The sequence below is a fragment of the Inquilinus limosus genome (assembly GCF_002195995.1).
Taxonomy (GTDB): Bacteria; Pseudomonadota; Alphaproteobacteria; order DSM-16000; family Inquilinaceae; genus Inquilinus; species Inquilinus limosus_C.
On record NZ_NHON01000031.1, the window covers coordinates 1 to 54,627 of the forward strand.

Below are 54,627 nucleotides of genomic sequence, written 5' to 3' on the forward strand. Positions count from 1 at the left end.
AAGCACCTCCTGCGAAGCACCTCCTGCGCAAGGCCGCTCGACGCAACCCCGACGCTATCTGCGACGCCATCGCCTCCATCCTCGACACTGTCACCCCGCCACAGTGCCGCAACTTCTTCGCCCAGGCCGGTTATGACCTCAGATAAATTCATCCCGCTCTAGAGCCGGGTCAACACCCGCCGAAGCCGGACAGACGGTTCCTTTCCCTCACCGTCATTGCGAGGAGGCGAAGCCGACGAAGCAATCCAGGGGCCGGTGCGCACCGGCCCCTGGATTGCTTCGCTGCGCTCGCAATGACGATTCTGGGAATTCTGAAAAAGGTCTCGCTTGCGGGAGAGGCAACGCGAAAACGCTCCCTATCGGCTTCCGGCCCGGGCAGTCAGCGCGCCAGCGCCGCGTCAACCGCTTCCGTGACCTCCGGGCCGGTCGGCTCCGCCGCGCTGGGGAAGCTGGCCAGCAGGGTGCCGTCGCGGCCGATCAGCAGCTTGTGGAAGTTCCATTTCGGCACGGCCGCCGCATCCTGCTGCGCCGCCCAGCGGTACAGCGGATGGGCGTCGGCGCCGACCACCGCCTGCTTGGCCAGCATCGGGAAGTCGATGCCGAAGGTGGTCTCGCAGAATTCCTTGATCTCGCCGGACGAGCCCGGCTCCTGCGCCCCAAAATCGTTCGACGGCACGCCGAGCAGCACGAAGCCGCCGTCGCGGTGCCGGGCCCACAGCGCCTCCAGGCCCGAATACTGCTTGGTGAAGCCGCAGAAGGAGGCGGTGTTCACCACCAGCACCACCTTGCCGGCGAAGGCGTCGGGAGCGAAGGCGCCGCCCTCCAACTTCGGCAGCGGCAAAGCGGACCAGTCGAGCGGGCGGGCTGCGGCGGGAGTCGCGATCATGATCAGCACCAGGAAGAGCAGTCGGGCCAGCATCGTGGAACCTCCGACGGGATGCCCCACGCTGCCCCGCCGCGCCCCGGAACGCAACCCTTGGCTCCTCGCCCGCCGCCGAATCCCGTGCTAGGACGGAACCCGCCGGATCCCCGGCGCCCGATTCCGGCGATGGAACCCCGCCCGTGCCCGAAACCGTCCTGCACCTGCACCCCGGCATGCCGGAGGCCTCGCTGCGCCCGATGCGCGAGCGCTATGAGCTGATCGAGCATTCGCGCGCGAGCGCCGAGGCCGGCCCGCTGCCCGAGGCCGACCGCATCCGTGGCGTGGTCACCATCGGCGTGATCGGCATCGACCGCGCGCTGATCGACCGGCTGCCCAACCTGGGCATCATCAGCTGCTACGGCTCGGGCTATGAGCGGATCGACGTGGCGGCGGCGAAGGCGCGCGGCATCGCCGTCACCAGCAACACCGGCGCCAACGCCGCCTGTGTTGCCGACATGGCGCTGACCCTGCTGCTGGCCAGCGTGCGCCGGCTGGGCGAGGGTGACCGCTTCGTCCGCGCCGGGCAGTGGACGCGGCCCGCTGCGCCGCCGTCGCTGATCTCGACCGGCCTGGCCGGGCGCCGGGTCGGTATCCTCGGCCTCGGCTCGATCGGCGAGAAGATCGCGCGGCGGGCCGCCGCCTTCGACATGGAGGTCGGCTACCACAACCGCCGGCCGAAGCCGGGCGTGCCCTGGGCCTATCACGACAGCCTGGCGGCGCTGGCGGAATGGGCGGACATCCTGGTCGTCTCCTGCCGCTCCGACGCCAGCACCCGCGGCATCGTCGACCGCGCGGTGCTGGAAGCGCTGGGGCCGCAGGGCCACGTGATCAACATCGCCCGCGGCGAGGTGCTGGACGAGCCGGCGCTGATCGCGGCGCTGGAGGCCGGCACCATCGCCGGCGCCGGCCTCGACGTGTTCGAGCACGAGCCGCAGGTGCCGGAGGCGCTGAAGCGGCTGGAGAACGTGGTGCTGGCGCCGCACATCGCCAGCATGACCGAGGCCGCGCATCGCGAGATGTGCCGGATGACGATCGACGCGCTGGACAATTTCTTCGCCGGAAGGCCCCTGACCAACGCGGTGTGAGGCGGCGGGGCGGCAGGAGCCGGCCGCAGGCGTGTCGTTGGCATTTTGCGAGCCCTCTTCAGAACTCCCAGAACCGTCATTGCGAGCGTAGCGAAGCAATCCAGGGGCCGATGCGCACCGGCCCCTGGATTGCTTCGTCGGCTTCGCCTCCTCGCAATGACGGCGGGGAATAGCCAGTTCTGAAAAGGTCCGGCGGGAGAGGCAATGCGAAGAACCCGGCCTCCAGCTCCTGCCCGCTACGCCACCGGCATCGTGCCGCCGTCGATCACATGCTCGCTGCCATGGATCGCGGCAGCGCGGTCGGAGGCCAGGAAGGCCACCAGCTCCGCCACCTCCTCCGGCCAGGCCGGGCGGCCGATCGGGATGCCGCCGAGCGATGCCATCAGGGCCTGCCGGGCGGCCTCGACGTCGGTGCCGTCGCGGGCCGCCAGCCTCTCGACCAGCGCGGTGGCGGCCTCGGTCTGCACCCAGCCCGGCGCCACGCGGACGACGCGCACGCCCTTTGGCCCGACCTCCTTCGCCAGCGCCTTGCTGTAGGTCGACAGCGCCGCCTTGGCCGCGGCATAGGCGGTCGTCGCCTCCGGCAGCGGCAGCCGGCTCTGGATCGAACCGACATGGATGACCACCCCGGCGCCGCGCTCCAGCATGCCCGGCAGCAGCGCCCGGTCCAGCCGCACCGCCGGCATCAGGTTCAGGTCCAGCGCGCGCCGCCATTCGCCGTCATCCAGCGCCGCGAAGCCGCCGGCCGGGGCCTTCGAGCCGCCGAGGACATGGACCAGGATATCGGCGCCGCCGAGCCGGTCCCGCACGGCCTCCGCCACGGCGGCGCAGCCCTCCGGCCCGGTCAGATCGGCCGCCACGAAGGGCTCGGCCTCGTCGAGACCGGCCGGCCGGCTGCGGGCCACGGCCAGGACGCTGGCCCCGGCCCGGCGCAGCCGCGCCGCCACCGCCGCGCCGATGCCGCGGCTGCCGCTGGTCACCAGGGCGCGCCGGCCCGCGAGCTCGCGCGGATCGGCCGGGAATTCAGGACGGGCGATCGGGTCGGGCGGCGTGAGCGTCATGGCGGTTCCTCGGGATCGGTTGCGGGACGCCGAGGATGGGAATAGGGTTTCGCAATGGCAAGTACGCACGAAAAAGTAAGGTACTCACCGGAAGGTAAGAGACCGGCCTACACCCCGGGCTCCGCCGCCGCGGGGGTGGAGCAGGCGCTGAAGGTGCTGGAGGGCCGGTGGAAGCTGGTGATCCTGTTCCACCTGTTCGGCGGCAAGCTGCTGCGCTTCTCGGAGCTGGAGCGGGCGATCCCGGCGATCTCGCAGAAGATGCTGATCCAGCAGCTGCGGCAGATGGAGGCCGACGGCATCGTCCGCCGCATCGTCCACCACCAGGTGCCGCCCAAGGTGGAATACGCGCTGACCGATTGGGGCCAGGCGCTGTGCCCGGCCCTGGACGCGATCCTGACCTGGGCGGAGCAGCGGCCGGCCGCGCCCGCCGAGGGCGGCGAGCAGGGAGACTGACCATGGGTACCGGGCCGCTGACCGGGGTGAAGGCCTGCGTCTTCGACGCCTATGGCACGCTGTTCGACACCGCCTCGGCCGCCCGGCGCTGCGCCGATGAGGTCGGCGACCAGGCTGGCCCGCTGGCGGCGCTGTGGCGCGAGAAGCAGCTGGCCTACACCTGGCTGCGGGCGGTGCAGGGCCGCCACGCCGATTTCTGGCAGGTGACCGGCGACGCGCTGGACTTCGCGCTGGAGACGCTCGGGATCGACCGGCCCGGCCTGCGCGAACGGCTGATGGAGCTGTACCTGACGCTGGAATCCTATCCCGAGGTGCCGGAGGTGCTGCGCCGGCTGCGCGCCGCCGGGCTGAGGACGGCGATCCTGTCCAACGGCACGCCGCGGATGCTCGAGGCGCTGGTGGCCGGCGCCGGGCTGCAGGGGCAGTTCGACGCGCTGCTGTCGGTGGAGCAGGCCGGGGTCTACAAGCCGGATGCGCGCGTCTACCAGCTGGCGCTCGACACGCTGGGGCTGCCGGCGCGGGCGATTTCCTTCCAGTCCTCGAACGGCTGGGACGCCTATGGCGCCTCGGCCTTCGGCATGCAGGTGGTCTGGTGCAACCGCGCCGGACAGCGACCGGAGCGGCTGCCGGGCGCGCCCGACCGCGTGGTCGCGACGCTGGCGGCGCTGCCGGCCCTGGTCGGGGCTTAGGGGCTGACGCCTGCCTCTCTCGCAAACGGGCTTTCGGATTTCAAACACCGTCACTGCGAGCGCAGCGAAGCAATGACGGCGAGGGGAAGGCCGTTCGAAAGATCCAGCCAAACACGAAAGAGGCGACGCAAAGCACCGTTCCCGTGGAGGGCTTCGGCTCGGCCAGCGACCGTTTGGAAATGCACTGGCGCGAGTCGGCTGGCGGCGGCGTCGAGAACCGGAGCGCAGCGCACGTTTGGTGCGTGAGCACCGGAAGCTTCGAGTCCGCCGTCAGACGGCCGCGCCAGTAGCGTTTACAGACGGTCTCTAAACGCCGCAGTCCTGGGCGTAGCTCTGCTGCTCGTCGGTGACGATCTGCTGGTGGTCCTGCAGGTCGGACTCTTGCAGCCGCAGCTCAGCTTGGCAGGTCTTGTAGATGTCGCCCAGCTTGACATAGGCGTCGACCAACTTCTTGTGCGCGGCGCATTTCTCCGCCTGCGGCGCCGCCAGGCTGGACAGCCGGGCGGATTGCAGCGGCGGGATGGCCTTGGTCTGCGCCATGAAATCCTCGTTGCAGCCGGCGAAGGCGGGCACGGCCAGCAGCGGCACAGCGGCCGCGGCGAGAAGAAATTGCTTCACGACACGCATCTCCACGCTCCGGGATCCCGCGTCCGGCGACGGAGCGCGGGCGGCGAGAGAAACCCGCCCCGGCGGGATTCGTTCCGGTCGCGGCCTGGACGGTCCGGTCAGCCCGGCGCCGGGCCGGTCGAGCCGCGCAGCACCAGCTCGGTGCCGAAATGGATCTCGTCGCGGCCGCGCGGGTCGATCAGCAGCTCCGCCGCCGCCCGCCCCTTCTCGACCAGCGGCTGGCGGATCGTGGTCAGCGGCGGCTGCACGGCCGCGGCCATGGCGATGTCGTCGAAGCCGATCACCGAGATGTCGTCCGGCACCGACAGGCCCTGGCGCGCCAGCCAGTCCATGGCCCACAGCGCCAGGCGGTCGCAGGTGGCGAGGATCGCGGTCATGCCCGGCTGGCGCCGCATCAGCCGGGGCATGCTGCGGTCGATCGACGCCGCCTCGAACAGGCATTCTTCGATCGCCACCCGCCCGGCCGGGATACCGGCCTCTTCCAGCACCTCGAGATAGCCGTAGAGCCGCTGCTGGCAGGCGTCGTAGATCGAGTCGCGGATGCGCCGGGCCGACACCGCGCCCTCCCGCTCATCCGGCATCAGCTCCATCGACAGCACGCCGATCCGGCGGTGGCCGAGGCCGAGCAGATGCCGCGCCGCCGCCGCCGCGCCGCTGCGGTCGGCCACGGTGACGGTGCGGCAGCCCGCGACCAGCGGCTGGTCGACCGTCACCACCGGCAGGCCACGGCTGCGGATGATGTCGAGAACGCCCGGCTCCTCCTCCATGCAGTACATGATGAAGCCGTCGACCGCGGCCGAGCCGAGGGCCTTGCGCGCCGCCTCGACATCCGCGGCGGCATAGACCGAGATGCCGCGGCCGGTCTCGTCGCACACCGCGGCGACGCCCTGGATCAGCGCCAGCGCCGCCGGGTCGCCGAAGGCGTAGCCCAGCCCCTCCGGGATCATCACCGCGACCGTGCCGATCTGGCCGGTGCGCAGCATCCGGGCCAGCGGGTCGGGGCCCTGATAGCCCAGCGCCCCGGCCGCCTCCATGACCTTGGCGCGGATCGCCTCGCTGACCCGCTCTGGGTGGTTGAAGACGTTGGAGACGGTGCCCTGCGCCACCCCCGCCGCGGTGGCGATGTCGCGCAGCCGGGCCTTGGGCTTCGGGGCGTCGGGCTTGTCGGGCGAGGCGTCCTCGGGCATGGGGCGAGAGCGTAGCGCCGATCTTGAACCGATTCAAAAACTCCTTGACGGCCGGCATGGTCGCAGCGATTATGAATCGATTCAAAAAATCGATTCAATGGAGGCCGTCATGTCCCTCATGACCGGATTCCCGCTGGTCGCCCATCTGATGCAGATCAAGCTGGGCGGGCGCTTCAGCCACCTGCCGCCCTCGGTGGCGGCGGAGCTGGAGGCCTTCGCCGCCGCCGAGGAGGAGGCCGGGCGCCCGATCCTCGAGCCGACGAAGCCGGCCGCCCCGCGCCGCTCCTCGGTGCCCGCCCCCGCGCCGTCCTTCGCCCTGCGCAAGGCGTGCTGAAGCCACTCTCCGCTCCCGGATGCGGATCGAAATAAAATGTCCCCAGATCCGCACCCGGCGCAACTCTGGCATGATATAGGTCAGTCTCATTGACATAAATCGGCCTGCCATGGTTCGGTCGGGGAACGGCGCCGGACAGACGCCGCGCCCAGGAAGACCAAGGACCAGACCGATGACCATCGGCGAGACCCATTACGCCGCCCGCGCCGGCCGCATGCGCGCCTCCGAGATCCGCGAGCTCCTGAAGCTCCTGGACCGGCCCGGCGTCATTTCCTTCGCCGGCGGCATCCCCGACCCGGCGCTGTTCCCGGCCGAGACCATCCGCGCCGGCTACGAGGCCGCGCTGGCCGCCGGCGACACCGCGCTGCAGTATTCGGTCAGCGAGGGCTATGCCCCGCTGCGGCAGTGGATCGCCCGGCACATGGGGTCGATCGGCGTGCCCTGCGGGCCCGACAACATCGTCATCACCTCCGGCTCGCAGCAGGGGCTGGACTATCTCGGCAAGCTGTTCCTGTCGCCGGGCGACACGGCGCTGGTGGGCTGGCCGACCTATCTCGGCGCGCTGCAGGCCTTCAACCCCTATGAGCCGCGCTACGACCGGCTGGAGCCGGAGCACGGCAACGCCACGCCCGAGATGTATCGTACGGCGGCCGAGGCCGCCGGCAGCCGGGTGCGGCTGGCCTATCTGACGCCCGATTTCGCCAACCCCTCGGGCGAGACGCTGAGCCTGGCGGCGCGCGAGCGGGCCCTGGCGCTGGCGGACGAGCTGGACATCCCGCTGGTCGAGGATTCGGCCTATCAGGCGCTGCGCTATGACGGCGAGGACGTGCCGCCGCTGCTGGCGCTGGACGTGGCGGCCAAGGGCGATATCGACCGCAGCCGGGTGATCCATTGCGGCAGCTTCTCGAAAACCCTGGCGCCGGGGCTGCGCATCGGCTGGATCTGCGCCGCGCGGGGCGTGGTGCAGAAGCTGGTGCTGACCAAGCAGGCGGCCGACCTGCACACCCCGACGATCAACCAGATGGTGATGCACCACGCCGCCGAGCACGCCTATCCGGCCCAGGTGGCGAAGATCCGCGCCGCCTATCGCGACCGGCGCGACCGCATGCTGGCGGCGCTCGAGCGCCACATGCCGGCGGGGGTCAGCTGGACCCGGCCGCAGGGCGGCATGTTCATCTGGGTCACCCTGCCCGAAGGGCTGGACGGCGCCGCGCTGCTGGCCCGGGCGGTCGACCAGGGCGTCGCCTTCGTCCCCGGCCGCGCCTTCCATGCCGACGGCACCCTCGGCAACACGCTGCGCCTGTCCTTCTCCCTGGCCGGCGCCGAGGCGATCGAGGAGGGCATCGGCCGGCTGGGCCGCCTGATCGCAGGGGCGGCGAAGGCCGCGGCCTGAGGCGGGCGCCTCTTCTCTGCAAGGCCGAAGCGGTCCACTCTTCGGACATGGCATCGGAGGGGCTCTGCCATGTTCACGAGCAAGGAGCAGATCGAGGCGTCTTTGCGCGCCGCCCGTGTCTCGGCGGCTCGCGCGGCGGCGCTGGCGGCCAGGGCCAAGCCCTGTGTACGCCTGGAGGCAATCGTGCTCGCAGAGGACGAGACCATCCCGCTCGGTGCCACCAGGATCGGCGGTCGCCCGGATCTGCCCGCCGGGACGGCGTGGCCGGTCCGGCCGCCCTACCCGGACGCCGCGGATCGGATCGCCGAGACCCGCGCGACCCTCGAGAATATCCGGGCCACCAACGAGGCCGCGCTGGCCAGGAATTCGCCCTACGCGTGGTCCAGCGACAAGGTCGAGGCACAGGCGAGATATCTCCTGGACGCGATCGCGCCCGTCGCTGAGGCCCGGCCGCTGACTTTCGTCGCTCAGCTCGACTTGGCCGGAATACAGACCGTTCAGCCGCTCGACCCCGACATCCCCGTCGCCGGGCGACTGGTGTTCTTCTACGATGTCGAGCAGCAGCCCGAGGGCGTCAATCCGGAGGACTCAGCCGGATGGGTGGTGTTGCACGACACGGCCGACGCCTCGACGCTTTCGCGCATCGTGCCGCCCTCGGATGCGGTGAGCAGCTTCCGCCCTCTCCGCGGCCACGGCCGGGCCGCGGTCTCGCCGGTGCCGGAGGAAGAAGCGTTCCCGTCGGACCGTTCGGACCCCGATCGCGCTTCTTTGGTTGAGTGGTACTCGGATCGTTACGACGCTCTTCTCGGCCGGATCGACTGGCGTGCCCATCAGGCCGGCGGCCATCCCGACCAGATCCAGCTCGGGCCGCAGCCAGGCAGGAAGGCCGAGGACTGGATCCTGCTGATGCAGATCGATAGCGACCACCGGAGCGGCATGACATGGGGCGATTCCGGGATGCTCTATGTCTGGATCCGACGCGAGGACCTGCAGGCACGGCGGTTCGACCGCGCCCGGGTGATCCTGCAGTCCTTGTGAGGCTCAGTACACCCCCGGCACCAGCCGCCACGTCCGGGCGCGATAGGCCTCGTACTCCGCGCCGAACTGGTCGGCCAGCAGCCGTTCCTCGGACCGGATGCGGGCGACCAGCGGCACCAGGTTGAGCAGCGCCAGCACCACGCCGGGGACGGAGCGGAAGGCCAGCGCCCAGCCCAGCGCGCCGATCATCAGCCCGAGATAGCTGGGGTGGCGGATCACGCCGTAGATGCCGCCGGTGACCAGCCGGTGCCCGGGCTGGATCGCCACCAGCCCGCTGAACCGCCGGCCGAGCACGAAGACCGGCCAGAGCCGCGCCGCCCCGCCCACGACGAACAGGGCGACGCCGAGCCAGCGGACGGTGTCGCCGTCCAGCGTCCAGACCTCCATCCGGTCGGTCCAGGCCGGGACATAGGCGGCGAGCAGCCCGAGCCCGGTGAAGGCCGCCAGCACCCAGCGGTTGCCGCGGTCCTCGCGCTCGCCGCCGCTGAGATTGCCGCCGGTGAACAGGCTCGCGACGGTCAGCACCACGGTGACCACGACCAGGGCGATGCGGGCCGGATGGGCGAAGAAGGCGGCGACCCCGCCCCAGCCGAGCACGGCCAGGCCGAGATAGACCACCGTGCCCAGCACGGCGGCCAGCGCCAGCTTCGGCGATGTCGGCGATCGGTCCATCCGCCACCTCCCGGGATCACGCAGGAGTCAATGCCCGGCGGGCGGCCGGTGTTCCGGCCGTGCGGCGTCAGGCTTCGGGAGCGTCGTCCCGGAAATACGGCTCGACCGTGCCGGTCTTCTTCACCGTCAGCGGGTTGCCGCGGCGGTCCAGCGCCTTGCCCATCGACAGCAGGACCCAGCCCTCGCTGACGCAGTACTCCTCGACATTGGTGCGCTCGGCGCCGTTGAAGCGGATGCCGACGCCGCGGCGCAGCGCGGCCTCGTCGAAATGCGGGCTGTTCGGGTTGACCGACAGGCGGTCGGGCGGGGTGTCGGCCATCGGAGACCTCCGGGTTCAGGCGGCGGATGGCGGGTGATAGCCGCGCGCGGCGGCGCTGACAATGCACGACACGGATGCTATCGGGTGGACCAACCGACAAAAAGGGAGGCGAGGCGATGCTGTTCCATGTCTGCAGCTACACCGGCGCATCCGGCAACGGCGAGGGCATCACCCTGTGCCGGCTGGAGCCGGAATCGGGCCGGCTGGAGGCGCTGTCGAGCGTCGCCGGGCCCAGCCCGTCCTGGCTGGCCTTCGCCCCGGACGGGCGGCACGCCTATGCCGTCAACGAGATCGACGACTTCGGGGGCGCGGCCCAGGGCGCCTGCACCGCCTATCGGGCCGACCGGGGCAGCGGCGCGCTGACGGCGCTGAACACCGTCGGCTCCGGCGGCACGATTCCGTGCCATGCCAGCGTCCATCCCGGCGGCCGGCACCTGCTGGTGGCGAATTACGGCGACGGCCGCCTGGCGGTGCTGCCGATCGCGGCGGACGGGTCGCTGGGCGCCGCCACCGACATCCGGGCGCCGGCCGGGCCGGTCGGCGCCGACCGGGCCGAGGCCGGGCCGCCCGGCAGCTTCGCCATCAGCGGCCACGACGGGCCGCATGCCCATATCATCGAGACCGCCGGCCGCTTCGTGCTGAGCACCGATCTGGGCCAGGACCGGATCCATGTCTGGACCCTGGACGAGGCCGCCGGCGTGCTGCGCCCGGCCGACCCGCCCTTCTTCCCCACCGCCTCGGCCGGCGCCGGGCCGCGGCACCTGGCGCTGCACCCGAACGGCCGCGTGCTCTACACCACCTATGAGGAGGCATCGCAGCTGGCGGTGCATGACTGGGACCCGGCAACCGGCCGCGCCGCCTTCCGCCAGCAGGTGGGGTCGCTGCCGCCGGGCTTCGCCGGCTCCAGCTTCGCCTCGGCGCTGGCGGTCAGCCGCGACGGCCGTTTCCTCTATTCCGGCAACCGACTGCACAACAGCATCGCCATCTTCGCCATCGAGCCGGGCGGCACGCTGCGCTGGCTGGACGCGGAATGGACCCGCGGCGACTACCCGAACCATGTGGCGCTGGACCCGACCGGCCGCTTCCTGTTCGCCTGCAACCGGCGCAGCGACAACGTCACCCTGTTCCGGGTCGACGCCGAATCCGGCCGCCTGGCCTTCACCGGCCGCTACCTGCCGATCGGCAGCCCGAACATGGTGGCGTTCCTGCCCTAGGCGGTCTCGCGCCGCAGAGGCCGCACCTAGGGTTGCCTCTCCAGCAGGCGGGACCCTTTCAGAATTCCCAACACCGTCATTGCGAGCGAAGCGAAGCAATCCAGGAGCCAGTGCGAACCGGCCCCTGGATGGATTCGTCGGCTTCGCCTCCTCGCAATGACGGTGAGGAGGCAGGTGTTATGGAAAGGTCTCGCCTGCGGAAGAGGCCACGCGAACACATTTGACCCCTGCTGCGCTGGTCGCCGGAGCCTTATCCTCTGTAAATCGGCGCCCCCGACGGCGACCCGGTGGCGCCGCCGTCGACGAAGAGGTCGACGCCCTGGACGTAGCTGGAGTCGTCCGAGGCCAGAAACAGCACCGTTTTCGCGATCTCCTCGGCCTGGCCGAAGCGGCCGGCCGGGATGCCGCGGCTGATGCGCTGCACCAGCGCTGCGCGGCCCTCCGGCGTCGGCGCCACGGCGGACCAGATGTCGGTGTCGGTCGCGCCCGGCGAGACCACGTTCACCCGGATGCCGCGCGGCGCCAGCTCCGACGCCAGCACCTTGCCCATCGACCGGATGCCGCCCTTGCTGGCGGCATAGGCCGACCAGCCGGCCGCGCCGAGCGCGCTGTGCACCGAGCTGGTGAGGATGATCGAGGCGCCGTCGTTCAGATGCGGCAGCGCCGCCTGCACCGTGAAGAACACGCCGGTCAGGTTGACACGGAGGATCTGCTCGAACTGCTCCAGCGCGGTCTGGCCCAGCGGCGTGACGCCGCCGATGCCGGCATTGGCGAAGACGATGTCGAGCTTGCCGAAGCGCTCCACCGCCTGCGCCGCCGCCCGCTCCATCGCCGCGGCGTCGGCGGCGTCGGCCTGCAGCGCCAGCACGGCGTCGCCCAGCTCACGGGCCGCGGCGTCCAGCGTCTCGCGGTTGCGGCCGGTGATCGCCACCTTCGCGCCCTCGGCCACGAACAGCCGGGCCGTCGCCAGGCCGATGCCGGCATTGCCGCCGGTGATCAGCGCAACCTTGTCCTGCACCCTCATCTCGCTCTCCTGCGCCCGCCCGGGCGACGATTGACACCTGACGACGATCCGGGCTGGCGACGATGGCCGGCCGAGCCCATGTTTGAGATGATGCTCGTCATCTCAATCGGGAAGATGATAAGCGTCATCCTGATTGTCAATGCACGGCCGGGGAGGAATTCGCCATGGGCCATTCACGGCGGGACAAGGCGGCCAGCCACGACCGCATCGTGCGCATCGCCGCCGGCCGCTTCCGCGAGGCCGGGGTCGACGGCCTGAGCGTCGCCGGGCTGATGCAGGAGGCGGGGCTGACCCATGGCGGCTTCTACCGCCATTTCGGGTCGCGCGACGATCTGGTGGCCGAGGCGCTGGACGAGGCCCTGGCCCAGAGCCGGGCGACCGTCGCCGCGGCGCGGGAGACGGGGGCCGGCTACGGCGCCATCGTCGCCGACTATCTGAGCCCGCAGCATCGCGACGCGCCGGGGACGGGCTGCGCCGTGGCGGCCCTGGCCAGCGAAACGGGGCGGCTGCAGGGCAAGCCGCGCGAGGCCTTCACCCGGCACATCGAGGCCAGCCTGGACGGGTTCCTGGCCCTGCTGCGGGAGACGAACCCGGCGGCCACCCGCGCCGACGCGCTTCTGACCGTCACCGCCCTGGCCGGCGCCGTGGCCATCGCCCGCGGCGTCAGCGACCCGGCGCTGTCGGACGAGATCCTGCAGGGGGTGCGGGAGAAGCTGGCGGCGCTGGCCGGGCCGTCACCATCGCCGGGCGTGTGAGCGGGCACGGCGGGGCGGCCGGTCCGCGAAGGGTGAGGAGCGCCCCCTCTGACGGAGCGGCGGGACGTCCGGATCGCGCCAAATGCGGTCATCGCGTTCGCGCCGCAACAGCGGACATCGACCGAACGTGAGAGATCCCGGCGCTTTCCGGCCGACACGGCCCGATCAGCACGCCCGAAACCGGCCATTTCAACCGGCACCTTGAAGCGGACATGACCGGACGCGACCCAAACCGGCCAGCCTCGGTGTGCCAAATCCGGACCTCAGCACCCGCCCTGAAACTAGGCATCGGTAACTCCGACCTGGAGCCGTCGCCTTCTGGCATCGAGCAGTCCGCCATGCCTAAATAATGCGATGTCCATATGCTCGAGGGGATCGGCGCTGGATGCCTTGTGGGGCTGCTCGAAGGGGAATGGCCATGAAGAGTTGGGCGATCGGGGTGGCTGCGGTGGCAAGCGTCGCTGTCGCTGGATGCGCGGGCCAACAACATGCGAAATCGAACGGGGCCGAAGTCGGAATCATTGATACCGTTGAAGGTCTCTTCGGCGGGATGCCGCACCAATATCTCGTCACGTTCGCCCCCGATAGCGCACGCATCAATCCCGACGACGCCGCCGAGCTCAGGAAGCTGGCAAAAGATGCGGCCGAGACGGATGCCCCAAGCGTTCTCCTTGAAGGTCACTCGGACAAAACCGATCGTCGGGGAGCAGCCAAGCCCCTGTCAGTCCGGCGCGCGGAGGCGGTTCGAACCCTATTCGAGGCCGAGGGCGTCACAAAAGACAGGATTATAGTGGAGGGGGTCGGTGCGGATGAGCCGGTCAACCAACCCGGCTTTGTGTTTGCCAATGCCCCTCACAACCGGGTGGTGATGATTGCGATCTACCCGAACCGAAGCCAAAAGATAGCTCCTAAAGTTCCTGCCACTTAGAGGGGCACCCAGCCTGGTGTGACGGTCACCTGCTGTACTTCCGGTACGTCCGCTCTCCGCCCAATGCCGTCGGCGCGGTCAGGGGGAGTGTCTCAAAAGCCGCCATTGGGTTGGCCTGGCTCGATGCTCGAACATGCGCTTGCCCGCAGGGATCGCCGACAGTTCCCTCCGTGGGCCACGTCCGCTTTCGGGCGCGGTTGGATCGTTTGTCGACCCCGCAAAATCATCCGCACCGAGCCGCATGCGGGCAGCATACCGGCGTCATCCCCGCGACAGCGGGGATCTCCGTTCCTGGCGGTGCCAGATTCCCGCTTTCGCGGGAATGACAAGGGCCGGAGCGCAGTAAACGCAATGTTCATTGCGCGGACGTGCGATTCTCGTTCATGATATGTTCCATGAACAAGGCGCAGCCCGTCTCCACCCCACAGCCCGCGATGCCGGGCCTCGACCCCGAGCGGGCCGAGCGGGCGGCGCGCATGCTCGACCGCTTCGCCGAGATGGCGATGGAGCAGGCCGAGGCGATGCACCAGGCCGTCCTGGCCGCCACCCAGGCCGGTGACGCCGTCGCGGCCAAGGAGTTCGGCCTCGCCTTCGACCGCGTCGGCCGCGGCCTGCGCCGCGCCCTGGCGCTGCAGCTCCATCTCGCCCGGAAGGCCCGCGAGGCCGCCGACAGGACCGCGGCCGAGGCCAAGGCCCAGCTTGAGCTGAAGGAGCGCCGCCGGCGGCAGGTGGCGCGTGTCGTCACCAGCTCGATCGCCACCGACCCAAGTTTCGACGAGGGCGAGAAGCTGCTGGCCGCGACCGAGACCTGGGGCCGGCTGCTGGAGATGGACGACATCGACGCGGCCCTCGCTTTGGCCGACCACCCGATCGAGGAGATCATCCTCCGCCTCTGCCGCGACATGGATGTCCAGCCCGAATTCATCCTGATGGCCGACCCGGACGCCAAGGCCCAGGCCCCGGCCAAGGATGACAGCGCCACCGACGAGAACGGGCTGATTTTCTGGCCGCGCACCGGGCGGGACTAAGCCCGCTACTCACGCCAGCAGTCGATCATGGGCGGCCCGTTCACCTGGTTCGACAACGACACCAGGACTCGCCACGACCGGCTGCCCTGGGAGCCGGAGCCCAAGCCGGATGACGACGCCGCCGATGCCGATGACGGCTGAGCGGGACGCCTTCCTGTCCGAAAGCGCCGTCGCGTCGCCTCTCCCACTGGCGGGAGAGGTCGGAGGCGCTTGCGCCTCCGGGTGAGGGGGTTTTGTCGAGGCCCGGGCCCACCCTCACCCGGTCCCGCTGTGCGGGCCCGACCTCTCCCGCCAGGCGGGAGAGGCAATATGAAAAGACGCTCGGGATTGTTGCGGATGGCGACGCCGGCACACCCGCCGATACCGCCGCACCCCGTCCGCGCCGATGTCCCGTGCCAGCTCGCCGGTGGTCAGCCGCCCGCCTTCTCCGTCTCCCCCGGCGTCCGGGTGGTCAGCGACAAGGCGTGCACCCGGTCCTTCAGCTCGGCGGCCAGCAGGTCGTAGACTAGGCGCTGCCGCTCGACCCGTGACTTGCCGGCGAAGGCTTCGGACACGATCAGCACCCGGAAATGGCTTTCACCGCGGCCGTCATGCCCGGCATGCCCGGCATGGCGGTGGCTGTCGTCGATGATCTCCAGCTGGGCCGGGGCCAGCGCCTCCTCGATCTTGCGGCGCATGCGGTCGGCGATCTGCATCGGTCCTCTCCTCGATCCGGCCCCGTGATAGCAGAGGCGGCGCGGCGGCGGGAGAGCACGGCCCTAATATTCCCATATGACGCAAGCCCCGATGCTGCGACACGAGGGCAGGGCAGATTTCCGCCGCCTCGACTTGTCAGGCGAAAACGCCCTCCCCATACTCGCAGCATGGCCACCGCGAACCGCAGATTCGACCGGGCATTCGAGGAGCCGGCGCCAGCAGCGCGCCGTTGCGACCACCCGGGCTGCGCCTGCGCCGGGGAGTTCCGGGCGCCGAAATCGCGGCAGCACCTGAACGACTACTGGTGGTTCTGCCTGGAGCATGTGCGGGAGTACAACCGCAGCTGGAACTACTATCAGGGCATGAGCGCCGACCAGATCGAGCGCGAGGCCCGGCGCGACACCGTGTGGGACCGGCCGACCTGGCCGATGGGCTCCTGGCGGGCCGAGCAGCGGATGCGCGCCCGGATCTATGAGAGCTTCGCCGAGGGCGCGGGCGACAACCCGTTCCATGCCGGCCGCGAGGCGCAGGAGGAGGCCAAGCAGGGCCGCCCGCTGACCGAGCAGGAGAGCGCGATGAAGACGCTCGAGCTCGCTCCTCCCTTCGACCTGAAAACCCTCAAGGCCCGCTACAAGACCCTTGTCAAACTGCATCACCCGGACGCCAATGGCGGTAGCCGCGACGCCGAGGAGAAGTTCAAGACCATCAACCACGCCTACAGCGTGCTGAAGGCCGGCTTCGCCTCGTGAACCATACTCTGGAATTTGGACTTCGACTGGATCATGAGCGCTGACACCTCCACGACGCTGCCCGACATCAAGGTGTCCGTGCGGCAGACCTTCGGCATCGACAGCGACCTGCAGGTGCCCGCCTTCTCGTCCGCGACGCAGCACGTGCCGGAGGTCGACACCGCCTACCGCTTCGACCGCGACACCACCATGGCCATCCTGGCCGGTTTCGCGCACAACCGCCGCGTCATGATCCAGGGCTATCACGGCACCGGCAAGTCGACCCATATCGAGCAGGTGGCGGCGCGGCTGAACTGGCCCTGCATCCGGGTGAACCTGGACAGCCACATCAGCCGCATCGACCTGGTCGGCAAGGACGCCATCGTGCTGCGCGACGGCAAGCAGGTGACCGAGTTCCGCGAGGGCATCCTGCCCTGGGCGCTGCAGAACCCCTGCGCCATCGTGTTCGACGAGTACGACGCCGGCCGGCCGGACGTGATGTTCGTGATCCAGCGCGTGCTGGAGGTCGAGGGCAAGCTGACCCTGCTGGACCAGAACCGGGTGATCCGCCCGCACCCGGCCTTCCGCATCTTCTCGACCGCCAACACCGTCGGCCTGGGCGACACCACCGGCCTGTATCACGGCACCCAGCAGATCAACCAGGGCCAGATGGACCGCTGGTCGATCGTCGCCACGCTGAACTACCTGCCGCATGACGCCGAGGTCGAGATCGTCCTGGCCAAGGTGCCGGATTTCGACAATGAGGAGGGCCGCGCCAAGGTCAACGCCATGGTCCGCCTGGCCGACCTGACCCGCGCCGGCTTCATCGGCGGCGACATCTCCACCGTCATGTCGCCGCGCACGGTGATCACCTGGGCCGAGAATTCGCGCATCTTCGGCGATGTCGGCTTCGCCTTCCGCCTGACCTTCCTGAACAAGTGCGACGAGGTCGAGCGCTCGACCGTGGCCGAGTACTACCAGCGCTGCTTCGGCACCGAGCTGCCGGAAAGCGGCGTCCGCGCCCATCTGGCGTGACGGTTGCATTTTGCTGTCATGCCCGGGCCTGACCCGGGCATCCAGAGACTGTCGAGACCCACTGGATTGCCGGGTCAAGCCCGGCAATGACAGACTGAGGAAAGAACGGCGAAAGCCGTAGAGACGAAGCAGGCGATGCCCCAGGACGACAGCCCGATCGAGGTGTTCAAGCGCGCCACCACGGCGACGGTGCGGGCCATTTCCGAGCGCCCGGACATCACTGTGGCCTATTCCAGCGAGCCGGCCGGTGTCGCCGGCACCCGGGCCCGGCTGCCGCAGCCCTCGCGCCTGCTGACCTCGGCCGAGGTCGCCAAGGTGCGCGGCGCCGCCGATGCCGTGGCGCTGCGCCTGCGCCACCACAACGCCAAGCTGCACGCCGCCCGGATGCCGCCGGGCGAGGTCGCCCGCGCCGCCTTCGAGGCGCTGGAGCAGGCGCGCTGCGAGGCGATCGGCGCCACCCAGATGGCCGGCGTCGCCGGCAACCTGGCGGCGGCGCTGGACGACCGCTTCAAGCGCCAGGGGCTGGACCGCGTCACCGAGCGCGAGCAGGTGCCGCTGGCCGAGGCGGTGCGCCTGGCCGCGCGCGAGGCGATGACCGGCGAGAAGCCGCCGCCGAACGCCCGCCACGCCGCCGAGCTGTGGAAGTCATGGCTGGAGAGCCGGATCGGCCGCTCGCTGCACGAGCTGGCCGATTCCATGGACGACCAGGAGGCCTATGCCCGCTGCGCCAAGCACCTGCTGTCCGAGCTCGACATCGATGTCGGCCAGGAGGACGAGACGCAGGAGGACGAGGACGGCGAGGACGACGACAAGGCCGAGGGCGAGCAGCCGGAGGAGCAGGGCCGCGAGGGCGAGCAGGTCAGCGCCGAGGCCGACGACAGCGACAGCGACCCCGAGAGCGGCGACGAGACCGACGCCGAGGGCGCCGAGCAGGAGGAGGCGTCGGAGGATTCCGACGAGTTCTCGACCGAGGACACCGAGGCGCCGGGCCAGCCCTGGCGCGACGACCAGACCGGGTCGCTGGACCCCAACGGCCTGAACTACAAGGCCTTCACCACCCAGTTCGACGAGATGGTGTCGGCCGAGGATCTGTGCGACGCCGACGAGCTGTCGCGGCTGCGCCTGATGCTGGACCAGCAGCTGCAGCACCTGCAGGGCGTGATCGCCAAGCTGGCCAACCGGCTGCAGCGCAAGCTGATGGCCAAGCAGACCCGGTCCTGGGATTTCGACCTGGAGGAGGGCATCCTCGACGCCGCCCGCCTGGCCCGCGTCGTCATCAACCCGCTGACGCCGCTGTCCTTCAAGATGGAGCAGGACACCGATTTCCGCGACACGGTGGTGACCCTGCTGATCGACAATTCCGGGTCGATGCGCGGCCGGCCGATCACCATCGCCGCGATCGCCGCCGACATCCTGGCGCGGACGCTGGAGCGCTGCGGCGTCAAGGTCGAGATCCTCGGCTTCACCACCCGCGCCTGGAAGGGCGGCATGGCGCGCGAGCGCTGGATCCAGCAGAGCAAGCCGCAGAATCCCGGCCGGCTGAACGACCTGCGCCACATCATCTACAAGGCCGCCGACGCGCCCTGGCGCCGCGCCCGCAAGAATCTCGGCCTGATGCTGCGCGAGGGCGTGCTGAAGGAGAACATCGACGGCGAGGCGCTGCTCTGGGCGCACAACCGCATCGTCGGCCGGCCGGAGCAGCGGCGGATCCTGATGGTGATCTCCGACGGCGCGCCGGTCGACGACTCGACGCTGTCGGTCAACCCCGGCAACTATCTCGAGCGGCACCTGAAGCAGGTGATCGAATACATCGAGCGCTGGTCGCCGGTGGAGCTGGTGGCCATCGGCATCGGCCATGACGTCACCCGCTACTACCGCCGCGCCGTCACCATCGTCGACGCCGAGCAGCTGGGCGGCACCATGATCGACAAGCTGGCCGAGCTGTTCGACGAGGAGCCGAAGAAGGCCGTCGCGATGCGCCGCGCCAGCTAGGGCGCGGACCGGACATCACCGGCACGACATCTGCCAGGGCGGCCGCATTCGCGGCCGCCTTTGTCATGCCCACCGCCCCGCCTTCGCCGCCGCGCCTCCACACCGATGCCACAATAAAAGTGCTTATAATGGCATCAGCAAAAACACTGTATGATCCTGTCGGAGAGGAAGACGCAGCATGGTTGCGGCGTCGACCTCATAAGACTTGGTCCTATTCCAGGAACGGGGCAGGCTCGACTATCGGCGTATTTTCCTGTCCTTAGGATATTTTTGGAGCACAGGGATGCCGGCATGCCATGATGGGGGCGACGCGCATGTAACGGTTCGCTGCGCCTCGGCGCGCCGTTTCGGCGGGGCCGGCCGCGGCGACGGAGCGTCCGAATGAGTGCGGGCGCGCAGGTGATCCTGCGGACCGTGCAGCGGATCTACGATGCCGCGATGGAGCCGCAGGACTGGCCGCACTGCCTGGATTCGGTGCGCGACCTGGTCGGCGGCTCGCATGCCGTGTTCACCACCACGACGGCCGACGGCGTCCAGCTCTCCACCTGCTCCCGCATGGATGTGCAGCAGCATGGCGCCCGCTGCGACCGGATCCTGCACAGCGATTTCTGGGCCGAGCAGATGCGCCGGTTCCCGACCGGCGCCGCGCGCACCCAATCCTCCCTGGTCCCGGTCCCGGATTATGAGCGGACCGATTTCTACCAGCAGCTGATCCGGCCGATCGGCGGCGGCCTGGCCGCCGTGGCGGTGCCGTGGCGCGGCCCGTCCAGCTGGACCGCCGTCCGTGTCTGCCGGCCGCTGCATGAGCGCGATTTCGGCCCCGAGGAGCTGAACCGGCTGCAGGTTCTGGTGCCGCATCTGGCCAAGGCCGGCAAGCTGAACCGTCGCCTGGCCAGCGTCGACCCGCGCGCCACCGGCGCCCTGGCGGCGATCGACGCGCTGGGGCTGGGGCTGATCCTCTTGGACCGGCACGGCCGGCCGGCCTATCGCAACGAGCGGGCCGAGGCGATCATCGCCGCGCGTGACGGGCTGCTGGCCGACGCCTACGGCATCGCCACCACCCTGCCGGCCCAGACCCGGGCGCTGCACCAGGCGATCGCCGCGGCGATGCTGCTGGCCGGCGGCCCGGACAGCGCCGACGACGCGCTGACCCACGCCGCGGCCGCGATGCTGCGCATCCCGGTGTCGCGGCGCCCGCCGAACGGGCCGCTGATCCTGACCGTGGTGCCGGCCCCGACGGCCGATGGCCGCGGCCCCGCCCCGGGCGAGCCGGGGGCGGTGGCGGTGCTGATCTCCGACCCCGACCGCCGCAGCCGCATCGACACCGCCGGCCTGGCCAGCGCCTATGGCCTGACCCGGCGCGAATCCGACCTGGCGGCGCTGATCGCCGACGGCTTCGGCCCGGCCGAGGCGGCGGAGAGCCTGGGCATCTCCATCGGCACCGCCCGGCACTACCTGAAGCAGGTGTTCGAGAAGACCGAGACGCACCGTCAGGCCGAGCTGGTGCGCCTGCTGCTGCACAGCTTCATCGCCCCCGATTCCGGCGCCGCGGCCGGCCGCTGATCCGACCGTCGGCTTGACCGGGCGGCTTGACCGGGCGGCCCGGATCGGGCCTGCTGCGCCTCCCCGATTCAGGAGGCGCCCGATGCCGGCACCCGTTCTGGAGACCGCCCGGCTGATCCTGCGCCCGACCCGGGCCGAGGATTTCGAAGACTGGGCCGAGTTCATGGCCGATCCGGAGGCCACCCGCTTCCTCGGCGGCGTCCAGCTGCGCACCGTGACCTGGCGCATGTTCCTGGTGACCGCCGGCGCCTGGGCGATACAGGGCTACTCCATGTTCTCGGTGATCGAGAAGGCGACCGGCCGCTGGGTCGGCAGGCTCGGCCCCTGGCAGCCCGAGGGCTGGCCGGGCACCGAAATCGGCTGGGGGCTGAGCCGCGCCGCCTGGGGCAAGGGCTACGCCACCGAGGGCGCCGCGGCGACGATCGACTGGGCCTTCGACCATCTCGGCTGGACCGAGGTGATCCACTGCATCGCGCCGGAGAACGAGCCGTCCAAGGCGGTGGCGCGCCGGCTCGGCTCGCGCTTCCGCGGCCTCGGCCGGCTGCCGGCGCCGATCGACACCGAGGTCGAGATCTGGGGCCAGAGCCGCGCGGAATGGCGCAGCCGCGCCGCGGGAGGCCGGCCGTGACCATCGCGATCCGAGCGGGCCGGCCGGACGATCATCCGGCGCTGCTGGAGATCTGGCTGCGCGCCGTGCGCGCCACCCACGGCTTCCTGACCGAGGACCAGATCCAGGCCCTGCTGCCGCTGCTGCGCGACCAGTACCTGGCGGCGGTGGAGCTGTGGGTCGCCGCCGGCGCGGACGGGGCGCCCGAGGGCTTCATGGGGCTGGACGGGTCCAAGGTCGAGATGCTGTTCGTCGACCCGGACCGGCACGGCCGCGGCACCGGCCGGGCGCTGCTGGCCCATGCCGCGGCGCTGAAGGGCGACCTGACCCTCGACGTCAACGAGCAGAATCCGGGCGCCCTGGCCTTCTACCGCAGATGCGGCTTCCGCCAGACCGGCCGGTCGCCGCTGGACGGCCAGGGCCAGCCCTTCCCGTTGATCCACATGACCTCGGCAGCCGGCTAGGAATGAATCGAGGCCCGATCTTTGCGTTGCCTCTCCCGCGTGGCGGGAGAGGTCGGGCTCGCGCAGCGAGACCGGGTGAGGGCTGGTCCCGGTCTCGACAAACTCCCCTCACCCGGAGCCGCTTCGCGTTACCGCCTTGGCGCGATTGGGTAACCCGACTCGGGGGTGTCCCACTTTAAGGCGCAACCGCCTTGCTCATCCGTCGGGTGGTCGGGGCGAAGCCGGCCGCCTCGTAGCAGGCGACCGCCCCGGCGTTGAATTCCCAGACGCCGAGCTCGAGGCTGGCGAGGCCGCGGCCGCGCGCCCAGTCCTCGGCCCGGCGCAGCAGCAGCCCGGCGACGCCGCGGCGGCGATGGCCCGGCATCACCACCAGGTTGTCGATCTCGGCGATGCGCCGCTCCGGCCGCACCGGGTTGGCCGGGACCGTCTTCTCGACCAGCGTGGCCAGGCCGGCCAGGACGCCGCCATCATCGGCGACCAGGATGGCGCTGTCCGGCCCCGCGATCAGGCCGCCGATCACCTCTGGGCTGCGCGCCGGCCCTTCGGGCGCGACGAACACGTCGGGCCGGGCCTCGCGGTGGAAGCGGTCGAGCTCGGCGAACAGGATGCAGAGGGCGGCATGCTCCTCCGGCCGGGCCGGGCGGATGATGATGGATCGGGGCGGCATCGGGAGATCTCCTGGCAGCGCCGCACGGCCCCGGAGACCCACATGAAAATGCCGCCGGAACCGGCGGCATGGGATGGGCATGAAATGTCGTCCCGCCGCCCTAGAGGAGCGGGGCACCGTATCGCGGAGCGGGGCGCGGGCGACGAACCATGCCTGAAGGCTATCGGCGGGCCGGGCCGCGGTCAACTGCGCGCCAAGCGGCCACCGCTTCGGCGATCACGGTCGCCGCCTGGTCCGGGGTCAGCCCGGCATTGTCGAGGATGACGTCGGAGAAGGCCGGGGCGGCATAGCCCTCCGCATACATCTCGACGATCCGCTCGCGCTCCTTCGCCGACAGCGGACGGCCGCCGCGATCGGCCAGCGCCACCGCCATCGGCGGCGCCAGCGTGGCGGTGAACAGCCGCACCCCGCGCCGGGCCGCCGCCGCAGCCAGCCGGGCATGGTCCTGCGGCCGCAGCGGATAGGCGATCACCAGGGTGCCGGCAGCGGCGGCGATCAGCCCCTCGATCCGCGCCAGGCCCCCGGCGATGACGGTGTCGAGATCGGCGCCCTCCGGCGCGTCGTGGTCGTCGCCCTCGACGAAGCCGGCGCCGGGCAGCAGGCCGGCCAGGCGGCGCGCCACCGTCGACTTGCCGGCATTGATCGGCCCGTTGACGCAGATGATGTCCATGGCGCGCTCCTCCCCGCGATGCACCGTCCTAGCCCGGCGAAGAGCGCTTGTCAGGCGGATGATCGGGGCGGAGCCCGCGCGGAGGCCGGCGGGCGCGCCGCGCGAAACCCGCCGCCTGCCGAACGCCTTGAGAATGCCCTCGACATCCGCTACCGCCAGGGCAGGATCACGGGGATGCGGATGATCGGGGTTTTCGATTCAGGACATGGCGGGCTGACGGTGCTGCAGGCGCTGACCCGGCACCTGCCGCGGCAGCGCTTCCTCTATCTCGGCGATCACGGCCACGCCCCCTATGGCAACCGCGAGCCGGAGGAGATCTACCGCCTGACCGTGGCGGCGGTGGAGCGGCTGTTCGGCCAGGGCTGCCGGCTGGTGGTCCTGGCCTGCAACACCGCCGCCGCCACCGGCCTGCGCCGGCTGCAGCAGACCTGGCTGCCGCAGCATTTCCCCGACCGCCGGGTGATCGGCGTGCTGGTGCCGATGGTCGAGGCGATCACCGGCGTGCCCTGGATGGCCGACATCCGCACCGGCCGGCACCGCGGCGAGCCGCGCACGGTCGCCATCTTCGCCACCCGCCACACGGTGCGCACCGGCGCCTTTGTCGAGGAGATCGGCAAGCGCGCGCCGGAGATCACGGTGGTGCAGCAGGCCTGCCCGGTGCTGGTGACGCTGATCGAGCGCGCCGCGCCGGAGGCGGTGCTGCGCCGCGCCGTGCGGCGCTATTCGGCCCTGCTGATGCGGCAGCTGCAGGGCGTGCCGCCGGATGCGGTGATCCTGGGCTGCACCCATTACCCGCTGGTCGCCGACCTGTTCGCCGAGGCGCTGCCGCCGGGGGTCGAGGTGCTGTCCCAGCCCGACATCACCGCCCGCAGCCTGAAGGCCTATCTGCAGCGCCACCCGGAATTCGACACGGCCGGCGGGGACGAGGCGCCGCCCGAGTTCTTCACCACCGGCGACGCCGCCCGGGTCTCCACCCTCGCCACCCGCTTCTACGGCCGCCCGGCCCTGTTCCGCGCGATCGGGGCCGAGGCGCTGGCCGGGGTGCGGTAGGGCCGGCCTAGATCTCCCGCCCGATCAGGCGGTCGAGCGAGGCCGGGCCGCCGCCGGCGAAGGCGAAGCGCAGCATCAGCACGCCGAGCAGGAAGGGATATTCGATGCCGCGGTCGATCCAGGGCCAGGTCGGGCCCAGCGCCAGGCAGACCACCGCCATCTCGACGGCGAACATCGGCGCCACCACCCGGGTCAGCAGGCCCAGCGCCAGGGCCCAACCGCCGATCACCTCGAGATAGGCGACGATGTCGGCCAGCAGAGGCGCGCCCGGCAGCCGCAGCACATTGGCAATCAGGTTCATCGACGCCGCCATCGGATCGGCCATCGAGCCATGGGCCTCTCCCAGCAGCTTGGGCAGCCCGTGGGTCACCATGGTCACGCCCAGGACGACGCGCAGCCCAGCCTCACTGAGGGGCGACGCAACCTCGTACAGCCCGGCGAGGCGGGGGAAGATCAGGTGGTCGGCGTCGCGGCTATGGCTAAGATCTCGGGACATCATGTGGACTCCGGGAAGGTGGCAGGTGGGAAGCGGCGGGGCCGTCGCCGGTCTCGCTTCGGGTCAGCCGATCACGCGCGGCGTCAGGATGTCCTCGAGCCCGATCCGCCGCTGCAGTTCGGCCCGCACGCGGTCGGCGACACCGTTGACGATTCCGGTCAGACCAGACCGCCATTGGCGCGGATCACCTGGCCGTTGACCCAACCGCCCTGCGGGCCGGCGAGGAAGGAGACGACGTTGGCGATGTCCTCCGGCGTGCCCAGCCGCTCCAGCGGCGCGGCCTTGGACAGGCGGTCGATCACCTCCTGGGTCTTGTCGTTGAAGAACAGGTCGGTGCCGGTCGGCCCCGGGGCCACGGCGTTGACGCTGATCGACCGGCCGCGCAGCTCCTTCGCCAGGACGCCGGTCAGCGCCTCGACCGCCGCCTTGGTCGCGGTGTAGACGCCGTAGGTCTCGAACCTGGTGCCGACCACGCTGGTCGAGAAATTGATGATCCGGCCGCCGTCGCGCAGCCGCCTGGCGGCCTCGCGCAGGGTGTTGAAGGTGCCCTTCAGGTTGACCGCGACCGTGCGATCGAACAGCGCGTCGTCGGCGTCGGCGATCCGCGCCAGCGGCATGATGCCGGCATTGTTCACCAGCACGTCGACGCCGCCATAGGCGGTCTCGGCCGCGTCGAACATGCGCCGCACCGCGGCGGGGTCGGCGACGTCGGCCTGGGCCGAGATGGCGTGGCCGCCGGCCTGCTCGATCCTGCGGGCCAGGGCCTCGGCCGCCTCGGCATTGCCGACGTAGTTGATGACGACGGTGAGCCCGTCGCGGGCCAGCCGCTCGGCGATGGCGGCGCCGATGCCGCGGGAGGCGCCGGTGACGATGGCCACCTTGCCGGGCGCGACCTTGGTGTTCCGTTCGCTCATGATGTCCTCCGAAACCCGATCTCGTTGTGGGGATGAGGCAAAGATGCGCCTTCCCGCCTGCCGGATAATCTGGTCTGATCCGGCATCATCATTCGGAGATCTGGAACAATTCGGATGGACCGGCTGGATGCGATGCGGCTGTTCCTGCGGGTGGTCGAGCGGCGCAGCTTCTCGCTGGCGGCGCAGGATCTCGGCCTGCCGCGGTCGACCGCGACCGAGGGGGTCAAGCAGCTGGAGGCGCGGCTGGGCGTGCGGCTGCTGCAGCGGACCACGCGGCAGGTCCGGCCGACGCTGGACGGCGAGGCCTATTACCAGCGCTGCCTGTCGATCCTGGCGGATATCGAGGAGGCCGAGGCCGCCTTCACCGGCGCCAAGCCGAAGGGGCTGCTGCGCGTCAACGTGCACGGCATCCTGGCCCGGTCCTTCATGATGCCCGGCCTGCCGCACTTCCTGGCCGAGTATCCGGACATCCAGATCCATTTCGGCGAGGGCGACCGCTTCGTCGACCTGGTGCGCGAGGGGGTGGATTGCGTGCTGCGGGTGGGCCAGCCCGCCGACAGCACGCTGATCGGCCGGCGCATCGCGGTGCTGGCGGAGGGCACCTTCGCCAGCCCGGCCTATCTGCGGCGCTTCGGCACGCCGCGCACGCTGGACGACCTTGAGAGCCACCGCATGGTCGGCTTCCTGTCGTCGGCCACCGGCGCGCTGCTGCCGCTGGAGTTCACGGCCGACGGCGTCCCGCGCCAGGTGACGCTGCCGGTGACGGTGTCGGCGGCCGGCGCCGAGATCTATTTCGCCGCGGCCCGGCTCGGGCTCGGCCTGATCCAGCTGCCGCGCTACCGCCTGGTCGACGACCTGGCGGCCGGAACCATGGTCGAGGTGCTGGCCGACACACCGCCCGCCCCCTCCCCGGTCTATGTGCTGTACCCGCACAGCCGGCAGCTGTCGCCGCGGGTGCGGGTGTTCATCGACTGGCTGGCGGCGGAGTTCGCGGCCCGCCTGCCCTCGGCGGAAGGCGGATAGGGCGGGAGGCGGCCTATGCCGCCGCCTCCTCCTGGCCGTCGAGCAGCCCCATCGCCTGGTGCTCGAACAGCTCGCGGTAATGGCCGCCCTCGCGCTTCACCAGCTCGGCATGGGTGCCCTGCTCGACGATCCGGCCGCGGTCGAACACCAGGATGCGGTCGACCTTCTGCACGGTCGACAGCCGGTGGGCGACGATGATCGTGGTGCGGCCGACGATCAGCTTCTCCACCGCCGCCTGGATCAGCGATTCCGACACGCTGTCCAGGCTGGACGTCGCCTCGTCCAGGATCAGGACCGGGGCGTCGGCCAGGATGGCGCGGGCCAGGGCGACGCGCTGGCGCTCGCCGCCCGACAGCTTCACCCCACGCTCGCCGACCAGCGTGTCGTAACCCTGCGGCAGCCGGGCGATGAAGTCGTGGGCATAGGCCTGCCGCGCCGCGTCGACGATCTGCTCCATCGTCGCGTCGGGCCGGCCATAGGCGATGTTCTCCGCCAGGGTGCGGTGGAACAGCACCGGCTCCTGCGGCACCAGGGCGATCTGGCGGCGCAGGCTCTCCTGCGTTACCCCGGCGACGTCCTGGCCGTCGATGCGGATGGCGCCGCCGTTCAGGTCGTACAGGCGCTGCACCAGCTTGACGAAGGTGCTCTTGCCGCTGCCGGAATGGCCGACCAGGCCGATCCGCTCGCCCGGGGCGATGGTCAGGGAGAAGCCGTCATAGATCGGCTCCTTCTGCCCCTGGTAGCGGAAGGTGACGGCGTCGAAGTCGATCCGCCCGGCCGCGATCTCGATCGCCGGCGCCGCCGGCCGATCCTCGACCCCGAGCGGCTGGTCCATGAAGTCGACCAGCTCCTCCATGTCGTTGACCGCGCGCTGCAGGTTGCGGACATGCATGCCGACGCCGCGCAGATAGCCATGGATCAGGGCATAGGTGCCGAGGATGTAGGTGATGTCGCCCGGCGTCGCCATGCCCCGGCCCCACAGCCACAGGCCGATGCCCAGCACCATGCCGTTCAGCCCCACCATGATCAGGTTCTGGGTGGTGCCGGAATTGGTGCCGCGGTGCCAGGTGCGGATGGTGCGCTGGCGCCAGGTCTCGACCGTGCGGGCGATGAAGGCGTCCTCGCGCCGCTCGGCGCCGAAGGTCTTCACCACGGCGTTGCAGCCGATCGAATCCGCCAGGTTGCCGCCGAGCTTCGAATCCATCTCGTTGGCCAGCCGCGCCGCCGGGGCGACGTAGCGCAGCACCAGCACCAGGCTGACCAGCAGGAACAGGGCGACGCCGCAGGCCACCGCCGCGCCCATCAGCGGCCAGCGCGCGGCCAGGAGGGCGGTGGCGCCGAGCAGCACCAGGATCGACGGCAGCAGCTCGACCAGGATGACGTCGTTCAGCAGGTCCATCGCCCAGGTGCCGCGGTTGATCTTGCGGACCGTGGAGCCGGCGAAGCTGTTGGCGTGCCAGTCGGTCGAGAAGCGCTGGACGCGCCAGAACGCCTCCTGCGTCATCGCCTGCATGATCCGGGTGGTCAGCCGGATGATGGCGCGGAACACGGTGTCGCGCAGCGCCACATAGACGATGCCGAGCCCGATGATGGTCAGCAGCGCCGCCAGCGCCGCGTCATAGCCGCCGGGGCCGGAGGCGATGGCGTCGACCATGCGGCCGGCGAAGATCGGCAGCACGACGTCGATGCCGGTCGAGGCCAGCACGCCGCCGGTCGCGACCGCGATCTGCAGCGGATGGCGGCGCCAATGGCCGTAGCTGAAGCGCAGCACGCGCGCGAGGGGATTCTGAGGGGTGGTCTGGTTGGTGGTCTGGTTGGTGGTCTGGTCTGGCGCCACGGTCGTTCCGACACCGCCGAAGCGGCATCCTCCCGGCTGAACGGTTCAGGCGAATCGGCGTGGACGAGGCCCGGTGCCGACGGCGATCTGAGGGTTTCGGGGTGGACGCTTGGGCGGTTCAGGCCATCGGGCGTCCTGGGCGGGGTCCGGAGGCCCCCGGGGCCAGACCAGCCGGGAGCGCGGAGGCGGACCTACCTAATGACGGAGGTCCGGGGAGCTGACGATGCGTGTCGATGCCACTGCAACTCCCCCTCTGCCGTTTCGTGGACGCCCATTCCTCCCGCCGCGACCGGCGGGGAGGTTCTTGATACCAGCGACAGAATGTTTCGGCAAGCCGTCATGGGAAGACTGTCCGGCCGAAACGAGAAAGGGCCGCTGGCGCGGCCCTTTCCGGATGGATCGGCAAAAGAGAAAGCTGGTGCTTACGGCTTCTTCTTCGGCTTGACGGCAGGGGCCGCCGCAGCCTTGTCGGTCGGCGCCGCCGCGGTCTGGGTCTTGGCCCCGACCTCGTTGTAGCGCGCGTGCAGAAGCTCGTAGGACTTGTTCAGATAGTCGTCCAGCTGCTGCGGGGTGTACGTCACCACCTCGGCGAACTGGTCCTTGCGCGCCAGGCAGTAGGCGCCCTGGGTCATCCGCTGCATGCGCTGGGACTCGTCATTCGCCATCTTGGTGCGGTAGGTGTCGAACAGCCGCGCGCCGTTGCCCTTGTTGTACTTGCCGAGCAGCTTGCCGAGCTTGTCCTGGGTGTCCAGGATCCGGTCGTCATTGTTGACGACCCATTGGCTGAACGTCCGGAAGATGATCGGATCGTTGAACTCTTCCTTGCAGCTCAGCCCGGTGACCATCATCTCGGTCTGCAGCTTGACCAGCAGGTCGTAGCGCACCTCGGTCGGCGTCAGCTGCGCCTTGGGCGGTAGGTTGGCCGGCTGGTAGTTGCCGACATCAGGGAACAGGCCCCCCGTCTGCGGCTTCGGCGGCGCTTCCTGGCAGGCCGCCAGCGCCATGGCGGCCAACGCGGCCGCGGTAAAACCCTTCATCGTCCTCATCGGTACCCCCGCAGATCCATCCGCCCGCACTCTAGCGCAGAAGCCGGGCCGACAGAATCCGAAATGCGACCCAGCTGATATGGTGCTTCAAGGGAAAGCCATATCCCATTGTGTTGCATCAGTAAAGCGCGATCAGTCCTGGCTCAGCTCCAGGGCCTCGACACCCAGCTCGGTCAGCCGCCAGGACGGATCGGCCGCGTCGGGGTCGAGGCAGGCGACCAGCTTCGCCCGGCCGGTCTCGCGCAGGGTGGCGCGCACCCGCCACAGCGGCAGGTCGGCCGCCTCCGCCAGCCGCGCCGCGGTGTGCGGCTCGGCCAGCAGGGTCAGGCTGCGCTTGGCCACCTCGGTCAGGGTGCCGTCGGGGTTGATGCAGGCCATGGGCTCGGATCAGCCCTTGATCCCGGTCTGGCAGTACCAGAAGTCGGTGTAATCGTAGCCGCCCTTGGCCCGCGCATCGGCATCCTCGATCGTGCGCGGCGCCGGCACGATCACCTTGTCGCCCGGGCGCCAGTCGGCCGGGGTCGCCACCTTGTGCTTGTCGGTGGTCTGCAGCGCGTCGATCAGGCGCAGGATCTCGTCGATGTTGCGGCCGGTGGTCAGCGGATAATAGATCATCGCCCGCACCACCCCGGTGGGGTCGATGACGAAGACGCAGCGGCTGGTCTCGGTGCCCGACTGCTCCGGCATGATCATGCCGTACAGCGTGGCCACCCTGCGGTCGCCGTCGGCGATCACCGGGAACGGGATGCGGGTGCCGAACAGCTCCTCGATCCGCTTGGTCCAGGCGAGATGGGCGTAGATGCTGTCGATCGACAGGCCCAGCAGTTCGACCCCGCGCTCCTTCAGCGCCGGGGCGATGCGGGCGAAGGCGACGAACTCGGTGGTGCAGACCGGGGTGAAGTCGGCCGGGTGCGAGAACAGCACCACCCAGCTGCCCCGGAAATCCTCGAGCGCCAGGCGCCCATGCGTGGTCTCGGCCTCGAAGGACGGCGCCACCTGCCCGAGGCGGGGCAGGCTGGGCAGGGGGGATGTCTCGGTCATGGCGGACCTCACTGATGACGGCGGTGGCGACGGCGTTGCCCAAGGATAATCCAGCCGCGCCGCCGGGGCCAACCGGCTGGCCCGGGCGCCGGGCGCGGTATAAGCTCGCGCCCGGGCCTGCATGACCTGCGCCCGCACGACCTGCGGATCTGCTGGAGGGATCGGATGAAACGAGGCGCCCGCATCGCGGCGGCCGCGGCGCTGCTTCTCACTCTCGGCGGCCCCGCCATGGCCGAGATCGACGTCTTGCGGCGGGCGCCGGAGCTGATCCAGGCGGTCGATGCCAACGATGTCGCCAAGGTCCGCACGCTGCTGCTGAGCGGGACGCCCCCGAACGCGACCGATCTCAATGGCCGCACCGCCCTGGTGATCGCCGCCCGCGACGGCCGCACGCCGATCGTGCGCGAGTTGCTGCGCTTCGGCGCCCAGCCCGACCAGGTCGATTCGATCGGCAACACGCCGCTGTTCTGGGCGGCGGACACCGGCGACGCCGATGTCGTTCGCGCGCTGCTGGACGGCAAGGCCAATCCCAACCGCGCCAACCGCCAGGGTATCACCCCGCTGATGGCGGCGGCCCGCGACGGCAACCTGCCGGCGGTGGAGGCGCTGCTGGCCGGCGGCGCCAACCCACAGCTGCGCGACTTCACCGGCCGCTCCGCCCTGGGCTGGGCCGAGACCAGCCGGTCGCGCGCGGTGTCGGCCCGGCTGCGCAAGGCCGGCCTGTCGGACTGAGGGCAAGCTAAAGCAATCGGGTGAGCTGGCTCCGCCGGGCTCGATCAGTTGCCTCTCTCGCCAAACGAGACCTCTTCACAACATCCATCCCTCGACGTCATTGCGAGGAGGCGAAGCCGACGAAGCAATCCAGGGGCCGGTGCGCACCGGCCCCTGGATTGCTTCGCTGCGCTCGCAATGACGGTGTTCGGAATTCTGAAACGATCTCGCCACGCGGGAGAGGCAACGGATGCGACGGACGGGGCGCGGGTTGCGGTCCGCGCCCCGTCCGGTTAGGAGTCCCGGTCGTCGAGGGGCAGCAATGACGACCGGGACCGAGGCGGGGCCGTGGGGCGGCCCCGTCTCACGGATGCTCCGCCTGGGGGAAGGCGGGCCCCGCTTCCGTGTCCGGCTTCTTGCGATCGCGCCAGGCGATCAGCCGGTAGAACATCGGGATGAAGAAGGTGGCGATGACGGTGGCGGCGAGCATGCCGCCGATCACGCCGGTGCCGATCGAGTGGCGGCTGGCCGAGCCGGCGCCGCTGGCGATGGCCAGCGGCAGGCAGCCCAGGATGAAGGCCAGCGAGGTCATGACGATCGGGCGGAAGCGCAGCTTCGCCGCCTCCAGCGCCGCGTCGAAGGCGCTCATCCCCTCCTCGCGCTTCAGCACCGCGAACTCGACGATCAGGATCGCGTTCTTGGCGGCGAGGCCGATCAGGGTGACCAGGCCGATCTGGAAGTAGACGTCGTTCTGCAGCCCGCGCAGCCACACCGCGACCAGCGCCCCGAACAGGGCGAAGGGCACGGCGGTCAGCACCGCGATCGGCAGCGACCAGCGCTCGTACTGCGCCGCCAGGATCAGGAACACCATGATCAGGCCGAACAGCAGCGCCTGGTTGCCGGAGCCGCCGGCCGACTGCTCCTGGAAGGCCGAGCCGGTCCAGGCCAGGGCGTAGCCGCTGGGCAGCACCTCCTTGGCCAGCTGCTCCATCGCCGCGATCGACTGGCCGGAGGAGTAGCCGGGCGCCGGGCCGCCCATGATCTTGGCCGCCGGGAAGATGTTGAAGCGCTCGACCTGGTCGGGACCGACCACCCGGTGCGCCTTGACCAGCGCGTCGATCGGGATCATCGCCCCGCCATCGGCCCGGACGAAGACCTGCTTCAGATCCTCCGGCCGCTGGCGGAAGCTGCCCTCCGACGCCAGGCTGACGCGGTAGTTGCGGCCGTACAGCGTGAAGTCGTTGACGTAGAGGCTGCCGAAGGTGGCCTGCATCGCGTCGAAGATCGACGAGATCGGCACGCCCAGCGCCCGCGCCTTCTCGCGGTCGACGTCGAGCTTGTATTGCGGGATGGCGATGTTGAACTGGGACCGCACGCCCGCCAGGTCCGGCCGCTTGGCCGCGGCGTCGACCAGCTTCTGCGTCGCCGCGGCCAGGGCCGGATAGCCGGCGCCGGTGCGGTCCTGGACATAGGCCTCGAAGCCGCCGGTCGTGCTCATGCCCATGATCGGCGGCGGGTTGAAGGCCAGCACCATCGCGTCCTTGATGCCGGCATTCATGCCCATGAACGGCCCGGGCAGGTTGCGCGCGTCGAGCGCCGGGTCGGTGCGCTGCGACCAGTCCTTCAGCGGCACGAAGATGATGCCGCCATAGGTCTTCTGCGCCGCCGACAGCAGGTCGAAGCCCGGCACGTCGATGCTCTCGCTGACCGCCGGATGCTTCAGGATGTTCTGCGTCGCCTCGGACAGCGCCTTCTCGGTCCGCTCCAGCGAGGCGGCGGGCGGCAGGAAGGCGGCGACGAGCAGGTAGCCCTGGTCCTCGTCCGGCACCAGCGACCCCGGGATCTTCTGGAACAGGAATCCCGCCACCCCGGCAAAGCCGGCGAACAGCAACAGGCCGATGGTGAAGCGCTTGAGGAAGAAGCGCACGCCCGTGGTGTAGGCCGCGGTGATGCCGTCGAACACCCGGTTGAACCAGCGGAACGGCCGGGCGGGCTCGTGATGGCCGGGCTTCAGGATCAGGGCGCACAGCGCCGGGGTCAGCGTCAGCGCGACGATGCCGGAGATGGTGACCGACACCGCGATGGTGACCGCGAACTGCCGGTACATCTCGCCCGCCAGGCCGCCCATGAAGGCGACCGGCACGAACACGGCGCACAGCACCAGCACGATGGCGATGACCGGGCCCGAGACCTCGTCCATCGCCTTCCGCGCCGCCTCCTTCGGCGGCAGCTTCTCCGTGCGCATGATGCGCTCGACATTCTCGAGCACGACGATGGCGTCGTCGACGACGATGCCGATGGCCAGGATCAGGCCGAACAGCGTCAGGAGGTTGATCGAGAAGCCGAGCATGTACATCCCGGCGAAGGTGCCGAGGATCGAGATCGGCACCGCGATCACCGGGATCAGCGTCGCCCGCAGATTCTGCAGGAAGACGAAGACCACCAGCACGACCAGGACCATCGCCTCGATGAAGGTCTTGATCACCTCGTCGATCGACACCTCGACGAAGCGGGTGGTGTCGTAGGGGATGGCGTAGGTGATGCCGTCGGGGAAGGCCTGCTTCAGCTCCTCCATCCGCGCCTTCACCCCCTCCGCCGTCTCCAGCGCGTTGGCGCCGGGCTGCAGGTAGATGCCGATCGCGGCGGCCGGCTTGCCGTTGTAGTTGGCGGCGGAGTTGTAGGCCTGGGCGCCGAGCTCGACCCGCGCCACGTCCTTCAGCCGCAGCGTCGCCGCGTTGCTGTCGGATTTCAGGATGATGTTCTCGAAGGCCTCGGCGTTCGGCAGGCGGCCGTCGGTCGTCGCCGAATAGGTGAAGGCCAGGCCGTTCGCGTCCGGCTCCTCGCCGAAGCGGCCGGCGGCGAACTGGGCGTTCTGCTCCTGGATCGCGGCGGAGACGTCGCTGGGCGTCAGGCTGTACTGCGCCAGCTTGTCCGGCCGCAGCCAGATCCGCATCGAATAGTCCTTGCCGGCGCCGAACAGCGTGGCGTCGCCGACGCCGGGCACGCGCTTGAGGTCGTCGATGACGTTCAGCAGCGCGTAGTTGTTCAGGTAGATCGGGTCGTACTGGCCGCTCTCGTCATGCAGGATCACCGCCTGCAGGATCGAGCTGGACTTCTTGTCGACCCGGACGCCGGTGCGCTGCACCTCCTGCGGCAGGGTGGGCAGCACGCGCTGGACGCGGTTGTTGACGTTGATCGTCGCCTGGTCGGGATCGGTGCCGATCTTGAAGGTGACGGTCAGCGTCATGGTGCCGTCGCCGGTATTCGTCGACCGCATGTACAGCATGTTGTCGACGCCGTTGATCTGCTGCTCCAGCGGCGCGGCGACGGTCTGGGCCACGGTCTCGGCGCTGGCGCCGGAATAGCTGGCCGAGACCGTGACCTCGGGCGGCACGATCTCCGGATACTGCGCGATCGGCAGCACCCGCATGGCGACGAGGCCGGCCAGGGTGATGACGATCGAGAGGACGGCCGCGAAGACCGGCCGGTCGATGAAGAAGCGGGAGATCACGGGGCGGCCTCCGCGACCTTGGCCTCGGACGGGCGTACCGGGCTGCCCGGCCGGACCTTGATCACGCCCTCGGTGATGATCCGGTCGCCGCCCTTCAGGCCGCTCTCGACCAGCCAGCCGCCCTCGACCTCGCGGCCAAGCGTCAGCGGCCGGGCCTCGGCCTTGTTGCCCTCGCCCAGGGCATAGGCGAAGGGACCCTGCGGGCCCTGCATCACCGCCACCTGCGGCACCACCACGCCCTGCTTCAGCGTCAGGCCGCTGACCGTGACCCGCACGAACTGGTTCGGCATCAACAGGCCCTGGGCATTCGGCAGCACGGCGCGGGCGCGGATCGTGCCGGTCTGGTTGTCGACGATGCTGTCGGTGAAGTTGATGGTGCCGCCCTGGTCGTAGACCCGCCCGTCGCCGAGCTTCACCGTCACCGGGAAGCGGCGGTCCTTCGGCCCCTCGGCCTTGCCCTCGTCCAGCAGCCGCCGGATCTCGGCGAAATCGGCGTCGCTGAAGGAGAAGCTGACATAGGCCGGGTCGAGCTGGGTGATCCGGGTCAGCAGGCCGTTGGCGCTGATCAGGCTGCCCTCCGGCACCTCCTCGATGCTCGTCATGCCGCCGAGCGGCGCCGTCACCGTGGTGTAGTCGAGGTTCAGCTGTGCCGTCTTCAGCTGCGCCTGGGCGGCGGCCACCGCCGCCTCGTCGGTGCGCACCTGGGCCGCGGTGTCGTCGCGGTCGCGCTCCGACCCGGCGCGGGAGGCGAACAGCTTCGCGGCCCGCTCGGCATTGATCCGGCTGTTGGCCAGCTGGGCCTGGGCCTGCTGCAGCTGGGCCTGCACGCGCGCCACCTCGGCCTGGTAGGTGGCCGGGTCGATGCGGAACAGCTCCTGCGCCTCGGTCACCCGCGCGCCTTCGGTATAGTCGCGCTTCAGCAGGATGCCGCCGACGCGGGCGCGCACCTCGATCTCGCGGAAGGCCGACACGCGGGCGGCATAGGTGTAGGTCAGCGGCACCGGCCCGGCCGACACCTCCTGCACCGTCACCTCGGGCGGCGGCGGCGCGGATTGCGTCTGGGCCTGGGCTTCACCGGTGTTTTCGTTGCAAGATGCAAGAATCGGCGCGGCGGCCAGGGTAGCGGCCAATGCGACGGCGCGAAGAGAAGACGTCGTGATCACGGTGACCGCACCTTTGCCTGAGAGTTTTTTGCACTGCACAACAAATTCTGACGACGGCGACGAGTGCGGGGTTGATTTACATACATTCTTGAATGTATGTATTGGGGATGCAGACGAACCCCTCAACATTTCACCGAGCCCCCATTCCGCCATATCGGCGCACCCCCAGAATGCCTGCTCCTGGCCGCCTGGGCAATGGCGGAGGCCGAGCCGACGTATTAAGATTTGTTATCGGGAGAGACGCGGCAACCGGTCCCCGGAAAGACGGATTCGTGTCGGGGGACACCCCGGATTCCGGATGGCTGAGCTCACGACAACCCCTTCCCGCTGTCGGATTTTTTTGCGCCGCACACACCCCGGGGCCTCCGGAATGTCAGGCAGGGATGGACTTATATACATACTCGAACGTATGTAAAGAGAAAAAAGGGGGAGAGGGATAGAGACATGGCACGCCGCACCAAGGCCGAGGCGGAAGAGACCCGGCAGAAGATTCTGGACGCAGCGGAGCGGCTGTTTTTCGTGGACGGGGTGTCGCGCACCTCGCTGGAGCTGATCGCCAACGCGGCCGGGGTGACCCGGGGCGCCATCTACTGGCACTTCAAGAACAAGGTCGAGCTGTTCGAGGCGCTGCACGAGCGCGTGAAGCTGCCGGCGGAGGACATCGTCGAGCGGGCGATGGCCGATGGCCATCCCGACCCGCTGGGCCTGATCGAGCAGGCGACGGTCGAGAGCTTCATCGCCCTGACCGAGGATGAGCAGCGGCAGCGCGTCTTCACCATCCTGACCTGCCGCTGCGAGTATGTCGGCGAGATGCTGGCGGCGCTGGCGCGGCAGCGCGAGGCGCATGACCACATGCGGGCGACGATGAACCGGGCCTTCGGTGCGGCGCAGGAATCCGGACGGCTGAGCCCGGCCTGGCCGCCGGAGGTGGCGGCCAGCACGCTGACCTGCCTGATGGTCGGGCTGATGGTCGACTGGATCCGCTTCGGCCGCCGCTTCGACCTGGTCGAGACCGGCACCCGCAGCGTCGGCGAGCTGTTCCGCTCGTTCCGGCGCGAGACCGAGCCGGCGCTCTGCTGAGAGGCATGAGTGCCGGCCTTCGGCCGGCACTCATGCCTCAGGCGAGGTCGTCGAGGCGGACCCCGAGCGCATCCGCGATCTTGCGCAGGGTCGAAACCGTGCCGTCGCGCTTGCCGCCTTCGATCTGGCTGATGTAGGCGGCGCTGACATCCGCCTTGGCGGCAAGCTGATGGGCACTGAAGCCGCGGTGTTCGCGCCAGACCTTCACCGCGCTCTCGCCGGCCAGCAGACGATCGACCATGGCGGAGGGCAGGAGTTCCTCCTCGCCGGCCGCCAGCTTCCGCTCGAACTCGCGGACGATCGCGGAGTCCGCCGCGTCCTCTGCAGCCTCCGTCAGCCGACGGAACTCGGCTTCGGGGAGGACGGCGAAACGTCCGGCTGGGGTGTCGATGTACTGGACGTTCATGGCTGTCTCCCACCTGGCCGTTTGGCCTCGCGACCAGATCGTCGAAGCAGGCAGCCCTACTCCCCCGCCGCCTGGGTCCGGGCGCGGCCGCGCTTGCTCCAGGTGAAGGTCGAGGTCACGCCGAAGTTCCAGACCGAGGACAGGGCGGCGCCGAGGAAGCTGGCCAGGGCCCAGGGCACGCTGCGCTCGAACAGGAACTCCGCCACCTGCAGGTTGATCAGGGCGCCGATGGCGCAGGCGGCGTAGAAGGACAGGAGGCCGCGCAGGAAGTCGCGCCCGCGCAGCTGCTTGTCGCGGTAGGTGATGCGGTTGTTCAGCGCGAAGTTCGAGGTCATCGCCGCCACGGTCGCCACCGCCTGGGCCCAGTAGAAGTCCCAGCGGAAGGCGTGCAGGAACAGCCCGACCAGGGCCAGCTGCACCGCCACGCCGGACAGCCCGACCATGACGAACAGGATGAAGCGCGCCGGGATCGTGCCGCCCAGCAGCTTGTCGAAGATCAGCATCAGGAATTCCAGGCTGACGGCGAAGTCGAGCTTGCTTTCGCCGCTGAGCCGGCTGCGGAAGACGAAGGGCAGCTCGGCGAAGCGCAGCGGGCGCCCGGCCGAGGCGAAGATGTCGAGCAGGATCTTGAAACCCTGCCCGTTCAGCCGGTCCGCGACCTCCTCGATCAGCGGCCGGCGCAGCATGAAGAAGCCGCTGAGCGGGTCGGTCAGCTCCTTCGGCACCACCATGCGGGCCAGGCGGATGCCGAGGCCGGACAGGCGCTCGCGCTTCTCCGAGAAGGTGCCGAGGTCGCTGCCCGGCAGGAAGCGGCTGGCGACGACGATGTCCAGCGTGTCGGCCTTCAGCCGCGCCAGCATCTTCGGCAGCAGCGTCTCGTCATGCTGCAGGTCGGCGTCCATCACCGCGAGATAGGGGGCGCCGGTCGCCATCATGCCCTCGACCGAGGCCGAGGACAGGCCGCGCCGGCCGATCCGCTTCAGGCAGCGGACATTGTCGCGGGTCTCGGCGATCTTGTAGACCGCCTCGGCCGTGCCGTCGGTCGAATCGTCGTCGACGAAGATCACCTCCCAGGCGATCCCGGCCAGCGCCGCGTCGAGCAGCTCGACGAGGCGACCAACATTGCCGACCTCGTTCAGGGTCGGCACCACCACCGCGAGCTCGTAGCGCATCACTTGGTGGCCATCCAGGGCGCGCCCGGCGGCAGCGGCAGCGGCCAGGGCGCCTTGAAGCCGCGCGCGGTGTAGACATGCAGGGTCAGCTCGGCTCGGCCGCCGCGATGGACGATGATGTCCGGCTGCGGCTCGACCGAGGCGAAATAGGGCCGCCAGCGCTCGTCGAAATCCTTCAGGAACTCCTCCTGGCCGATGATCACCGCGTCATGGCCGGCGAAGTCCATCTGGTTCCAGCCGAAGGCCAGGTTGCGCGGGTCGCGGCACAGGCACAGCACCGGCAGCCGGTCGCCGAGCTGGACGTCGATCTTGCCGGTCTGGTGCCATTGGGTGCCGACCACGAACAGGCCGGGCTGATCGTACCAGCCGCGCTCCCGCGCCGCGGCGCGCAGGTCGGTCCAGTCCAGCCCCTCCAGCGTCGGATCGTGCTCGAGATGGGCCCGGTCGAGATAGGGCAGGGCCCGCATCCAGCCGGTGGCGGCGTGGCTGCCCAGCACCACCAGCACGACCACCGTGGCGACGCCCGAGGCCTTGAGCCAGATCCGGGCGGCGCGGCTGCCGTTCTCCAGCCACCGCGCCGTGGCGGCGCCCAGCAGCGGGAACAGCAGCAGGTAGCCCGGCGCCTGCCAGTGGAAATGAGCGCCGATCTTCGCCCAGGAGGCGACGGCGGTGAACAGCACGATCGGGATGATGGCGAGGCTGACCAGGAACCAGCCGCGCAGGTCCTTCGGGCCGCGGATCAGGCCGGCGACGAACACCCAGATCATCGGCAACCAGACCCAGGGCAGGAGCCAGATCGCCTGGCCGCCGATGTTCTGGGCCAGCCAGTCGGGCCGGAACCGCCCGCCGGAGCTGCGGCCGCCCTGGAACAGGAACGACACCCACTGGTTGTCGTCGTTCCAGATCAGCACCGGCGAGAAGATCGCGAAGGCGATCACCACCGCGATCCAGGGCGCCGGATGCAGCAGCCAGCGGCGGCGCCCCCGCGTGGTCAGCAGGAACAGCAGCAGCCCGGCCATCATCAGCGAGGCGTGGTACTTCGACAGCAGCGCCAGGCCGAAGCAGGCGCCGGCGGCCAGCCACCAGCCCCAGGCGGCGCCGCGCGACAGCGTCTCCGGCTCCGGCACCACCACCCGGGCGGTACAGTACGCCGCGGCCAGCAGGAACAGGAACAGCGGCCCGTCCGGCTGTACCCAGCTGCCGACGCTGAGGAAGAACACGGCCGACAGGTTCAGGAGCAGCGCCGCCCACACCCCGGCCCAGGCACCGAACAGATACGCGCCCAGCCGGTACATCAGCCAGGTCGAGACACCGAACATCAGCACATAGGGCAGGCGCAGCCACAGCTCGGCATCGCCGAGGCCGATCATGGCGTGGGTGATCCACAGGAACAGCGGCGGCTGGTCGAAATAGCTGAGCGCCCAGAACCGGGCGGTGGCGACGTAGTAGGATTCACCGTTGCCGTAGCCGAGCGCCCAGGCCAGGGCGAGCCGCAGCAGCCCGCCCAGCAGGATCAGCCAGAAGATCGCCCCCTGGGGGGTATCGAGCCGCAGCCAGCCGGCGGATCCCGAGGATCCGCGCCGGGCGGACGCGGCGGAAAGAGCGTCGGTCATCCGCATTCCCAGCAGCCGCCCGGGGGGACGGGCTGCGCCTGTCGACCGCGCGGACCGGAGGGTCCCGCGCGACCGCGCTTCATACCAGCACGGGCCCCGGCCGGCCAGCGTCGATCATTTCGGAAGCCTGCGACGGGTTAGAGCAGCGCCGCGGCGGCGGCCCACCAGCCGCGCCCGGCCAGCGCCGCTTCGGCCGCCTTCGCCGCGGCCGGCGTCTCGAACAGGCCGAAGCAGGTGGCGCCGCTGCCCGACATCCGGGCCAGGCGGCAGCCCGGCTGCGCCGCCAGCGCCGCCAGCACCTCGCCGATCACCGGCACCAGGGATGTCGCCGGCGCGGCCAGGTCGTTGCCGCGCCCGGCCAGCAACGCGCAGAGCTGCTCCAGCGTCGGCTTGGCCTCGGCGAAGCGGGCCTCGGCCGAGAAGCCGCCGCGCCGGGCCCGGAACACATCGGGCGTCGACAGCGGCACGCCGGGATTGACCAGCAGGATCGGCACCCCGGCCAGGTCCGGACCGGGCTCCAGCCGCTCGCCGACGCCGCCCAGCCAGGCGGTGCGGCCGGCCAGGCAGACCGGGACGTCGGCGCCGAGCCCGGCCGCGACCTCGAGCAGGCGCGGGTCGGCGGGCGCGAGGTCCCAGAGCGCGGCGAGGCCGCGCAGCACCGCCGCGGCATCGGCCGAGCCGCCGCCGATCCCGGCCGCCACCGGCAGCCGCTTGTCGAGGGTGACGGCGATGCCGTCGGGCCGCCCGGTCGCGGCCGCCAGGCGCCGCACCGCGCGCAGCGCCAGGTTGTCGTCGCCGGGCGGGATGGCGCCGGCGAAGGGCCCGGTCACGGTCAGGCCCGGCGCCGCGGCCGGCTCCAAGGTCAGCCGGTCGCCGACATCGGCGAACACCACCAGGCTGTCGAGCAGGTGGTAGCCGTCCGCGCGCCTGCCGACGACATGGAGATACAGGTTGACCTTGGCCGGCGCGGTGCCGGACCAAGCCTTGCCGGGCTGCGTCACGATCAGTTCGACTTGACCGGGGCCGAGGCTTCCTGGGCGGGCAGGCCGTTGGCCAGCTTGGCCTCGATCTTGTCCTTCGGCGGGTCGCCCTCGGTGGTGCGCAGCGCCGCCTCCCACTGGTAGCGCGCCTCCAGCTTGCGGCCGACCCGCCAATAGGCGTCGCCGAGATGGTCGTTGATGGTCGGGTCCTCGGGCTTCAGCGAGATCGCCTTCTCCAGCGTCTCAACCGCCTTGTCCATCTGGTTGGTGCGGTAATAGACCCAGCCCAGGCTGTCGATGATGTAGCCGTCATTCGGCGACAGGTCGACCGCCTTGCGGATCAGATCCTCCGCCTCCTTCAGGTCCTTGCCGCGGTCGAGCAGCGAGTAGCCGAGATAGTTCAGCAGGTTGGCGTGGTCCGGGTTCAGCCCGATGGCGCGGCGCAGATCCTGCTCCGCCCGGTCGAAGCGGCCGGCGCGCTCCAGCGCGATGCCGCGGCGGTACAGGAAGGTCCAGTCCACCTCCTCCAGCCGCTTCTGCCGGCGGGCGGCGTCGTCATAGGCGACGACGGCGGAGGCGAAGTCCTGCTTCGCCCGGTACAGGTCGCCGAGGCGGAGATAGCCGGCCTGGCTGTCCGGCCGCTCCGACACCAGGTCGGAGGCCAGCGCGATGCCCTTGTCGAACTGCTCCAGCCCCTCATAGGCCAGGGTCTCGCGCACCCGCGCCATCCAGCCGGCGGGGGTGCCGTCCGGCAGCGATTCATAGGCGGCGATGGCGTTCTGGTACTGCTCCTGCCCGGCCAGCACGTCGCCCAGCAGGATCTGCGCCACCGGGAAGTCCGGCCGCAGATAGAGGGCGAGGCGGGTGTAGATCAGCGCGGTGTCGCCGCCCTGGGCCTCGCGGTCCTGGCTGACGGCGCTGGCGATGTAGAACAACGCCTCGGCCAGCCCGTCGGACGGGCTGCCGATGATCGGCTGCGCCCGCTCGCCCTTGTCCAGGCGCTGGATCGCCGGCTCCAGCAGCAGGTTGTCGCCGTTCTGGTCGGTGAAGCTGCGATAGACCTGCCGCGCCTTGTCGCGCTGGCCCTCGCGCTGATAGACGCTGGCCAGCCCCTCGACCAGCCGCACCGTGCCGCCCATGTCGCCCAGCGCCTCATAGGCCTGCTGGGCGCCGTCGAGATCACCGAGATAGTCGAGGATCAGCGCCTTCTGGATCGACCCCAGCGCGTCCGGCCGCTGCTGCTTCAGCAGCGGGTCGAGGCTGGACAGCGCCGCCTTGCCGTCGCCGGCGCCGACCCTGAGCCAGGCGGCGATGATCGGCGTGATCGACTTGGCGGTGCCCGCCGCCTCCATCGACTTCAGCCGGTCCAGGGCGCCGCGCCACTGCCCGGCCTTGGCGTCGCTCAGGACCAGGGTGATGCGGACCAGCTGGTCGGCGGTGTCCGCCGTGTCCAGGCGCCGGGCCAGCTTGGCGGCGCCGTCGACATCGCCGCCGGCCAGCGTCAGGGTGAAGCTACGCCGCAGCAGCGCCAGGTTGTCCGGGTCCGCCGCCAGCACCTGGCTGAAGAAGCGGCCGGCCGCCGACAGGTCGCGCGCGGCCAGCGCATGGGTGCCGGCAAGATAGGCGCCCGAAAGGGTGCGCGGATCGTTGGCGGCCTCGGCGGCCGGCGGCCGCAGCACGGCCGTCGCCGCGACACAGGAGGCCAGAAGGGTCGTCCGCCAGACGGTCATGCGCGCGTCCAATTCCGCCGAAAGGTGCCGTGATCCCCCGAAGCTAGGGTGCCGGACGGCCGCAGGCAATGCCTGTTCGCCGCGACCATTGGGCCCATCTTAGTGTTGAGAGCCCGACAGCGCGCCCGGCTCGCACTTGTGCCCATCCGAAAAAACGCTACAGTCGCGCGCGTCGGTAAGACCATGGAAGGCGCCAACGCGGCCGTGACCGGTAAATCCAGCTACACCTACGAAGACCTGCTCTCCTGCGCGCATGGCGAGCTGTTCGGCCCTGGCAACGCCAAGCTGCCGTTGCCGCCCATGCTGATGATGGACCGGATCACCACCATCAACGACAACGGCGGCGCCTATGGCAAGGGCGAGGCCGTGGCCGAGTTCGACATCCGCCCGGACCTGTGGTTCTTCGCCTGCCATTTCGAGAACGACCCGGTGATGCCGGGCTGCCTGGGCCTGGACGCGCTGTGGCAGCTGACCGGCTTCTTCCTGGGCTGGACCGGGGCGCCGGGCAAGGGCCGGGCGCTGTCGACCGGCGAGGTCAAGTTCACCGGGCAGGTGCTGCCCGACGCCAAGCTGGTGACCTACCGCCTGGACCTGAAGCGGGTGATCAACCGCAAGCTGGTGCTGGGCATCGCCGACGGCAGCGTCGCCGTCGACGGCAAGATCATCTTCGAGGCCAAGGATCTGAGGGTCGGCCTGTTCACCTCGGCCGAGGCGTTCTGACGAACCGCGGAGAATGACCATGCGACGCGTCGTCGTCACCGGGCTCGGCATCGTGTCGAGCCTCGGCAACAACCAGGATGAAGTCGCGGCCAGCCTGCGCGACGGCCGCTCCGGCATCGTCGCGGCGCCGGAGTACAAGGAGCTGGGCTTCCGCTGCCATGTCCACGGCACGGTGAAGCTGGACCCGGCCGACCATGTCGACCGGCGCATCCTGCGCTTCATGGGCCCGGGCGCGGCCTACAACTACATCGCCATGGCCCAGGCCATCGCCGATGCCGGCCTCGAGGAGAGCGACGTCTCGAACGAGCGCTCCGGCCTGATCATGGGCTCCGGCGGGCCGTCGACCTCGAACCAGGTCGACGCGGCGGACATCACCCGCGAGAAGGGGCCGAAGCGCATCGGCCCCTACATGGTGCCGCGCTGCATGTCGTCGACCAATTCGGCGACGCTGGCGACGCCGTTCAAGATCAAGGGCGTCAACTACTCCATCTCCTCCGCCTGCTCGACCTCGGCGCATTGCATCGGCAACGGCGCGGAGCTGATCCAGTGGGGCAAGCAGGATATCGTCTTCGCCGGCGGCGGCGAAGAGCTGCACTGGACCCTGTCGGTGCTGTTCGACTCGATGGGCGCCTTCTCCTCACGCTTCAACGACACGCCGGAGCGCGCCAGCCGCGCCTATGACCGCGACCGCGACGGCTTCGTCATCGCCGGCGGCGGCGGCACCGTGGTGCTGGAGGAGCTGGAGCACGCCCGCGCCCGCGGCGCCAAGATCTATGGCGAGCTGGTCGGCTACGGCGCCACCTCGGACGGCTACGACATGGTCGCCCCGTCGGGCGAAGGCGCGGTGCGCTGCATGCGCCAGGCGCTGGCCACCGTCGACGGGCCGGTCGACTACATCAACACCCACGGCACCTCGACCCCGGTCGGCGACGTCACCGAGCTGGGCGCGATCCGCGAGGTGTTCGGCGACAAGGCGCCGAAGATCAGCTCGACCAAGTCGCTGTCCGGCCATTCGCTCGGCGCCGCCGGGGTGCATGAGGCGATCTACAGCCTGCTGATGATGAAGCACGACTTCATCGCCGCCAGCGCCAACATCGAAAATCTCGACCCGGCCGCGGAGGGTTTCCCGATCGTGCGGCAACGGATCGACAATGCCGGGCTGACCACCGTCCTCTCCAACAGCTTCGGCTTCGGCGGGACCAACGCGACGCTCGCCTTCAAGCGGTACGCTGCATGACCACCACTTCGACCGAACGCCGCGACGGCCTGATGGCCGGCAAGCGCGGCCTGATCATGGGCGTCGCCAACAACCACTCGATCGCCTGGGGCATCGCCTCGACTCTGGCGCGCGAGGGGGCCGAGCTGGCCTTCACCTACCAGGGCGACGCCTTCCGCAAGCGGGTCGAGCCGCTGATCCAGTCGATCGGCGCCAGCTTCCTGGCGCCCTGCGACGTCGAGGACGAGGACTCGATCGCCGCCCTGTTCGACCGGCTGGGCAAGGAATGGGGGTCGATCGACTTCCTGGTCCACGCTATCGCCTATTCCGACAAGGAAGAGCTGAAGGGCCGCTACCTCGACACCACGGCCGAGAATTTCAGCCGCACCATGCGGATCAGCTGCTACAGCTTCACCGCGCTGGCGAAGCGGGCGGCGGCGATCATGCCGAATGGCGGCAGCCTGCTGACGCTGACCTATCTGGGCGCCGAGCGGGTGATGCCGAACTACAACGTCATGGGTGTGGCCAAGGCGGCGCTGGAGGCCAGCGTGCGCTACCTGGCGGCCGATCTGGGCCCGCAGGGGATCCGGGTCAACACCATCTCGGCCGGGCCGATGCGCACCCTGGCCGGCAGCGCCATCGGCGACGCCCGCTACGTGTTCCGCTTCAACCAGCAGAACAGCCCGCTGCGCAAGAACGTCACCCTGGACGAGGTCGGCGGCGCCGCCCTCTACCTGCTGGGGCCGCTGTCGACCGGCGTCACCGGCGAGGTGCACCATGTCGACGCCGGCTACCACGCCATCGGCATGCCGGCCGCGCCGCGCAACAGCGAGGCGGCGGAGGCGTAATCCGCCTCCCACACTATCGACCCGTCATGGCGAGCCCCGATGGGGCGTGGCCATCCAGGGCCGCTCGCACCGGCCCCTGGATGGCCATGTCGGCTTCGCCTCCTCGCCATGACGAAAAAAGGCCGTGAGCGGACTTCGTAGGCCGCTGATATGATGCCCGCCGGCGGACCATGGGGCTGGCCATGAGGCATGCGACGGCTTTGCGGATCATCGGCGGGATCGCGATCGCGGCCTGCCTGGGTCCCGGCGCGCCGTCCCGGGCGGCCGAGAAGCCGACCCCGGTCGACGAGATGGACTCCTACAGCATCATCTGCACCGGCCCGCATGGCCGGATCGTGTTCTCGACCTCCGACGCCTATGGCGTCTCGGTCGACCCGAGCGGGACGGTCTACACCTACCGCACCGGCTGGCTGTCGGACCGCACCTACACCTATGTCCGGGGCGACGACGTCTCCTGCGTGATCCGGCCCAGCCGCTGACACGGCCGGGGACAGCCCAGACCTGCGCCCCGTCCGGTTGAGCCGGCCGCGGCGCCTCGGCTACGCTTCCCGCCGGTCCGCGGAAGGAGACGCCATGGCCAAGCAGTTCCCGGAGATCTCGCCGGCCCTGCGGGAGTTCATCCTGCGCCAGCGGGTGTTCTTCACCGCCTCCGCCGCCGCGACCGGGCGGGTCAATGTCTCGCCCCGCGGCACCGACATGCTGCGGATCCTGGGGCCGAACGCCGCCGTCTATCTCGACCTGACCGGCAGCGGCAACGAGACCGCGGCGCATCTGCGCGCCACCGGCCGGCTGACCCTGATGTTCTGCGCCTTCGAGGGCGCGCCGATGATCCTGCGGCTGTACGGCGCCGGCCGGGTGCTGCGCCGCGGCGGCCCCGACTACACCCGCCTGCTGGAGGCGGAGTATGGCGGCGAGGAGCCGGTCGGCGCCCGGCAGATGGTGTGGCTGGACATCGACCTGGTCCAGACCTCCTGCGGCTTCGGCGTGCCGCTGTTCGACCATGTCGGCGAGCGGCCGACCCTGGCGCGCTGGGCCGAGGCCAAGGAGAAGCAGGAGGGGCTGGAGGCCTATCGCCGCCTCAAGAACACGCACAGCATCGACGGGCTGCCGACCGGCCTGTTCGAGGAGGATCCGGCGGAGGCCGTGTGACGCCGGCTGGCTTCGCGTAGCCTCTCCCGCAAGCGTGACCTTTCAGCATTCCCAGAACCGTCATTGCGAGCGTAGCGAATCCATCCAGGGGCCGGTTCGCGCTGGCCCCTGGATGGATTCGTCGGCTTCGCCTCCTCGCAATGACGGCGAGGGATCAAGCGGTATGAAAAGGTCCCGCAGGCGGGAGAGGCTACGCAAAGAGCAGCGAGCGGTTCACTCCCCGGCGGCCGCCAGGGCTTGGGTCAGGTCGGCGACCAGGTCCTCGACATGCTCGATGCCGATCGAGACGCGGATGGTGGCGTCGGAGATGCCGATCCGCTCCCGCGTCTCCTTCGGCACGCCGGAATGCACCGTGGTCGCCGGGTGGCAGACCAGCGATTCGGTGCCGCCGAGGCTGACCGCCAGCTTGAAGATGCGCAGCGCGTTGAGGAAGCGGAAGGCCTCGGCCTCGCCGCCCTTGATGTCGAAGGAGAAGGTCGTGCCGGCGCCGGTGCATTGCCGGTCGAGCACCGCCCGCTCCGGGCTGCCTTCCGGCAGCAGCGCCGGGTAGTAGACGCGCGCCACCTGCGGATGCTCGGCCAGGAACCGGGTCACGGTCTCGGCGTTGCGGCAGGCCGCGGTCATGCGCAGCGACAGCGTCTCCAGCGACCGCGCGATCATCCAGGCCGAATGCGGATCCAGCTGGGTGCCGATGGCGCCGCGCAGCAGCTTGACCTGCCGGATCTGGTCGCGCCGGCCCAGCACCGCGCCGGCCACCAGGTCGCTGTGGCCGCCGACATATTTGGTCAGCGAATAGACCACGATGTCGGTGCCGTGCTTGATCGGCTTCTGGAAGATCGGACCCAGGAGGGTGTTGTCGCAGACCACGACCGGGGTGTGGCCCTGCTTCGCCCCGATCTCGTCGGCCACCGCCCGCACCAGCTCGAGATCGACCAGGGTGTTGAGCGGGTTGGACGGCGTCTCGACCAGGATCACCGAGACCCGGCCCTTGGCCATCGCCTCCTCCGCCGCCTTGCGCACCACGGCGCCGTCGACGCCGTCGGGAAATCCGACCGCGCCGATCTGGAACGGCGTCAGGGTGCGGGCCACCAGCGTCTCGGTGCCGCCATACAGCGGCTGGCTGTGCAGGATCACGTCGCCCGGCCGGGCGAAGGCCAGCAACGTCGTCGCGATCGCCGACATGCCGCTGGAGAAGATGCCCGCGGCCTCGGCCCCCTCATAGATCGCCAGGCGGTCCTCGACGATCTCGCTGTTCGGGTGGTTGAAGCGGGAATAGACCAGCCCGGCATCGGCGCCCGGCTTCGGCTCGCGCCGGCCGGCGGTGTAGTCGAAGAAGTCGCGGCCTTCCTCGGCCGATTTGAACACGAAGGTCGAGGTCAGGAACACCGGCTGCTTGACCGCGCCCTCCGACAGGGTGGGGTCATAGCCGTAGCCGAGCATCAGCGTCTCGGGGTGCAGCTTGTGGTTGCCGATGCGGTCCTTGCGGTAGCCCGATCCGGCCATGGGAGTTCTCCTGGATGGTGTTGGCGCGGAGACTACCCCGGATCGCCCCGCGGCAACCATGGCTCAGTGATCGTACCCCTCGCCAGCCTTCACCTTCCCGCGGAACACCCAGTAGGCATAGGTGGTGTAGACCAGGATCAGCGGGATCAGGAAGGCGACGCCGATCAGGAGGAACAGCTGCGACGAGGCCGGGGCGGCGACGTCCCAGATGGTCAGGTCGGGCGGCACCACATGCGGCCACAGGCTGATGGCCAGGCCGGTGTAGCCGAGCACGAACAGCGCCATGGTGTAGAGGAACGGCCCGTAGTCGGAGCCGCGCTGCAGCGACAGCCACAGCCGCCAGGCGAACAGCACCACCAGGATCGGCACCGGCGCGAACCACAGCGTGTTCGGCCAGGTGAACCAGCGATCGGCGATCGACCGGTCCAGGAACGGCACCCACAGGCTGACCACCGCCATGAAGAACAGCACGCCGAGCAGCAGGCGGATGGTGGCGTCGCGGGCCCAGCCCTGCAGCGTGCCCTCGGTCTTCATCACCAGCCAGGCGGCGCCGAGCAGGCCGTAGCCCAGCACCAGGGCCACGCCGGTCATCAGGCTGAAGGGCGAGACCCAGTGGAACGCCCCGCCGGTGAAATGGCCGTCCGACACCGGGAAGCCCTGGACGAAGGTGCCCAGCACCACGCCCTGGAAGAAGGTGGCCAGCAGACTGCCGCCGGCGAAGGCCACGGTCCATAGCCACTTGCTGGTGTGGGCCTTGAACCGGAACTCGAAGGCGACGCCGCGGAAGATCAGCCCCATCACCATGAAGGTGATCGGCAGGTACAGCGCCGGCAGGATGATCGAGAACGCCACCGGGAACACCGCCAGCAGCACCACGCCGCCCAGCACCAGCCAGGTCTCGTTGCCGTCCCAGATCGGCGCGACCGAGTTCATCATCAGGTCGCGGTCCTCCTCGGTGCGGGCCCAGGGGAACAGGATCCCGACGCCGAGGTCGAACCCGTCCATCAGCACATACATGAAGACGCCGACGGCGGCGATCGCGGCCCAGATCAGGGGCAGGGCATTGGCGATGGTCCAGACATCCGGTGTCATGGCATCACTCCCGGGATTCGAAGGAGGCGTCGGGCAGCGAGAACGGCCGCGCCGGGGTCTTGAATGGCTCCTCGCGGTCGGATTCCGGCGCTTCCGGCCCGATCCGCACCAGCTTGACGATGTAGTAGACGGCGGAGCCGAGCAGGATGGCGTAGACCAGGACGAACAGCGCCAGCGACAGCAGCACGCTGCCGCCGCCGACCGGCGACATCGCGTCGGCGGTGCGCAGGATGCCGTTCACCACCCAGGGCTGGCGGCCGATCTCGGTGGTGAACCAGCCGGCGATCACGGCGACGAAGCCGGAGGGCAGCATCAGCACCATGAAGCGCTGGAACCAACGGCTGTCATAGAGCCGCCCGATCGCGCGCAGCCACAGGCCCAGCAGCGCGGCGCCGAGCATGAGGAAGCCGAGGCCCACCATGATCCGGAAGCTCCAGAACACGATCGCGACCGGCGGCCGGTCCTGGACCGGAAACTCCTTCAGCCCCTGCACGGTGCCGCCCCAGCTATGGGTCAGGATCAGCGAGCCGAGATGCGGGATCTCGAGCACGAAATCGTTCTTCTCGCCACTCTGGTCCGGCCAGGTGAACAGGATCAGCGGCACGTCGCCGCTGGTCTCCCAATGCGCCTCGATCGCCGCCAGCTTGGCCGGCTGGTGCTCGCGCACCTCCAGCCCCGCCTGGTCGCCGATGAAGATCTGCAGCGGCGCCAGCACCGCGATCAGCCACAGCCCCATCGAGAAGGCCAGGCGCGACTCGAGGACGCTGCGGCCGCGCAGCAGGTACCAGGCCGAGGCGCCGACGATGGCGAAGGCGGTGGTCAGGTAGGCCGCCGTCACCGTGTGCAGGAAGCGCACCGGGAAGGACGGGCTGAACACGATCTGCAGCCAGTCGGACGGAACCAGCGTGCCGTTCGCCACCTCGTAGCCCGCCGGGGTGTGCAGGAAGGAGTTGGCCGACAGGATCCAGAAGGCCGAGATGGCGGTGCCGACCGCCACGGCGGCCGTGGCCCCGAAATGGACGATGCGCGGCACCTTGTCCCAGCCGAACAGCATGATGCCGAGGAAGCCGGCCTCGAGGAAGAAGGCCGTCACCACCTCGTAGCCGAGCAGCGGTCCGAGGATGCTGCCGCCGGCCCGAGTCAGCCCGCTCCAGTTCGTGCCGAACTGGTAGGTCATGACGATGCCGGTGACCACGCCGACCCCGAAGGAGACGGCGAAGATCTTGATCCAGAACTTGTAGAGCGTCCGGTACTCCGCCCGCCCCGTCTTCAGATACAGGCCTTCCAGCACCGCCAGCCAGCTGGCGATGCCGATGGTGAAGGCCGGGAACAGGAAGTGGAAGGAGATGACGAAGGCGAATTGGAACCGGGACAGGAGGACTGGATCGAGATCCATGACAATTCTCCTTCGGCAACCAGCCTGGCAGCGGTTGCCTTATTTCTTGGCTCGGAAAGAATATGCCACAGAACAGCGACAGATTTCACGAGCGGATGACGTGCCACAAGGCCTCAGCCGGGCGACACGTCGCAGCGCAGCGAAGCGGCCCGGCATGCTAGGGCTGTTCCTTCCCCCGGAGCGGAGGGCTATGCTCGATCCCATGAGCTTCACCGACGCCCAGATCAAGCGCTATGCGCGCCACATCCTGCTGCCCGAGGTCGGCGGCAAGGGCCAGCAGAAGCTGCTGGAGGCCCGGGTGCTGGTGATCGGCGCCGGCGGCCTCGGGTCGCCGCTGCTGCTCTACCTCGCCGCCGCCGGGATCGGCACCATCGGCCTCTACGACGACGACCTGGTCGAGCTGTCCAACTTGCAGCGCCAGGTGGTGCACGACACCACCACGCTGGGCCAGCTGAAGGTCGACAGCGCCATCCTGCGGCTGCAGGCGCTGAACCCGGAGGTCAGGGTCGAGCGCTTCGCCGAGCGGCTGACCGCGGCCACGGCGCTGGAGCGGATCGCCGCCTTCGACATCGTGGTCGACGGCAGCGACAACTTCGCCACCCGCTACCTGCTGAACGACGCCTGCTATCTGGCCAAGCGGCCGTTGGTCTCGGCCGCGATGCTGCGCTTCGAGGCGCAGCTGTCGACCTTCAAGGCGCATCTCGGCGACCCGCACCCCTGCTATCGCTGCCTGTTCCCAGCGCCGCCCGACCCGGGCACCGTGCCCAGCTGCTCCGAGGCCGGGGTGTTCGGCGCCCTGCCGGGCGTGCTGGGGTCGATGCAGGCGATCGAGACGATCAAGGAGATCCTGGGCATCGGCGAGGGCCTGTCCGGCCGCCTGCTGCTGTACGATGCGCTGGAGGCGCGGCTGCGCGAGATCGCCCTGCCGCGCGACCCGGACTGCCCGCTGTGCGGTGCCAATCCTTCGATGACCGACCTGTCGCACCACCATGGCTGACGGGCCTGCGGGCATCGGCGCGCTGTCGATCGTGGTGTTCGACGGCCGCTTCGACCGGGTGCACTACGCGCTGGTGCTGGCCAGCGCCGCCGCCGCCACCAACCGCCGGGCGACGCTGTTCTTCACCGGCCGGGCGCTGCGGGCGCTGCTGCCCGAGGGCTGGCGCCGGCTGGACGGCGACGCCGAGGCGCAGGAGGCCGGCTTCGCGTCGCGCCGGGTCGCGACCTTCGCCGAGCTGCTGGAGGCCTGCCAGGCCCTCGGCGTCCGCTTCATCGCCTGCGAGATGGGGCTGCGCGCGCTGGATCTCGCCCCGGCCGACCTGGCCGTCCAGGCCGAGATCGCCGGCGTCGTCACCCTGCTGGCCGAATCGCCGCGGGACGGCCAGATGCTGTTCATCTGACCCGGTCCGGTCGAGAGACCGTTTGGAAATGCGCTGGCGTGAGTCGGCTGGTGGTGGTTTCGAGAACCGGCGCGCAGCGGACGTTTGAGTCTGTGAGCACCGGAAGCGCAGAAACCGCCATCAGACGGCCGCGCCAGTAGCATTTACAGGCGGTCCCTCAGGACACAGGCACGCGGAACAGGAAGGCCGGCGCCGAGGTCAGCCGGTCGCTGCGGCTGCCCGACGGGCCGTTGGTCGAGATCTGCACCGTGCGCGCGTCTTCGGCCAGCGGGCCGGCGAAGACGAAGCTGGCGGTCACCCGCGACCGGGCGCCGATCTGCACTTCCGGATTGTCGGCCGGCGGCATGAAGGGATGGGCGCGGCCTCGGTCGTCCACCAGCACCAGGCTGCCGCCGCGGTTGAGCGACATGGACCGGTCGGACAGGTTGTCGATGCTGGCCGCGACGATGATGCTGTCGGCCCGGTAGGTGATGCTGGTCAGCGTCATCGCCACGCCGTTCGGATGCGCCTGCTGCTGCTCGAGCCGGACGGTGCGGCCGGGCTCCTGCGCGGACGGGGCGACGGAGGTTGCCGGCGCCGCCTGCGGAGCCGGAGCCGGTGTCGTCAAGGGCAGCTCCGGCCGCGAGGGCAGCCCGGGCGCGACCAGCGGCTGGGCCGGGGTCGGGGTCGACGGCGCGCGCGGGGGCTGCGTCAAATCCAGACTCTGCGCCCGGGCGGCGGTGGACGCCGCCAGGACGGCCAGCACGATGCAAATCGGCCGGAATGTCATCAGGGCCTCCCGATCTCCATTGTTCGTTCAACCCGTGTTTGGACCTGCGGTTCCGAAGTCAAAAGTATCCGCAAGATGCTTTCCCGATAACAAAACAATGATACGGTGGGCCGATTCGGCGCGACCTGCGCGTAAGCCCTTATTGTTCTCTCTGGATCAAAGCCGAAGGAGATAGGCCAATGATGTCGGGATCCCGGACCGCGCGTCCCTACCGCGTATCCGCCATCGCCATCGGCCTTCTGTTCCTTGCCGGCTGCAACGAATCTTCCGAGAAACAGGCGCAGGCGCCGCAGATGCCGCCGCCGGCCGTCGGCGTCGTCACCGCGGCCAAGCGGCCGGTGGCCGAGGGCGTCACCTTCGTCGGCCGGGTCCAGGCGATCAACAAGGTCGACCTGGTGGCCCGGGTCGAGGGCTTCCTGCAGCAGCGCAACTACACCGAAGGCCAGGAGGTGAAGGCCGGCAACCTCCTGTTCGTGCTGGAGAAGGACACCTACCAGGCCGCGGTCGACCAGGCCCAGGCCAATCTTTCCAGCGCCCAGGCCAATGCCGACAACGCCAAGCTGCAGGCCGACCGCGCCCGCGACCTGATCAAGAACCAGAACGTCTCGCAGGCCACGCTGGACGACCGCATCGCGGCCGAGAAGTCGGCCAACGCGGCGGTGCAGCAGAACCAGGCGGCGCTGGAGCAGGCGAAGATCAATCTCGGCTACACCCAGATCGCGGCCCCCTTCGACGGCCGCGTCGGCATCTCCACCTTCAGCGTCGGCGCGCTGGTCGGGCCCTCGAGCGGCGCCCTGGCCACCATCGTCAGCCAGGATCCGATCTACGTCACCTTCCCGGTCAGCGACCGCTTCATCCAGGACGTGCAGCAGGCCAGCGGGTCCGGCAGGGTCGAGCCGCAGGACGTGGTGGTGCACCTGACCCTGGCCAACGGGTCGCAATACCCGGAGAGCGGCAAGATCGACTTCACCGACGTCAAGGTCGACCAGAACACCGACACGCTGCTGGTGCGGGCCGTCTTCGCCAACCCGAACCGCATCCTGACCGACGGGCAGTACGCCCGGGTGACGGCGGAGCGGAAGAACCCGGTCGAGGCGCTGGTGATCCCGCAGCGCGCGATCCTGACCGACCAGACCGGCAGCTACGTGCTGGTGGTGGGCCAGGACAAGAAGGCGGCCGCCAAGCACATCACCACCGGCGCCAACCAGGGGGCCGACGTGGTGGTGCAGCAGGGGCTGAACGACGGCGACGTCGTCATCGTCGACGGGGTGCAGAAGGTGCGCCCGGGCCAGGAGGTGAACCCCGCCCCCGCCGCCGACCCGGCGCCGTCGGGCGCAGGACAGGCGCCGGCCAAGCCGGCGGGGAACTGACCCCATGCTGTCCTCGATCTTCGTCGATCGCCCCCGCTTCGCGATCGTCATCGCCATCGTCATCACGCTGGCCGGGCTGATCGCGATCCGCAGCATCCCGATCGCGCAGTTCCCCGACATCGTGCCGCCGCAGGTCTCGGTCAGCGGCGCCTATCCGGGCGCCAGCGCCGCCGTGGTCGAATCGACCGTGGCCCAGCCGATCGAGGCCCAGGTCAACGGCGTCGACAACATGCTGTACATGTC

The 54,627-nt window shown here is 70.0% G+C and carries 56 protein-coding genes (1 of these 56 only partly in view); 29 read left to right on the forward strand and 27 right to left on the reverse strand.

What is annotated here, in order from left to right; genetic code table 11:
* Positions 1 to 379: 379 nt before the first annotated feature.
* Positions 380 to 919 (reverse strand): glutathione peroxidase, encoded by a 540-nt coding sequence (locus BWR60_RS17405; protein ID WP_088152293.1) that lies wholly within the window; start codon positions 917 to 919, stop codon positions 380 to 382.
* Between the two features lie 143 nt (positions 920 to 1,062).
* On the opposite strand from BWR60_RS17405, the gene BWR60_RS17410 reads away from it, so the two are divergent.
* Positions 1,063 to 2,007, forward strand: a complete 945-nt coding sequence (locus tag BWR60_RS17410) for a 2-hydroxyacid dehydrogenase (protein WP_088152294.1) — start codon at positions 1,063 to 1,065, stop codon at positions 2,005 to 2,007.
* A gap of 236 nt (positions 2,008 to 2,243) precedes the next feature.
* Here the strand turns inward: BWR60_RS17410 and BWR60_RS17415 are convergent, their stop codons facing one another.
* Complete coding sequence (locus tag BWR60_RS17415) at positions 2,244 to 3,068, reverse strand: SDR family oxidoreductase (protein WP_088152295.1); 825 nt, start codon at positions 3,066 to 3,068, stop codon at positions 2,244 to 2,246.
* Between the two features lie 135 nt (positions 3,069 to 3,203).
* On the opposite strand from BWR60_RS17415, the gene BWR60_RS17420 reads away from it, so the two are divergent.
* On the forward strand, positions 3,204 to 3,521 hold the full coding sequence (locus BWR60_RS17420) for a winged helix-turn-helix transcriptional regulator (RefSeq protein WP_230983086.1): 318 nt from the start codon (positions 3,204 to 3,206) through the stop codon (positions 3,519 to 3,521).
* A 2-nt stretch (positions 3,522 to 3,523) separates the two neighbouring features.
* Positions 3,524 to 4,210 carry a haloacid dehalogenase type II gene (locus BWR60_RS17425; protein ID WP_088152297.1) on the forward strand — a complete coding sequence of 229 codons (687 nt, stop codon included), beginning with the start codon at positions 3,524 to 3,526 and terminating at the stop codon, positions 4,208 to 4,210.
* A gap of 306 nt (positions 4,211 to 4,516) precedes the next feature.
* Here the strand turns inward: BWR60_RS17425 and BWR60_RS17430 are convergent, their stop codons facing one another.
* Positions 4,517 to 4,828: a hypothetical protein gene (locus tag BWR60_RS17430; protein ID WP_144445651.1), complete on the reverse strand. Its 312-nt coding sequence runs from the start codon at positions 4,826 to 4,828 to the stop codon at positions 4,517 to 4,519.
* 107 nt (positions 4,829 to 4,935) lie between these two features.
* Complete coding sequence (locus tag BWR60_RS17435) at positions 4,936 to 6,024, reverse strand: LacI family DNA-binding transcriptional regulator (RefSeq protein ID WP_088152299.1); 1,089 nt, start codon at positions 6,022 to 6,024, stop codon at positions 4,936 to 4,938.
* A gap of 109 nt (positions 6,025 to 6,133) precedes the next feature.
* Here BWR60_RS17435 and BWR60_RS17440 point away from each other — a divergent pair, with 109 nt between their 5' ends.
* The 3 genes from BWR60_RS17440 to BWR60_RS17450 all read left to right on the forward strand — a co-directional run bounded on the left by BWR60_RS17440 (position 6,134) and on the right by BWR60_RS17450 (position 8,789).
* The gene (locus tag BWR60_RS17440) at positions 6,134 to 6,358 is read left to right on the forward strand and encodes a hypothetical protein (protein ID WP_144445652.1); all 225 of its coding nucleotides are present in this window, start codon (positions 6,134 to 6,136) and stop codon (positions 6,356 to 6,358) included.
* A 172-nt stretch (positions 6,359 to 6,530) separates the two neighbouring features.
* Positions 6,531 to 7,751 (forward strand): PLP-dependent aminotransferase family protein, encoded by a 1,221-nt coding sequence (locus BWR60_RS17445; protein ID WP_088152301.1) that lies wholly within the window; start codon positions 6,531 to 6,533, stop codon positions 7,749 to 7,751.
* Positions 7,752 to 7,820: 69 nt separating this feature from the next.
* Positions 7,821 to 8,789, forward strand: a complete 969-nt coding sequence (locus tag BWR60_RS17450) for a YwqG family protein (RefSeq protein WP_088152302.1) — start codon at positions 7,821 to 7,823, stop codon at positions 8,787 to 8,789.
* A gap of 3 nt (positions 8,790 to 8,792) precedes the next feature.
* Here BWR60_RS17450 and BWR60_RS17455 read toward each other — a convergent pair whose 3' ends face one another.
* Entirely contained in the window at positions 8,793 to 9,461 is a 669-nt protein-coding gene (locus tag BWR60_RS17455; RefSeq protein ID WP_088152303.1) for a methyltransferase family protein, read from the reverse strand.
* 67 nt (positions 9,462 to 9,528) lie between these two features.
* Positions 9,529 to 9,780 (reverse strand): DUF3297 family protein, encoded by a 252-nt coding sequence (locus BWR60_RS17460; protein WP_088152304.1) that lies wholly within the window; start codon positions 9,778 to 9,780, stop codon positions 9,529 to 9,531.
* 116 nt (positions 9,781 to 9,896) lie between these two features.
* Between BWR60_RS17460 and BWR60_RS17465 the strand changes: the two genes are divergently transcribed.
* Entirely contained in the window at positions 9,897 to 10,994 is a 1,098-nt protein-coding gene (locus BWR60_RS17465; RefSeq protein WP_179221816.1) for a lactonase family protein, read from the forward strand.
* 250 nt (positions 10,995 to 11,244) lie between these two features.
* Here the strand turns inward: BWR60_RS17465 and BWR60_RS17470 are convergent, their stop codons facing one another.
* Complete coding sequence (locus BWR60_RS17470; RefSeq protein ID WP_088152306.1) at positions 11,245 to 12,018, reverse strand: SDR family NAD(P)-dependent oxidoreductase; 774 nt, start codon at positions 12,016 to 12,018, stop codon at positions 11,245 to 11,247.
* A 164-nt stretch (positions 12,019 to 12,182) separates the two neighbouring features.
* On the opposite strand from BWR60_RS17470, the gene BWR60_RS17475 reads away from it, so the two are divergent.
* The 3 genes from BWR60_RS17475 (at position 12,183) to BWR60_RS17485 (ending at position 14,729) form a co-directional block, all read left to right on the forward strand.
* Positions 12,183 to 12,773: a TetR/AcrR family transcriptional regulator gene (locus BWR60_RS17475; RefSeq protein WP_088152307.1), complete on the forward strand. Its 591-nt coding sequence runs from the start codon at positions 12,183 to 12,185 to the stop codon at positions 12,771 to 12,773.
* A 418-nt stretch (positions 12,774 to 13,191) separates the two neighbouring features.
* Positions 13,192 to 13,701, forward strand: a complete 510-nt coding sequence (locus BWR60_RS17480; protein WP_179221817.1) for an OmpA family protein — start codon at positions 13,192 to 13,194, stop codon at positions 13,699 to 13,701.
* A 395-nt stretch (positions 13,702 to 14,096) separates the two neighbouring features.
* Entirely contained in the window at positions 14,097 to 14,729 is a 633-nt protein-coding gene (locus tag BWR60_RS17485) for a hypothetical protein (RefSeq protein WP_088152309.1), read from the forward strand.
* 410 nt (positions 14,730 to 15,139) lie between these two features.
* Here the strand turns inward: BWR60_RS17485 and BWR60_RS17490 are convergent, their stop codons facing one another.
* Positions 15,140 to 15,424 (reverse strand): BolA family protein, encoded by a 285-nt coding sequence (locus tag BWR60_RS17490; RefSeq protein ID WP_088152310.1) that lies wholly within the window; start codon positions 15,422 to 15,424, stop codon positions 15,140 to 15,142.
* A 168-nt stretch (positions 15,425 to 15,592) separates the two neighbouring features.
* On the opposite strand from BWR60_RS17490, the gene BWR60_RS17495 reads away from it, so the two are divergent.
* The 6 genes from BWR60_RS17495 to BWR60_RS17520 all read left to right on the forward strand — a co-directional run bounded on the left by BWR60_RS17495 (position 15,593) and on the right by BWR60_RS17520 (position 21,814).
* Positions 15,593 to 16,174, forward strand: coding sequence for a J domain-containing protein (locus tag BWR60_RS17495; protein WP_088152311.1), 582 nt, complete (start codon positions 15,593 to 15,595; stop codon positions 16,172 to 16,174).
* A 33-nt stretch (positions 16,175 to 16,207) separates the two neighbouring features.
* The gene (gene cobS / locus BWR60_RS17500) at positions 16,208 to 17,188 is read left to right on the forward strand and encodes a cobaltochelatase subunit CobS (protein WP_088152350.1); all 981 of its coding nucleotides are present in this window, start codon (positions 16,208 to 16,210) and stop codon (positions 17,186 to 17,188) included.
* A 135-nt stretch (positions 17,189 to 17,323) separates the two neighbouring features.
* Complete coding sequence (cobT, locus tag BWR60_RS17505) at positions 17,324 to 19,180, forward strand: cobaltochelatase subunit CobT (protein ID WP_088152312.1); 1,857 nt, start codon at positions 17,324 to 17,326, stop codon at positions 19,178 to 19,180.
* Positions 19,181 to 19,561: 381 nt separating this feature from the next.
* On the forward strand, positions 19,562 to 20,743 hold the full coding sequence (locus tag BWR60_RS17510) for a helix-turn-helix transcriptional regulator (RefSeq protein ID WP_088152313.1): 1,182 nt from the start codon (positions 19,562 to 19,564) through the stop codon (positions 20,741 to 20,743).
* A gap of 82 nt (positions 20,744 to 20,825) precedes the next feature.
* Entirely contained in the window at positions 20,826 to 21,371 is a 546-nt protein-coding gene (locus BWR60_RS17515; RefSeq protein WP_088152314.1) for a GNAT family N-acetyltransferase, read from the forward strand.
* Positions 21,368 to 21,814, forward strand: coding sequence for an acetyltransferase (locus BWR60_RS17520; RefSeq protein WP_230983087.1), 447 nt, complete (start codon positions 21,368 to 21,370; stop codon positions 21,812 to 21,814). Before BWR60_RS17515 ends, BWR60_RS17520 begins: the two co-directional genes overlap by 4 nt.
* 175 nt (positions 21,815 to 21,989) lie before the next feature.
* On the opposite strand, the gene BWR60_RS17525 is transcribed toward BWR60_RS17520, so the two are convergent.
* The gene (locus BWR60_RS17525; RefSeq protein ID WP_179221818.1) at positions 21,990 to 22,481 is read right to left on the reverse strand and encodes a GNAT family N-acetyltransferase; all 492 of its coding nucleotides are present in this window, start codon (positions 22,479 to 22,481) and stop codon (positions 21,990 to 21,992) included.
* 160 nt (positions 22,482 to 22,641) lie between these two features.
* Positions 22,642 to 23,151 carry a shikimate kinase gene (locus BWR60_RS17530; RefSeq protein ID WP_088152317.1) on the reverse strand — a complete coding sequence of 170 codons (510 nt, stop codon included), beginning with the start codon at positions 23,149 to 23,151 and terminating at the stop codon, positions 22,642 to 22,644.
* 180 nt (positions 23,152 to 23,331) lie between these two features.
* Here BWR60_RS17530 and murI point away from each other — a divergent pair, with 180 nt between their 5' ends.
* Positions 23,332 to 24,201, forward strand: coding sequence for a glutamate racemase (gene murI / locus BWR60_RS17535; RefSeq protein WP_088152351.1), 870 nt, complete (start codon positions 23,332 to 23,334; stop codon positions 24,199 to 24,201).
* 7 nt (positions 24,202 to 24,208) lie between these two features.
* Here murI and BWR60_RS17540 read toward each other — a convergent pair whose 3' ends face one another.
* Both BWR60_RS17540 and BWR60_RS17545 read right to left on the reverse strand, forming a co-directional pair.
* Positions 24,209 to 24,697 carry a DoxX family protein gene (locus BWR60_RS17540; RefSeq protein ID WP_218823565.1) on the reverse strand — a complete coding sequence of 163 codons (489 nt, stop codon included), beginning with the start codon at positions 24,695 to 24,697 and terminating at the stop codon, positions 24,209 to 24,211.
* Positions 24,698 to 24,855: 158 nt separating this feature from the next.
* Positions 24,856 to 25,611 carry an SDR family oxidoreductase gene (locus BWR60_RS17545; RefSeq protein WP_088152319.1) on the reverse strand — a complete coding sequence of 252 codons (756 nt, stop codon included), beginning with the start codon at positions 25,609 to 25,611 and terminating at the stop codon, positions 24,856 to 24,858.
* Positions 25,612 to 25,725: 114 nt separating this feature from the next.
* Here BWR60_RS17545 and BWR60_RS17550 point away from each other — a divergent pair, with 114 nt between their 5' ends.
* The gene (locus BWR60_RS17550; protein ID WP_088152320.1) at positions 25,726 to 26,634 is read left to right on the forward strand and encodes a LysR family transcriptional regulator; all 909 of its coding nucleotides are present in this window, start codon (positions 25,726 to 25,728) and stop codon (positions 26,632 to 26,634) included.
* A 13-nt stretch (positions 26,635 to 26,647) separates the two neighbouring features.
* On the opposite strand, the gene BWR60_RS17555 is transcribed toward BWR60_RS17550, so the two are convergent.
* The 4 genes from BWR60_RS17555 to BWR60_RS17570 all read right to left on the reverse strand — a co-directional run bounded on the left by BWR60_RS17555 (position 26,648) and on the right by BWR60_RS17570 (position 30,558).
* Positions 26,648 to 28,471, reverse strand: coding sequence for an ABC transporter ATP-binding protein (locus tag BWR60_RS17555; protein WP_218823566.1), 1,824 nt, complete (start codon positions 28,469 to 28,471; stop codon positions 26,648 to 26,650).
* Between the two features lie 422 nt (positions 28,472 to 28,893).
* Complete coding sequence (locus tag BWR60_RS17560) at positions 28,894 to 29,508, reverse strand: hypothetical protein (RefSeq protein WP_144445653.1); 615 nt, start codon at positions 29,506 to 29,508, stop codon at positions 28,894 to 28,896.
* A gap of 141 nt (positions 29,509 to 29,649) precedes the next feature.
* Positions 29,650 to 29,895 (reverse strand): hypothetical protein, encoded by a 246-nt coding sequence (locus BWR60_RS17565; protein ID WP_088152322.1) that lies wholly within the window; start codon positions 29,893 to 29,895, stop codon positions 29,650 to 29,652.
* 9 nt (positions 29,896 to 29,904) lie between these two features.
* Positions 29,905 to 30,558: a peroxiredoxin gene (locus tag BWR60_RS17570; protein WP_088152323.1), complete on the reverse strand. Its 654-nt coding sequence runs from the start codon at positions 30,556 to 30,558 to the stop codon at positions 29,905 to 29,907.
* 165 nt (positions 30,559 to 30,723) lie between these two features.
* Here BWR60_RS17570 and BWR60_RS17575 point away from each other — a divergent pair, with 165 nt between their 5' ends.
* Positions 30,724 to 31,290 carry an ankyrin repeat domain-containing protein gene (locus tag BWR60_RS17575; RefSeq protein ID WP_088152324.1) on the forward strand — a complete coding sequence of 189 codons (567 nt, stop codon included), beginning with the start codon at positions 30,724 to 30,726 and terminating at the stop codon, positions 31,288 to 31,290.
* A gap of 343 nt (positions 31,291 to 31,633) precedes the next feature.
* On the opposite strand, the gene BWR60_RS17580 is transcribed toward BWR60_RS17575, so the two are convergent.
* Both BWR60_RS17580 and BWR60_RS17585 read right to left on the reverse strand, forming a co-directional pair.
* Positions 31,634 to 34,780 carry an efflux RND transporter permease subunit gene (locus BWR60_RS17580; protein WP_275542388.1) on the reverse strand — a complete coding sequence of 1,049 codons (3,147 nt, stop codon included), beginning with the start codon at positions 34,778 to 34,780 and terminating at the stop codon, positions 31,634 to 31,636.
* Positions 34,777 to 35,805, reverse strand: a complete 1,029-nt coding sequence (locus tag BWR60_RS17585) for an efflux RND transporter periplasmic adaptor subunit (protein WP_218823567.1) — start codon at positions 35,803 to 35,805, stop codon at positions 34,777 to 34,779. Before BWR60_RS17585 ends, BWR60_RS17580 begins: the two co-directional genes overlap by 4 nt.
* Positions 35,806 to 36,387: 582 nt before the next feature.
* Between BWR60_RS17585 and BWR60_RS17590 the strand changes: the two genes are divergently transcribed.
* Positions 36,388 to 37,023 (forward strand): TetR family transcriptional regulator, encoded by a 636-nt coding sequence (locus BWR60_RS17590; protein WP_034835062.1) that lies wholly within the window; start codon positions 36,388 to 36,390, stop codon positions 37,021 to 37,023.
* Between the two features lie 37 nt (positions 37,024 to 37,060).
* Here the strand turns inward: BWR60_RS17590 and BWR60_RS17595 are convergent, their stop codons facing one another.
* The 5 genes from BWR60_RS17595 to BWR60_RS17615 form a co-directional block, all read right to left on the reverse strand.
* A complete protein-coding gene (locus tag BWR60_RS17595) occupies positions 37,061 to 37,429 on the reverse strand; it encodes a helix-turn-helix domain-containing protein (RefSeq protein WP_088152326.1) in 369 nt (122 codons plus the stop codon).
* Between the two features lie 56 nt (positions 37,430 to 37,485).
* Positions 37,486 to 38,601 (reverse strand): glycosyltransferase, encoded by a 1,116-nt coding sequence (locus BWR60_RS17600; RefSeq protein ID WP_088152327.1) that lies wholly within the window; start codon positions 38,599 to 38,601, stop codon positions 37,486 to 37,488.
* Positions 38,601 to 40,214: a glycosyltransferase family 39 protein gene (locus BWR60_RS17605; protein WP_179221819.1), complete on the reverse strand. Its 1,614-nt coding sequence runs from the start codon at positions 40,212 to 40,214 to the stop codon at positions 38,601 to 38,603. Before BWR60_RS17605 ends, BWR60_RS17600 begins: the two co-directional genes overlap by 1 nt.
* 137 nt (positions 40,215 to 40,351) lie before the next feature.
* Entirely contained in the window at positions 40,352 to 41,215 is an 864-nt protein-coding gene (locus BWR60_RS17610; protein WP_179221820.1) for a 4-(cytidine 5'-diphospho)-2-C-methyl-D-erythritol kinase, read from the reverse strand.
* 2 nt (positions 41,216 to 41,217) lie between these two features.
* Positions 41,218 to 42,924 carry a tetratricopeptide repeat protein gene (locus BWR60_RS17615; RefSeq protein ID WP_088152329.1) on the reverse strand — a complete coding sequence of 569 codons (1,707 nt, stop codon included), beginning with the start codon at positions 42,922 to 42,924 and terminating at the stop codon, positions 41,218 to 41,220.
* Positions 42,925 to 43,128: 204 nt separating this feature from the next.
* Between BWR60_RS17615 and fabA the strand changes: the two genes are divergently transcribed.
* From fabA to BWR60_RS17640, 5 genes are all read left to right on the forward strand, one after another.
* On the forward strand, positions 43,129 to 43,644 hold the full coding sequence (gene fabA / locus BWR60_RS17620) for a 3-hydroxyacyl-[acyl-carrier-protein] dehydratase FabA (RefSeq protein WP_230983088.1): 516 nt from the start codon (positions 43,129 to 43,131) through the stop codon (positions 43,642 to 43,644).
* Positions 43,645 to 43,663: 19 nt separating this feature from the next.
* Entirely contained in the window at positions 43,664 to 44,881 is a 1,218-nt protein-coding gene (fabB, locus tag BWR60_RS17625) for a beta-ketoacyl-ACP synthase I (RefSeq protein WP_088152331.1), read from the forward strand.
* On the forward strand, positions 44,878 to 45,708 hold the full coding sequence (gene fabI, locus BWR60_RS17630) for an enoyl-ACP reductase FabI (RefSeq protein WP_088152332.1): 831 nt from the start codon (positions 44,878 to 44,880) through the stop codon (positions 45,706 to 45,708). Before fabB ends, fabI begins: the two co-directional genes overlap by 4 nt.
* Before the next feature lie 182 nt (positions 45,709 to 45,890).
* Entirely contained in the window at positions 45,891 to 46,187 is a 297-nt protein-coding gene (locus tag BWR60_RS17635) for a hypothetical protein (RefSeq protein WP_144445654.1), read from the forward strand.
* Positions 46,188 to 46,281: 94 nt separating this feature from the next.
* Entirely contained in the window at positions 46,282 to 46,857 is a 576-nt protein-coding gene (locus BWR60_RS17640) for a pyridoxamine 5'-phosphate oxidase family protein (protein WP_088152334.1), read from the forward strand.
* 213 nt (positions 46,858 to 47,070) lie between these two features.
* Here the strand turns inward: BWR60_RS17640 and BWR60_RS17645 are convergent, their stop codons facing one another.
* The 3 genes from BWR60_RS17645 to BWR60_RS17655 form a co-directional block, all read right to left on the reverse strand.
* Positions 47,071 to 48,360, reverse strand: coding sequence for a cystathionine gamma-synthase family protein (locus tag BWR60_RS17645; protein WP_088152335.1), 1,290 nt, complete (start codon positions 48,358 to 48,360; stop codon positions 47,071 to 47,073).
* A gap of 63 nt (positions 48,361 to 48,423) precedes the next feature.
* Positions 48,424 to 49,452 carry a cytochrome d ubiquinol oxidase subunit II gene (gene cydB, locus BWR60_RS17650; RefSeq protein WP_275542389.1) on the reverse strand — a complete coding sequence of 343 codons (1,029 nt, stop codon included), beginning with the start codon at positions 49,450 to 49,452 and terminating at the stop codon, positions 48,424 to 48,426.
* 4 nt (positions 49,453 to 49,456) lie between these two features.
* A complete protein-coding gene (locus BWR60_RS17655) occupies positions 49,457 to 50,848 on the reverse strand; it encodes a cytochrome ubiquinol oxidase subunit I (RefSeq protein WP_088152336.1) in 1,392 nt (463 codons plus the stop codon).
* 202 nt (positions 50,849 to 51,050) lie between these two features.
* On the opposite strand from BWR60_RS17655, the gene BWR60_RS17660 reads away from it, so the two are divergent.
* Positions 51,051 to 51,845, forward strand: a complete 795-nt coding sequence (locus tag BWR60_RS17660) for a HesA/MoeB/ThiF family protein (protein ID WP_088152356.1) — start codon at positions 51,051 to 51,053, stop codon at positions 51,843 to 51,845.
* Positions 51,838 to 52,245 carry a DsrE/DsrF/DrsH-like family protein gene (locus tag BWR60_RS17665; RefSeq protein ID WP_088152337.1) on the forward strand — a complete coding sequence of 136 codons (408 nt, stop codon included), beginning with the start codon at positions 51,838 to 51,840 and terminating at the stop codon, positions 52,243 to 52,245. Before BWR60_RS17660 ends, BWR60_RS17665 begins: the two co-directional genes overlap by 8 nt.
* 157 nt (positions 52,246 to 52,402) lie before the next feature.
* On the opposite strand, the gene BWR60_RS17670 is transcribed toward BWR60_RS17665, so the two are convergent.
* Complete coding sequence (locus BWR60_RS17670; protein ID WP_088152338.1) at positions 52,403 to 53,014, reverse strand: hypothetical protein; 612 nt, start codon at positions 53,012 to 53,014, stop codon at positions 52,403 to 52,405.
* Positions 53,015 to 53,307: 293 nt separating this feature from the next.
* Between BWR60_RS17670 and BWR60_RS17675 the strand changes: the two genes are divergently transcribed.
* Together BWR60_RS17675 and BWR60_RS17680 are read left to right on the forward strand one after the other, a co-directional pair.
* Positions 53,308 to 54,384, forward strand: coding sequence for an efflux RND transporter periplasmic adaptor subunit (locus BWR60_RS17675; protein ID WP_179221821.1), 1,077 nt, complete (start codon positions 53,308 to 53,310; stop codon positions 54,382 to 54,384).
* Between the two features lie 4 nt (positions 54,385 to 54,388).
* Positions 54,389 to 54,627: the beginning of an efflux RND transporter permease subunit gene (locus tag BWR60_RS17680; protein WP_088152340.1), read on the forward strand. Its footprint extends 2,944 nt past the window's final position; 239 of the gene's 3,183 nt are visible here — the first part of the coding sequence; it begins with the start codon at positions 54,389 to 54,391; its stop codon lies off the right edge, out of view.

Bases quoted from the DNA above. Each gene is read 5' to 3' on its own strand.
- BWR60_RS17475 (WP_088152307.1), top strand. From the start codon at position 12,183: ATGGGCCATTCACGGCGGGACAAGGCGGCCAGCCACGACCGCATCGTG.
- BWR60_RS17575 (WP_088152324.1), top strand. From the start codon at position 30,724: ATGAAACGAGGCGCCCGCATCGCGGCGGCCGCGGCGCTGCTTCTCACT.
- BWR60_RS17565 (WP_088152322.1), bottom strand. From the start codon at position 29,895: ATGGCCTGCATCAACCCCGACGGCACCCTGACCGAGGTGGCCAAGCGC.
- cydB (WP_275542389.1), bottom strand. From the start codon at position 49,452: ATGACACCGGATGTCTGGACCATCGCCAATGCCCTGCCCCTGATCTGG.
- BWR60_RS17635 (WP_144445654.1), top strand. From the start codon at position 45,891: ATGAGGCATGCGACGGCTTTGCGGATCATCGGCGGGATCGCGATCGCG.
- BWR60_RS17670 (WP_088152338.1), bottom strand. From the start codon at position 53,014: ATGACATTCCGGCCGATTTGCATCGTGCTGGCCGTCCTGGCGGCGTCC.
- BWR60_RS17445 (WP_088152301.1), top strand. From the start codon at position 6,531: ATGACCATCGGCGAGACCCATTACGCCGCCCGCGCCGGCCGCATGCGC.
- BWR60_RS17605 (WP_179221819.1), bottom strand. From the start codon at position 40,214: ATGACCGACGCTCTTTCCGCCGCGTCCGCCCGGCGCGGATCCTCGGGA.
- cobS (WP_088152350.1), top strand. From the start codon at position 16,208: ATGAGCGCTGACACCTCCACGACGCTGCCCGACATCAAGGTGTCCGTG.
- BWR60_RS17545 (WP_088152319.1), bottom strand. From the start codon at position 25,611: ATGAGCGAACGGAACACCAAGGTCGCGCCCGGCAAGGTGGCCATCGTC.
- BWR60_RS17480 (WP_179221817.1), top strand. From the start codon at position 13,192: ATGAAGAGTTGGGCGATCGGGGTGGCTGCGGTGGCAAGCGTCGCTGTC.
- BWR60_RS17495 (WP_088152311.1), top strand. From the start codon at position 15,593: ATGGCCACCGCGAACCGCAGATTCGACCGGGCATTCGAGGAGCCGGCG.
- fabI (WP_088152332.1), top strand. From the start codon at position 44,878: ATGACCACCACTTCGACCGAACGCCGCGACGGCCTGATGGCCGGCAAG.
- BWR60_RS17570 (WP_088152323.1), bottom strand. From the start codon at position 30,558: ATGACCGAGACATCCCCCCTGCCCAGCCTGCCCCGCCTCGGGCAGGTG.
- BWR60_RS17525 (WP_179221818.1), bottom strand. From the start codon at position 22,481: ATGCCGCCCCGATCCATCATCATCCGCCCGGCCCGGCCGGAGGAGCAT.
- cobT (WP_088152312.1), top strand. From the start codon at position 17,324: ATGCCCCAGGACGACAGCCCGATCGAGGTGTTCAAGCGCGCCACCACG.
- BWR60_RS17540 (WP_218823565.1), bottom strand. From the start codon at position 24,697: ATGTCCCGAGATCTTAGCCATAGCCGCGACGCCGACCACCTGATCTTC.
- BWR60_RS17425 (WP_088152297.1), top strand. From the start codon at position 3,524: ATGGGTACCGGGCCGCTGACCGGGGTGAAGGCCTGCGTCTTCGACGCC.
- BWR60_RS17550 (WP_088152320.1), top strand. From the start codon at position 25,726: ATGGACCGGCTGGATGCGATGCGGCTGTTCCTGCGGGTGGTCGAGCGG.
- BWR60_RS17530 (WP_088152317.1), bottom strand. From the start codon at position 23,151: ATGGACATCATCTGCGTCAACGGGCCGATCAATGCCGGCAAGTCGACG.
- BWR60_RS17600 (WP_088152327.1), bottom strand. From the start codon at position 38,601: ATGCGCTACGAGCTCGCGGTGGTGGTGCCGACCCTGAACGAGGTCGGC.
- BWR60_RS17450 (WP_088152302.1), top strand. From the start codon at position 7,821: ATGTTCACGAGCAAGGAGCAGATCGAGGCGTCTTTGCGCGCCGCCCGT.
- BWR60_RS17590 (WP_034835062.1), top strand. From the start codon at position 36,388: ATGGCACGCCGCACCAAGGCCGAGGCGGAAGAGACCCGGCAGAAGATT.
- BWR60_RS17485 (WP_088152309.1), top strand. From the start codon at position 14,097: ATGAACAAGGCGCAGCCCGTCTCCACCCCACAGCCCGCGATGCCGGGC.
- BWR60_RS17675 (WP_179221821.1), top strand. From the start codon at position 53,308: ATGCCGCCGCCGGCCGTCGGCGTCGTCACCGCGGCCAAGCGGCCGGTG.
- BWR60_RS17510 (WP_088152313.1), top strand. From the start codon at position 19,562: ATGAGTGCGGGCGCGCAGGTGATCCTGCGGACCGTGCAGCGGATCTAC.
- BWR60_RS17640 (WP_088152334.1), top strand. From the start codon at position 46,282: ATGGCCAAGCAGTTCCCGGAGATCTCGCCGGCCCTGCGGGAGTTCATC.
- BWR60_RS17515 (WP_088152314.1), top strand. From the start codon at position 20,826: ATGCCGGCACCCGTTCTGGAGACCGCCCGGCTGATCCTGCGCCCGACC.
- BWR60_RS17435 (WP_088152299.1), bottom strand. From the start codon at position 6,024: ATGCCCGAGGACGCCTCGCCCGACAAGCCCGACGCCCCGAAGCCCAAG.
- BWR60_RS17460 (WP_088152304.1), bottom strand. From the start codon at position 9,780: ATGGCCGACACCCCGCCCGACCGCCTGTCGGTCAACCCGAACAGCCCG.
- BWR60_RS17560 (WP_144445653.1), bottom strand. From the start codon at position 29,508: ATGAAGGGTTTTACCGCGGCCGCGTTGGCCGCCATGGCGCTGGCGGCC.
- BWR60_RS17440 (WP_144445652.1), top strand. From the start codon at position 6,134: ATGTCCCTCATGACCGGATTCCCGCTGGTCGCCCATCTGATGCAGATC.
- BWR60_RS17660 (WP_088152356.1), top strand. From the start codon at position 51,051: ATGAGCTTCACCGACGCCCAGATCAAGCGCTATGCGCGCCACATCCTG.
- BWR60_RS17615 (WP_088152329.1), bottom strand. From the start codon at position 42,924: ATGACCGTCTGGCGGACGACCCTTCTGGCCTCCTGTGTCGCGGCGACG.
- BWR60_RS17490 (WP_088152310.1), bottom strand. From the start codon at position 15,424: ATGCAGATCGCCGACCGCATGCGCCGCAAGATCGAGGAGGCGCTGGCC.
- fabB (WP_088152331.1), top strand. From the start codon at position 43,664: ATGCGACGCGTCGTCGTCACCGGGCTCGGCATCGTGTCGAGCCTCGGC.
- BWR60_RS17465 (WP_179221816.1), top strand. From the start codon at position 9,897: ATGCTGTTCCATGTCTGCAGCTACACCGGCGCATCCGGCAACGGCGAG.
- BWR60_RS17455 (WP_088152303.1), bottom strand. From the start codon at position 9,461: ATGGACCGATCGCCGACATCGCCGAAGCTGGCGCTGGCCGCCGTGCTG.
- murI (WP_088152351.1), top strand. From the start codon at position 23,332: ATGATCGGGGTTTTCGATTCAGGACATGGCGGGCTGACGGTGCTGCAG.
- BWR60_RS17665 (WP_088152337.1), top strand. From the start codon at position 51,838: ATGGCTGACGGGCCTGCGGGCATCGGCGCGCTGTCGATCGTGGTGTTC.
- BWR60_RS17405 (WP_088152293.1), bottom strand. From the start codon at position 919: ATGCTGGCCCGACTGCTCTTCCTGGTGCTGATCATGATCGCGACTCCC.
- BWR60_RS17595 (WP_088152326.1), bottom strand. From the start codon at position 37,429: ATGAACGTCCAGTACATCGACACCCCAGCCGGACGTTTCGCCGTCCTC.
- BWR60_RS17655 (WP_088152336.1), bottom strand. From the start codon at position 50,848: ATGGATCTCGATCCAGTCCTCCTGTCCCGGTTCCAATTCGCCTTCGTC.
- BWR60_RS17415 (WP_088152295.1), bottom strand. From the start codon at position 3,068: ATGACGCTCACGCCGCCCGACCCGATCGCCCGTCCTGAATTCCCGGCC.
- BWR60_RS17645 (WP_088152335.1), bottom strand. From the start codon at position 48,360: ATGGCCGGATCGGGCTACCGCAAGGACCGCATCGGCAACCACAAGCTG.
- BWR60_RS17470 (WP_088152306.1), bottom strand. From the start codon at position 12,018: ATGAGGGTGCAGGACAAGGTTGCGCTGATCACCGGCGGCAATGCCGGC.